At 56.3% G+C, this 55,923-nt stretch carries 56 protein-coding genes and 3 pseudogenes (2 of these 59 only partly in view); 28 read left to right on the forward strand and 31 right to left on the reverse strand.

Annotation, left to right across the window (positions count from 1 at the left end):
- The 3 genes in view from ROLI_RS16200 to dcm are tightly spaced (at most 18 nt apart) and all read right to left on the reverse strand, a layout consistent with a single transcriptional unit that may run on beyond the window.
- Positions 1-540 carry the beginning of a type II restriction endonuclease gene (locus tag ROLI_RS16200; RefSeq protein WP_187430930.1) on the reverse strand. Its footprint begins 693 nt before the window's first position, so only the first 540 of its 1,233 coding nucleotides appear in the window; it begins with the start codon at positions 538-540; its stop codon lies off the left edge, out of view.
- Positions 541-558: 18 nt separating this feature from the next.
- Positions 559-1,014, reverse strand: coding sequence for a very short patch repair endonuclease (locus ROLI_RS16205; protein ID WP_187430931.1), 456 nt, complete (start codon positions 1,012-1,014; stop codon positions 559-561).
- Positions 1,007-2,239: a DNA (cytosine-5-)-methyltransferase gene (dcm, locus tag ROLI_RS16210; RefSeq protein ID WP_187430932.1), complete on the reverse strand. Its 1,233-nt coding sequence runs from the start codon at positions 2,237-2,239 to the stop codon at positions 1,007-1,009. The genes ROLI_RS16205 and dcm overlap by 8 nt, the downstream gene beginning before the upstream one ends.
- Before the next feature lie 177 nt (positions 2,240-2,416).
- On the opposite strand from dcm, the gene ROLI_RS16215 reads away from it, so the two are divergent.
- Complete coding sequence (locus tag ROLI_RS16215; RefSeq protein WP_187430933.1) at positions 2,417-2,632, forward strand: hypothetical protein; 216 nt, start codon at positions 2,417-2,419, stop codon at positions 2,630-2,632.
- An 18-nt stretch (positions 2,633-2,650) separates the two neighbouring features.
- Here ROLI_RS16215 and terL read toward each other — a convergent pair whose 3' ends face one another.
- From terL to ROLI_RS16235, 4 genes are all read right to left on the reverse strand, one after another.
- On the reverse strand, positions 2,651-4,081 hold the full coding sequence (gene terL / locus ROLI_RS16220) for a phage terminase large subunit (protein WP_187430934.1): 1,431 nt from the start codon (positions 4,079-4,081) through the stop codon (positions 2,651-2,653).
- The gene (locus ROLI_RS16225; RefSeq protein WP_187430935.1) at positions 4,074-4,469 is read right to left on the reverse strand and encodes a DUF5681 domain-containing protein; all 396 of its coding nucleotides are present in this window, start codon (positions 4,467-4,469) and stop codon (positions 4,074-4,076) included. Before ROLI_RS16225 ends, terL begins: the two co-directional genes overlap by 8 nt.
- Positions 4,466-5,794 carry a DNA methyltransferase gene (locus ROLI_RS16230; protein ID WP_187430936.1) on the reverse strand — a complete coding sequence of 443 codons (1,329 nt, stop codon included), beginning with the start codon at positions 5,792-5,794 and terminating at the stop codon, positions 4,466-4,468. The genes ROLI_RS16225 and ROLI_RS16230 overlap by 4 nt, the downstream gene beginning before the upstream one ends.
- Positions 5,795-5,964: 170 nt before the next feature.
- Positions 5,965-6,180 (reverse strand): helix-turn-helix domain-containing protein, encoded by a 216-nt coding sequence (locus ROLI_RS16235; protein WP_187430937.1) that lies wholly within the window; start codon positions 6,178-6,180, stop codon positions 5,965-5,967.
- 112 nt (positions 6,181-6,292) lie between these two features.
- Here ROLI_RS16235 and ROLI_RS16240 point away from each other — a divergent pair, with 112 nt between their 5' ends.
- Together ROLI_RS16240 and ROLI_RS16245 are read left to right on the forward strand one after the other, a co-directional pair.
- Positions 6,293-6,790, forward strand: a complete 498-nt coding sequence (locus tag ROLI_RS16240) for a hypothetical protein (RefSeq protein WP_187430938.1) — start codon at positions 6,293-6,295, stop codon at positions 6,788-6,790.
- A gap of 316 nt (positions 6,791-7,106) precedes the next feature.
- Positions 7,107-7,337: a phage integrase N-terminal SAM-like domain-containing protein gene (locus ROLI_RS16245; protein WP_187430939.1), complete on the forward strand. Its 231-nt coding sequence runs from the start codon at positions 7,107-7,109 to the stop codon at positions 7,335-7,337.
- Here the strand turns inward: ROLI_RS16245 and ROLI_RS16250 are convergent.
- The 3 genes from ROLI_RS16250 to ROLI_RS16260 are packed head-to-tail and all read right to left on the reverse strand — an operon-like array spanning position 7,226 to position 10,125.
- Positions 7,226-8,155: a LysR family transcriptional regulator gene (locus ROLI_RS16250; RefSeq protein WP_187430940.1), complete on the reverse strand. Its 930-nt coding sequence runs from the start codon at positions 8,153-8,155 to the stop codon at positions 7,226-7,228. The genes ROLI_RS16245 and ROLI_RS16250 overlap by 112 nt on opposite strands.
- Before the next feature lie 3 nt (positions 8,156-8,158).
- Positions 8,159-9,112 (reverse strand): LysR family transcriptional regulator, encoded by a 954-nt coding sequence (locus tag ROLI_RS16255; protein ID WP_187430941.1) that lies wholly within the window; start codon positions 9,110-9,112, stop codon positions 8,159-8,161.
- A complete protein-coding gene (locus ROLI_RS16260; protein ID WP_187430942.1) occupies positions 9,109-10,125 on the reverse strand; it encodes a LysR family transcriptional regulator in 1,017 nt (338 codons plus the stop codon). Before ROLI_RS16260 ends, ROLI_RS16255 begins: the two co-directional genes overlap by 4 nt.
- Positions 10,126-10,156: 31 nt before the next feature.
- On the opposite strand from ROLI_RS16260, the gene ROLI_RS16265 reads away from it, so the two are divergent.
- The 4 genes from ROLI_RS16265 (at position 10,157) to ROLI_RS16280 (ending at position 12,743) form a co-directional block, all read left to right on the forward strand.
- Positions 10,157-10,663: a nuclear transport factor 2 family protein gene (locus ROLI_RS16265; protein ID WP_187430943.1), complete on the forward strand. Its 507-nt coding sequence runs from the start codon at positions 10,157-10,159 to the stop codon at positions 10,661-10,663.
- Between the two features lie 116 nt (positions 10,664-10,779).
- Entirely contained in the window at positions 10,780-11,415 is a 636-nt protein-coding gene (locus ROLI_RS16270) for a sulfotransferase family protein (protein WP_187430944.1), read from the forward strand.
- Between the two features lie 214 nt (positions 11,416-11,629).
- Positions 11,630-12,271 carry a sulfotransferase family protein gene (locus tag ROLI_RS16275; RefSeq protein ID WP_187430945.1) on the forward strand — a complete coding sequence of 214 codons (642 nt, stop codon included), beginning with the start codon at positions 11,630-11,632 and terminating at the stop codon, positions 12,269-12,271.
- 64 nt (positions 12,272-12,335) lie between these two features.
- On the forward strand, positions 12,336-12,743 hold the full coding sequence (locus ROLI_RS16280) for a hypothetical protein (protein ID WP_187430946.1): 408 nt from the start codon (positions 12,336-12,338) through the stop codon (positions 12,741-12,743).
- Positions 12,744-13,029: 286 nt separating this feature from the next.
- Here the strand turns inward: ROLI_RS16280 and ROLI_RS16285 are convergent, their stop codons facing one another.
- Both ROLI_RS16285 and ROLI_RS16290 read right to left on the reverse strand, forming a co-directional pair.
- The gene (locus tag ROLI_RS16285; protein WP_187430947.1) at positions 13,030-13,653 is read right to left on the reverse strand and encodes a LysR family transcriptional regulator; all 624 of its coding nucleotides are present in this window, start codon (positions 13,651-13,653) and stop codon (positions 13,030-13,032) included.
- A gap of 46 nt (positions 13,654-13,699) precedes the next feature.
- A complete protein-coding gene (locus ROLI_RS16290) occupies positions 13,700-13,993 on the reverse strand; it encodes a Dabb family protein (protein ID WP_187430948.1) in 294 nt (97 codons plus the stop codon).
- A 158-nt stretch (positions 13,994-14,151) separates the two neighbouring features.
- Between ROLI_RS16290 and ROLI_RS16295 the strand changes: the two genes are divergently transcribed.
- The 4 genes from ROLI_RS16295 to ROLI_RS16310 are packed head-to-tail and all read left to right on the forward strand — an operon-like array spanning position 14,152 to position 17,089.
- Entirely contained in the window at positions 14,152-14,754 is a 603-nt protein-coding gene (locus tag ROLI_RS16295) for a TetR/AcrR family transcriptional regulator (RefSeq protein WP_187430949.1), read from the forward strand.
- On the forward strand, positions 14,754-15,905 hold the full coding sequence (locus ROLI_RS16300; RefSeq protein ID WP_187430950.1) for a nucleotide disphospho-sugar-binding domain-containing protein: 1,152 nt from the start codon (positions 14,754-14,756) through the stop codon (positions 15,903-15,905). Before ROLI_RS16295 ends, ROLI_RS16300 begins: the two co-directional genes overlap by 1 nt.
- 40 nt (positions 15,906-15,945) lie before the next feature.
- Positions 15,946-16,422, forward strand: a complete 477-nt coding sequence (locus ROLI_RS16305) for a hypothetical protein (RefSeq protein WP_187430951.1) — start codon at positions 15,946-15,948, stop codon at positions 16,420-16,422.
- Between the two features lies 1 nt (position 16,423).
- A complete protein-coding gene (locus ROLI_RS16310) occupies positions 16,424-17,089 on the forward strand; it encodes a hypothetical protein (protein WP_187430952.1) in 666 nt (221 codons plus the stop codon).
- A 105-nt stretch (positions 17,090-17,194) separates the two neighbouring features.
- Here ROLI_RS16310 and ROLI_RS16315 read toward each other — a convergent pair whose 3' ends face one another.
- The 3 genes and pseudogenes from ROLI_RS16315 to ROLI_RS16325 form a co-directional block, all read right to left on the reverse strand.
- Positions 17,195-17,473 carry a helix-turn-helix transcriptional regulator gene (locus tag ROLI_RS16315; protein WP_187430953.1) on the reverse strand — a complete coding sequence of 93 codons (279 nt, stop codon included), beginning with the start codon at positions 17,471-17,473 and terminating at the stop codon, positions 17,195-17,197.
- Complete coding sequence (locus tag ROLI_RS16320) at positions 17,470-17,790, reverse strand: type II toxin-antitoxin system RelE/ParE family toxin (RefSeq protein WP_187430954.1); 321 nt, start codon at positions 17,788-17,790, stop codon at positions 17,470-17,472. Before ROLI_RS16320 ends, ROLI_RS16315 begins: the two co-directional genes overlap by 4 nt.
- A gap of 311 nt (positions 17,791-18,101) precedes the next feature.
- A pseudogene (locus ROLI_RS16325) lies at positions 18,102-18,281 on the reverse strand (integrase core domain-containing protein); the annotation flags it as partial.
- 10 nt (positions 18,282-18,291) lie between these two features.
- Between ROLI_RS16325 and ROLI_RS16330 the strand changes: the two are divergent.
- Together ROLI_RS16330 and ROLI_RS16335 are read left to right on the forward strand one after the other, a co-directional pair.
- Positions 18,292-18,765, forward strand: a complete 474-nt coding sequence (locus ROLI_RS16330) for a hypothetical protein (RefSeq protein WP_187430955.1) — start codon at positions 18,292-18,294, stop codon at positions 18,763-18,765.
- Positions 18,766-18,837: 72 nt separating this feature from the next.
- Positions 18,838-19,092 (forward strand): annotated as a pseudogene (locus ROLI_RS16335) (DDE-type integrase/transposase/recombinase); the annotation flags it as partial.
- A 258-nt stretch (positions 19,093-19,350) separates the two neighbouring features.
- Here the strand turns inward: ROLI_RS16335 and ROLI_RS16340 are convergent.
- The 3 genes from ROLI_RS16340 to ROLI_RS16350 form a co-directional block, all read right to left on the reverse strand.
- Entirely contained in the window at positions 19,351-20,739 is a 1,389-nt protein-coding gene (locus tag ROLI_RS16340) for a hypothetical protein (RefSeq protein ID WP_187430956.1), read from the reverse strand.
- A gap of 97 nt (positions 20,740-20,836) precedes the next feature.
- Positions 20,837-21,883, reverse strand: a complete 1,047-nt coding sequence (locus tag ROLI_RS16345) for a phosphatase PAP2 family protein (RefSeq protein WP_187430957.1) — start codon at positions 21,881-21,883, stop codon at positions 20,837-20,839.
- 21 nt (positions 21,884-21,904) lie between these two features.
- Positions 21,905-23,659, reverse strand: a complete 1,755-nt coding sequence (locus ROLI_RS16350) for a tetratricopeptide repeat protein (protein ID WP_187430958.1) — start codon at positions 23,657-23,659, stop codon at positions 21,905-21,907.
- 228 nt (positions 23,660-23,887) lie between these two features.
- On the opposite strand from ROLI_RS16350, the gene ROLI_RS16355 reads away from it, so the two are divergent.
- The 9 genes and pseudogenes from ROLI_RS16355 (at position 23,888) to ROLI_RS16395 (ending at position 33,923) form a co-directional block, all read left to right on the forward strand.
- Positions 23,888-25,978: a bromoperoxidase gene (locus tag ROLI_RS16355; RefSeq protein WP_187430959.1), complete on the forward strand. Its 2,091-nt coding sequence runs from the start codon at positions 23,888-23,890 to the stop codon at positions 25,976-25,978.
- A 79-nt stretch (positions 25,979-26,057) separates the two neighbouring features.
- Positions 26,058-26,882, forward strand: a complete 825-nt coding sequence (locus ROLI_RS16360) for a matrixin family metalloprotease (protein ID WP_187430960.1) — start codon at positions 26,058-26,060, stop codon at positions 26,880-26,882.
- 88 nt (positions 26,883-26,970) lie between these two features.
- Positions 26,971-28,305 (forward strand): YCF48-related protein, encoded by a 1,335-nt coding sequence (locus tag ROLI_RS16365; protein WP_187430961.1) that lies wholly within the window; start codon positions 26,971-26,973, stop codon positions 28,303-28,305.
- A complete protein-coding gene (locus ROLI_RS16370) occupies positions 28,302-28,928 on the forward strand; it encodes a hypothetical protein (RefSeq protein ID WP_222869593.1) in 627 nt (208 codons plus the stop codon). The genes ROLI_RS16365 and ROLI_RS16370 overlap by 4 nt, the downstream gene beginning before the upstream one ends.
- A 122-nt stretch (positions 28,929-29,050) precedes the next feature.
- Positions 29,051-30,874 carry a ferritin-like domain-containing protein gene (locus tag ROLI_RS16375; RefSeq protein WP_187430962.1) on the forward strand — a complete coding sequence of 608 codons (1,824 nt, stop codon included), beginning with the start codon at positions 29,051-29,053 and terminating at the stop codon, positions 30,872-30,874.
- Positions 30,871-31,212: a hypothetical protein gene (locus ROLI_RS16380; RefSeq protein WP_187430963.1), complete on the forward strand. Its 342-nt coding sequence runs from the start codon at positions 30,871-30,873 to the stop codon at positions 31,210-31,212. The genes ROLI_RS16375 and ROLI_RS16380 overlap by 4 nt, the downstream gene beginning before the upstream one ends.
- A 43-nt stretch (positions 31,213-31,255) precedes the next feature.
- Positions 31,256-31,810 (forward strand): hypothetical protein, encoded by a 555-nt coding sequence (locus ROLI_RS16385; protein ID WP_187430964.1) that lies wholly within the window; start codon positions 31,256-31,258, stop codon positions 31,808-31,810.
- Positions 31,811-31,813: 3 nt separating this feature from the next.
- Entirely contained in the window at positions 31,814-32,386 is a 573-nt protein-coding gene (locus ROLI_RS16390) for a hypothetical protein (RefSeq protein WP_187430965.1), read from the forward strand.
- A 608-nt stretch (positions 32,387-32,994) separates the two neighbouring features.
- Positions 32,995-33,923: pseudogene (locus ROLI_RS16395) on the forward strand (IS30 family transposase).
- 525 nt (positions 33,924-34,448) lie between these two features.
- On the opposite strand, the gene ROLI_RS16400 reads toward ROLI_RS16395, so the two are convergent.
- From ROLI_RS16400 to ROLI_RS16420, 5 genes are all read right to left on the reverse strand, one after another.
- Positions 34,449-35,390: a homocysteine S-methyltransferase family protein gene (locus ROLI_RS16400; protein ID WP_187432324.1), complete on the reverse strand. Its 942-nt coding sequence runs from the start codon at positions 35,388-35,390 to the stop codon at positions 34,449-34,451.
- 50 nt (positions 35,391-35,440) lie between these two features.
- The gene (locus ROLI_RS16405) at positions 35,441-36,274 is read right to left on the reverse strand and encodes a class I SAM-dependent methyltransferase (RefSeq protein WP_187432323.1); all 834 of its coding nucleotides are present in this window, start codon (positions 36,272-36,274) and stop codon (positions 35,441-35,443) included.
- Positions 36,275-36,708: 434 nt separating this feature from the next.
- A complete protein-coding gene (locus ROLI_RS16410; RefSeq protein WP_187432322.1) occupies positions 36,709-37,608 on the reverse strand; it encodes a plasmid partitioning protein RepB C-terminal domain-containing protein in 900 nt (299 codons plus the stop codon).
- Positions 37,605-38,507, reverse strand: a complete 903-nt coding sequence (locus ROLI_RS16415; RefSeq protein ID WP_187432321.1) for a ParB/RepB/Spo0J family partition protein — start codon at positions 38,505-38,507, stop codon at positions 37,605-37,607. The genes ROLI_RS16410 and ROLI_RS16415 overlap by 4 nt, the downstream gene beginning before the upstream one ends.
- Positions 38,504-40,060, reverse strand: a complete 1,557-nt coding sequence (locus tag ROLI_RS16420) for a recombinase family protein (protein ID WP_262386713.1) — start codon at positions 40,058-40,060, stop codon at positions 38,504-38,506. Before ROLI_RS16420 ends, ROLI_RS16415 begins: the two co-directional genes overlap by 4 nt.
- A gap of 88 nt (positions 40,061-40,148) precedes the next feature.
- Here ROLI_RS16420 and ROLI_RS16425 point away from each other — a divergent pair, with 88 nt between their 5' ends.
- Both ROLI_RS16425 and ROLI_RS16430 read left to right on the forward strand, forming a co-directional pair.
- Positions 40,149-40,451 (forward strand): hypothetical protein, encoded by a 303-nt coding sequence (locus tag ROLI_RS16425; RefSeq protein ID WP_187432320.1) that lies wholly within the window; start codon positions 40,149-40,151, stop codon positions 40,449-40,451.
- 12 nt (positions 40,452-40,463) lie between these two features.
- Positions 40,464-41,593 (forward strand): IS3 family transposase gene (locus ROLI_RS16430; RefSeq protein ID WP_338469156.1). Its coding sequence is split into 2 segments (ribosomal slippage): positions 40,464-40,710 and positions 40,710-41,593, totalling 1,131 coding nucleotides; the frame shifts between segments, so codons are not numbered across the junction.
- On the opposite strand, the gene ROLI_RS23860 is transcribed toward ROLI_RS16430, so the two are convergent.
- The 3 genes from ROLI_RS23860 to ROLI_RS23865 all read right to left on the reverse strand — a co-directional run bounded on the left by ROLI_RS23860 (position 41,511) and on the right by ROLI_RS23865 (position 43,564).
- Positions 41,511-41,927 carry an AAA family ATPase gene (locus ROLI_RS23860; RefSeq protein ID WP_187431795.1) on the reverse strand — a complete coding sequence of 139 codons (417 nt, stop codon included), beginning with the start codon at positions 41,925-41,927 and terminating at the stop codon, positions 41,511-41,513. The two genes, ROLI_RS16430 and ROLI_RS23860, sit on opposite strands and share 83 nt — an antisense overlap.
- Positions 41,928-42,066: 139 nt before the next feature.
- The gene (locus ROLI_RS16435) at positions 42,067-42,267 is read right to left on the reverse strand and encodes a hypothetical protein (protein ID WP_187431796.1); all 201 of its coding nucleotides are present in this window, start codon (positions 42,265-42,267) and stop codon (positions 42,067-42,069) included.
- 412 nt (positions 42,268-42,679) lie between these two features.
- Entirely contained in the window at positions 42,680-43,564 is an 885-nt protein-coding gene (locus ROLI_RS23865) for a PAN/Apple domain-containing protein (protein WP_350340405.1), read from the reverse strand.
- A 148-nt stretch (positions 43,565-43,712) separates the two neighbouring features.
- Here ROLI_RS23865 and ROLI_RS16440 point away from each other — a divergent pair, with 148 nt between their 5' ends.
- Complete coding sequence (locus ROLI_RS16440; protein ID WP_187431798.1) at positions 43,713-44,129, forward strand: hypothetical protein; 417 nt, start codon at positions 43,713-43,715, stop codon at positions 44,127-44,129.
- Between the two features lie 147 nt (positions 44,130-44,276).
- On the opposite strand, the gene ROLI_RS16445 is transcribed toward ROLI_RS16440, so the two are convergent.
- Positions 44,277-46,775, reverse strand: coding sequence for an adenosylcobalamin-dependent ribonucleoside-diphosphate reductase (locus ROLI_RS16445; RefSeq protein ID WP_187431799.1), 2,499 nt, complete (start codon positions 46,773-46,775; stop codon positions 44,277-44,279).
- 132 nt (positions 46,776-46,907) lie between these two features.
- Here ROLI_RS16445 and ROLI_RS16450 point away from each other — a divergent pair, with 132 nt between their 5' ends.
- Positions 46,908-47,360, forward strand: a complete 453-nt coding sequence (locus tag ROLI_RS16450; RefSeq protein ID WP_187431800.1) for a DUF1489 family protein — start codon at positions 46,908-46,910, stop codon at positions 47,358-47,360.
- Between the two features lie 3 nt (positions 47,361-47,363).
- On the opposite strand, the gene hisG is transcribed toward ROLI_RS16450, so the two are convergent.
- The 3 genes from hisG to hisS are packed head-to-tail and all read right to left on the reverse strand — an operon-like array spanning position 47,364 to position 50,775.
- Positions 47,364-48,056: an ATP phosphoribosyltransferase gene (gene hisG / locus ROLI_RS16455; RefSeq protein WP_187431801.1), complete on the reverse strand. Its 693-nt coding sequence runs from the start codon at positions 48,054-48,056 to the stop codon at positions 47,364-47,366.
- Positions 48,053-49,135, reverse strand: a complete 1,083-nt coding sequence (locus tag ROLI_RS16460; protein ID WP_187431802.1) for an ATP phosphoribosyltransferase regulatory subunit — start codon at positions 49,133-49,135, stop codon at positions 48,053-48,055. Before ROLI_RS16460 ends, hisG begins: the two co-directional genes overlap by 4 nt.
- Positions 49,132-50,775 carry a histidine--tRNA ligase gene (hisS, locus tag ROLI_RS16465; RefSeq protein WP_187431803.1) on the reverse strand — a complete coding sequence of 548 codons (1,644 nt, stop codon included), beginning with the start codon at positions 50,773-50,775 and terminating at the stop codon, positions 49,132-49,134. Before hisS ends, ROLI_RS16460 begins: the two co-directional genes overlap by 4 nt.
- A gap of 127 nt (positions 50,776-50,902) precedes the next feature.
- Here hisS and ROLI_RS16470 point away from each other — a divergent pair, with 127 nt between their 5' ends.
- Positions 50,903-51,097: a SlyX family protein gene (locus ROLI_RS16470; protein ID WP_187431804.1), complete on the forward strand. Its 195-nt coding sequence runs from the start codon at positions 50,903-50,905 to the stop codon at positions 51,095-51,097.
- Here the strand turns inward: ROLI_RS16470 and dnaE are convergent.
- Complete coding sequence (gene dnaE, locus ROLI_RS16475; RefSeq protein ID WP_187431813.1) at positions 51,094-54,633, reverse strand: DNA polymerase III subunit alpha; 3,540 nt, start codon at positions 54,631-54,633, stop codon at positions 51,094-51,096. The two genes, ROLI_RS16470 and dnaE, sit on opposite strands and share 4 nt — an antisense overlap.
- A 207-nt stretch (positions 54,634-54,840) precedes the next feature.
- Between dnaE and xdhA the strand changes: the two genes are divergently transcribed.
- Positions 54,841-55,923, forward strand: the 5' portion of a protein-coding gene (gene xdhA, locus ROLI_RS16480) for a xanthine dehydrogenase small subunit (RefSeq protein WP_187431805.1). The gene runs 291 nt beyond the window's last position; 1,083 of the gene's 1,374 nt are visible here — the first part of the coding sequence; the start codon lies at positions 54,841-54,843; its stop codon lies beyond the right edge, outside the window.

Here is a 55,923-nt window from a genome sequence, read left to right on the forward strand (position 1 = left end):
TTCTTCGGCTTCAATACCGAGTTCGTCAAGAATGAAGCGCGCGGCAAGATCGATATCACGACCGCCCTCCGTCCCTATATCACGCTGACTGAGCGCAAAGTCCTCCGTCAAGGTAAGGCCGAAGAGCCAGAGCAGTTTCTGTTCGATAGAACTCCCCGACGGGCAGAGAATGGCCAGAACACGCCGGTCCGCCGTCATGCACAAAAACAGACTGTCTCCCGCTGCCGCCCGGTACACGACCGGCTCGGCGGCCGCGGGATAGTAGAGCCTGTATTCCGGTGTCCGGTGTGGCTGTCCTTTGCGGCTGTTGTACCATGTCCCGGTCAGCTCTGACCTCAGTGGCGGATCATCGCTGTCATCCATCCAGATATAGGTGACCGGGATCTTTTCGCGGTTTTCGGGCGTTCCGACAAACGCCAGGAATATATCGACGCCCTGGAATTCATGGCCGCGGGAGACTTTGGGATCGACTTCTGTGCCGCGCAGGGTTTTGGCACCCGCGCCGATAAAATACTTTGAAAGAGATCCACGCCCGGTCAAATTCAGCCCCTCAGAAAATCAGCGGAAACCTCTGATTTCCAGCTCCGTCTCGCCAGATGACAACCAGAAAGTGAGCTCGTCAATGATATCACCGGCGTCCCGCCGTAATTTTCCTTTCAGGGCACATTCCCAGATCACCGCAACCCGCCTGTCGCAGGATTTCAGCGCCGCGCGGTTTTTCCGGTCCCGTTCAATATTCCCACCGATCTTTTCCCGCCAGAACTCTTCGCGCGTCTTTGGCCATCTGAACAACGCGCAGTCGTGTCCGTGCCAGAAGCATCCGTTGACCAGTATCACCGCGCCGTATTTTGGCAGAACAAGATCGGGCCGGCCCGGCAGTTTCCGGTCATGCAGCCGGAACCGGAAACCACGCGCGTGAAGCCCGCGGCGGATGATCATCTCCGGTTTGGTATCAGCACCTCTGATCGCCGCCATATTGCGGCTGCGGGTTGCCTGGTCATGAACGTCAGCCAACCTTGCTGAGGCTCTTTTGATTTTCGCTTTCGATCACCGACAGGATATGGGGCAGCATGACGCGCGCAACTTCGGCAAAGACCGGGACGGCAACGGAATTGCCAAACTGTTTGTATGCCTGGGTATCCGATACCGGGATCCGGAAATCCTCTCCGTAGCCCATCAGCCGGGCACATTCGCGCGGCGTCAGGCGTCGGGGGTTGTTACCTGCGCCGCGGCAGACAAGGATCTCAGAGCCGTCCTTGTAGTACCGCGCCGACAATGTGCGTGAAATGCTGTCGCCATCCACAAGTCCAAAGCCAAATCCATTTCCGGCGGCTTTGTGTTTTGCAGCATAGCCCTGAAGATAGGCCCAGAGCTTGTCGGAGAGGGTGTACTTATCGCTGACGGCAGCGTCGTTGCCGAGTGTGAAATGCCCCTCAGGGCTCTCAATGCCGTTTTCGGGATGCAGGATATCCCGCATCCGGCGCTCCCGATGGGCGGGGAGCAGAACATCGTCAAAACTGAACGGCACCTCTTCGCGGAAGCCCACAATGACAATTCGCTCCCGATGCTGAGGCACAAAATGCGCGGCATCAATGACGCGGGGTTCCGGCACATAGTAACCAAGCTCATCGCGCAGCTTACGCATGATGACCTGGAACGTACGACCTTTGTCATGGCTGCGCAGGTTCTTCACATTCTCGAGCATGAAGGCGGCGGGACGGTGATGCTTGAGGATCCGCAACACGTCAAAAAACAGTGTGCCCTGAGTTTCATCATCGAAGCCGTGAGCGCGGCCAAGGGCGTTCTTTTTTGACACGCCTGCAATTGAGAACGGCTGGCAGGGAAAACCTGCGACCAGCACGTCATGTTCGGGGATCTCTTCGGCTTCGATTTCGGTTATGTCCCCGGCAATCGGCCGGTTGTCCGGGAAGTTGGCGTCATAGGTCTGCTGGGCAAAGCGATCCCACTCCGAGGTAAACACACAACGCCCGCCTGCGCTCTCCATAGCTTTGCGCAGCCCGCCAATCCCCGCGAACAGATCAACAAAGGAAAATGCCGCACCGGCGCTATCTGGCTGGCGTGCACCGACTTCCATACGAAGAAGGGTCATTACGCCTTCGCGCGGGGTTTCCTCACCACGTTTCCAGCGGTAAATGTGTCCCTCAGAATAGCCGATAATCTTTGCGGCTTCGGCGACTGAGTGCCCGGTTTTCTGTAATAGAAGTTCGAATTCGGTCATTCTGCGCGCCCTCCGGTACCGCGATTCAGTTTCTTGGGGAATTTTTTTGTCACTATGGCGATGCGATTCCCGCGAAGCAAGAACATTCAGCAAACATTTGGATGAATTTCGCGTTAATGAGCCCCGGAACCGAGATCCGACTGGACTTCATTTTCAAACGAAGCGTCAGTCGGAGCCATGGAAAACGACCCGAAAGATACAGTTCAGCGCCTGTTTGCGGAAGTGACGGCCCAGCTTGAAGACGCAGCGCTGGCGGCGCTGGAAGGGCAGTCGCCCTGGATAGACGCGGAAAAGGTCCGCGCGGCCGCGGCAGCGGTGCGCGGTCACCTCGCAGAGATTGACCGGAAACTGGATGCGGCAGAGATGATCGCGGCAAGGTATCTGCGTAAGTAGCAGGCAAAACCGGCATCATTATTCCAGCCGGATCAGTTCCGGCGGAATCATCCCGATGCGACCTCGGGAAATCGACCGCCATGCCAGAAGCTGCGTCAGAGCATCCACCTGATCGTCGTGGCGCAGGTTGGGAAAGCCGAGCAGTTCGCGTTCGAAACCGGCAAGCCACGGCGCGTCTTCGGGCATTAGCAGATCACCCGCTTCAATGCGGTGCGTCTGAGCTGAAAACCGGGTTTCCTTGTCGCCATCTGGTTTTCGCGCAATCGGTGTCGGCACTCCGCGGGGAGCTTCATGACGCAGAACCTGGATCAACTGCGCGCCGCTCGCGGCATCCTCAATCAGCAGCGTGTCTGTCTGCCATGAACGTGCCAGATCAATGGCGCGGCGTCGCAGATCGGGGAACTGCAGTCTGCCGCGAAAGACATCAAGCACAAACACCTCGTTCTTCCGGACGAGCGCTGTGATACAGACCGAGAAATCATTGAACACGCCGTCTTTGCTGGCGGTATCCCAGCTCTGAACGATCAGATCGCCCGGCTGGCGTTCCGGCGTTTCACTGTAGCGCCTGAACCACTCCCGCTTCACATGCAGACCTTCGGCCGGGACCGGCGATTGCTGATACTGGGCCGAAAATGTCGCTGACCCCATCACGGCTTTCAGCGCATTCAGGCGGTCCACATCTTCACGCTCCGGATGCAGTGCTTCACCCGCGCGCCGTTCGTGCACCCGCCCCCCACCGAGCAGCACCTGTTCGCTGGTTTCCGCAATCGCCTGCAGGCTGAGATGATCCCAGCCACCGGCCTCCAGCAAATGCCCGGCCAGATCCTCCTCATGCAGGCGCTGCATCACCAGCAGGATCGCACCCTTTGACTTGTCATTCAGGCGCGATGACAGCGTGTTGGCGTACCAATGGATGACCCTGCGCCGTGCAGCTTCGGACATGGCCTCATCGGGTTTGATCGGATCATCGATGATGATGATGTCGCCCCCGCGCCCGGTCAGCGTGCCGCCCACTGAAGTAGACAGCCGGCCACCGCCCTTTGTGGTCGCAAAGTCCATTTCGGCCCCACCGCCGCGTTTCAGGCGGGTGTTGGGGAATACGCGCTGATACCAGTCTGTCTGCATGATCGCGCGGCAATCACCTGCGTGTTTCTGGGCCAGTTCGGCCGAATAGCTGACGCAGACGAATTTCAGCCCGGGATCGCGGCCCAGCCGCCACGCAACCCAGGCAACCGAAATCGAAATGGATTTCAGGTAACGTGGCGGCATGGTGACAATCAGACGTGTTGACGAGCCGCGCTCGACCCGGCCCAGCTGATGCCCGATTGCGTCGTGGTGCCAGTTGGGGGCGAAGTGATCACCCCCCGAGGCTGTCGTGAACGCTTTTGAAAGAAACGAAAGGAAATCTTTCCGAACCACAACGTCGAAGTATGCCTGACGGTCAGTCATCCCGCGGCTCCCTGCCCTGCCGTTCTATGAATTGCTGCAGAATGGCATCATCATCCTCCGAAAGACGCGATGTATCTGCCGCCACCTCATCGTCCGGCCCCAGCAGAGAGATCACCAGTTCAGTAATTTTGCTGATGGCGCGAATATCGGCTTTCACGGCTTTGGCCGTCAGTTGTTTGACCACCAGCTGCTGTTTGGTCAGCGTGCGGGTCCGGCCATTCTCGGTGATCGTGACCCTCTCACCGAGCTCTGCTTTCAGATCGGTCTTCAGGCCGCGCGCGCCTTTTGGCCGGCCGCGCGGATTGCCCGACTTCCCTTTCTGAAACTGCCCGCTTTTCGGCGGCTTTCTGTAGCCAACATCGTAGCTGTCTTTATCCGGTCCGCTCATAACTCTTCCCCGCGTTCTGCGCTGACCGCCGCAAAACTCTCAAAGCTCTCCGCATGGACTGCCGTTTCGTCGGTTGTGTCCTGCAGGCGGCGAACGATCAAGTCGGCGTAATGCGGGTCGATTTCCATACCGACCCCGATCCGGCCGGTACTTGCGGCAGCCAGCAGGGTGGTTCCCGATCCGGCGAAGGCATCGGCAATGATCCCACCGCGCTGCGAGCAATCCATAATCGCATCCGCAACCATATCGATGGGTTTGACCGTCGGGTGCGCCTTCAGATCATCCATGCGGCCGGCGCGGAAGGTATTGGCACCGGCATAGGTCCAGAGGTTGGACCGGTGCCGGCCTTTATCGCCGAGACCGAAATTATTGATATGGGCTGCGGTACCGTGTTTGAACGCAAAAACCAGCTCATGCTGTGACCGGTAAAAGCTGCCCATACCTGCATTTGTCTTGGCCCAGACGCACAGGTTTTTCAGCTCGCCATAGATGCCATCCGCCGCTTCCAGAACTTCCCGCATGTGCCGCCAGTCCATACAGACGAAGTGGATCGCCCCATTCGCACTGAACGCGGCCAGGTTTCTGAAGGATCCGCGCAGAAACCCGGTGAACGCATCCTGCGACATTTCGCCGGACGCCATGGCGAACTCGCGGTGCTTAACCGCGCCCAGCCCGGACACATGACCTGCGATCGGAACATTGTAGGGCGGGTCGATAAAGATCATCTGCGCTTTGTCCTGATCCATGAGCATCCGCCAGTCGTCAGGGTTCAGCGCATCGCCACAGAGCAATCGGTGCTTCCCGATGAGCCAGAGATCACCGGGGCGGCTGACCGGCGGTTGATCGGTTTCCGGCAGGGGCACGGGTTCAGGCTCTGCTGCCGTTTCCGGCGCCAGCAGCACATCGATCTCGCCGGTTTCAAACCCGGTGAGCTCAATATCGAAATCAATACTGAGGTCCAGCAGCCCTTGCAGTTCGATCGCCAGCAGATCAGTATCCCAGCCGGCATTCTCCGCGAGCTTATTGTCAGCAATGACGTAGGCCCGCTTCTGAGCCTCGCTCATATGATCAAGCTGCAGGACCGGGACCTCTGACATACCGAGCAGCTTTGCCGCTGCGATGCGGCCATGGCCCGCGATGACACCACCATCTGCGTCGACCAGAACCGGATTGGTCCAGCCGAACTCCCGGATACTGTCGGCGATCTGCCGGATCTGCTTTTTCGAGTGCGTCCGTGGATTGTTGGCGTAGGGCCTCAGATCGTCCACAGGCCTCATCGTGATATTGTCCCGATCGGGCAGCGTGAATGTCTCTTGTCTGGTCATGACGTTTCCTTTGCTGATGTGCGCTTGCGCGCCGTTCAGAACTGCCCGGGCGGCTCCCGAGGCAGCTCATAGCATTGGAATCTCATACAGCCGACCCAAAGTAACCTGGCATTACGCCGGGCGGGCCGATGAATTAACTATCTGGTAATAAATGACTTCTGTTCAGGAAGTCAGCTCTCAGAGTCGTCGAGCAGCCTTGCGGCGGGCACATTCAGAGCTTCCGCAATTCGCTCCAGCACCACCACCGTTGGGTTGCGCACACCGCGCTCGACGCCGCTGACATATGTCCGGTGCAAACCACATTCGAGCGCAAGCCCTTCCTGCGAGAAGCCTGCTTCCTTGCGGTATTTCTTCAGATTGCGGCCAACCCGCTGACGAACATCCATTCAAAGTATGGGTCATGGATGTTGCCTTGTAATCTACAGACTATGAGTCTCATTTTGCTTGACTGGCAGGGCGCGAGAAGCGGTACTGCACGCGGGAGGTAAGGAGAACAGCATGCTTGATGACATCCACAACGCGGCCTCCAGCCTGCGGGAGCAATATCTGGAATACGCACTTCTCGGCGCTTTGTGTCAGGAAATGTGGAAGCGCGGCGTGGAAATGGACATTCTGCGCAGCCACACAGATCGCAGCGGGTATGACATTCTGCTGGAGGCAGACGGCATTCAGCGCCATGTCCAGCTGAAATCAAGCTTTGTCGGAGCCAGGACCAGCAGGCAGAAAATCAACGTTAAACTGGCCGAAAAACCGTCCGGTTGTGTGATCTGGGTCTGGTTCGATCCCGCATCTCTCGAGCTGCTCAATTATCTATGGTTTGGAGCGAAGCCCGGCCAGCCTGTGCCCGATCTGGGCAGCCGGATCGGCAGGCACTCGAAAGGCAATGCCAAAGGCTACAAGGCCGAGAGGTCGGATATCCGCATTCTGAATAAGGGACAGTTTGACGCGATCGGCTCGGCCAGCCGCCTGGCCGATCAGCTGTTCGGAGCGATCTGACCATAACACACGCTGATCTAGACCATCGCCGGCATCGACGACGGTATGTCCGGCTTTGTCGCCGCTGCAGCTCACGCTGACAGCAGCCACAAACCTTAGACATGGACGAAACCGCGGTATTGGTGTTTGTTGCGGTTGCTGCGTGTTAATTTGAGCCGTGAATTTGGTAGATAGGCGCGCCTGTCTGAAGACTGAGACCTTCTCAATCTGACCAATAGGAGGTTTCAATGTCAGACCAATATGTACCTGCGCTGCGCCAGCGGTTTCTCCCCTTTCGGGACATTGCTGCGCAATACCTTGCCGGGCAGTGGAAGACATGCAAATCAAAGGGCTGCAGCCCAAGACGCAGACGATGTATCTGCGCGGGATGCGAGATTTTACACGGTTTCTGGGGCGTTCTCCAGATACTGCGACGCCGGAGGATTTACGGGCGTTTCAGCTGGATATGAAGGAACGGGGCGTTGGGGGGTACGCCAAACCAGTCAGTAGGCCGCGGTTGTCTTTGAGAAACGCAACCAAGGCGTCCAAGACGATCCGCACCCGCTGAGAACCCCGGGCAGACTCGTGATAGATGACCCAGGAGTCAACTTGATCGAATGGGTCCGGAAAGACGCGTTCTATGTTTGAGTTCGTATCGGCGAAAGCGCAAAATAGAGAGCCGATGCCAGCGCCTTGCTCAATCATCATTTGAGCAGAGTCGGTGTTTTCCACCCGTATGCTCGGGCGCTCAGGATTGTCTAAACGTTCTATGAAAGCCGACGCTTTTGAAGGAGAACTCCCGGTTCCGATCCGTACAAGTGTGTGGTCGCGCAAGTCGTCGGGTGTTTTTGGGCGGCCGTGCTTCTCAAAGTAGGTCTTTGATCCATAAAGGGCGCGTCCCCAGGTAAATGAATAGGCGACGACGAGCGCCGGATCCTTGGGCTCGCGCGTGCGCACGGCAATATCTGCCTCGCCTTTCGCGAGGTCGAAGGCCGAGATTGAACTGATAAGATCAACATACAGTCCATCAAACGCGTCGGCAATTTGGTGAACCAAGGGGCGAAGGACGTGGGCCGCGGTTGGGACGCAAGCGATCTTTACAGTGCCTGTCGGCTGCTGGCGCATCGCGCTCACGTTGATCCGGGTGTCATTGACCACCACATCCATTTGCTTTGCAGCGTCGGCGATCACCAAACCTTCGGGAGTGAAGGTAAATTCACCACCGCCTCGTATGATAATAGGTGTCCCAAAGGCCTGCTCGGCGCTGGCCAACCGGCGGCTCACAGTTGATCCATCCACGCCCAGAATGCGCGCCGCTCCGGATATCGACCCCTCGTTCTTCAGGGCGAGTACGACACGGAAATGGCTCCAGTTAGGGTTTGCCATGTTTCACCTGTCTACTGCTTTGGAAGCGTCGGTGCCCAGAGCGATTAAAGCCTTTTCATTGATGCGGTCATAGGCCTCGATCACGATTGATCGAAGCCATTTGCCTCCGGGATCCTGCGACAGGCGCGCGCTCCAGAAAAAGCGGAACGTGATGTCTGGAAGATCGACAGGTGGGCGTTTCGCAATCAATCCATAGGTCTTCATATCGTCAGCCATAAACAGTGGAACTGTCGTTCCAAGCATATTCGTACGGGCAAGCAGCGGGGCGACGCCGGAGAATTCGGGCAAATGCGCGCCGATCCGACGGTCCATACCGTCGCGCGCCACGCGATCCTCCACGGTTTGGCGCGCCGCATTTGACATGCCGACCATGACATGGGGCCAATCGAGCCAGGCTTGTTTGTTCCAGGTCTCCGCCGCCGGATGCCCTGCACGCATATAAGTAAAGCGCTGCAAGGTCGGCATTTTCTGTTCCATGAGCCCTTCTGGCAGGGGCTTGTCTGCACCAAGCAGCGCAAGGTCGATCTCCTCATTGGCAACGGCATCGTAAAGATGTGGGCCGAGATTCACCCATTCCAACGCCACGCCGGGGGCTGCCTTATTGATCCGCGCAAAGACCTCTGCAATTAGCGCGGTGATTGCGGGCACGGCGATCCGGAATGTGCGGGTGCTGGTGACCGGATCAAATGGTTCGGGAGGCGTCACGACGCGTTGGATTGAGCGCAGGATGGGCCGAACGTCCTCGATCAAGGTCTCGGCAAACGGCGATGGCTGCATCTTGCCCCCGACCTTCACCATGAGGGGATCGCCCACCTGTTCGCGCAGTCGGGCCAAAGCGTGACTGACTGCCGAGGGCGTCTTGTTCAGCCGGTCTGCAGCTTTGGCAACGGAGCCTTCGTCCATCAGCGCCTCAAAGGTCACAAGCAGGTTGAGATCAAGCCGGTGAAGGGGCGTCATGTCGCCGTCTCCTGCCCCGAGCGCGCGGCGACCAGCGCTGCCGCCTCAGAGTGGGCATCGCGATAGGCCGCCATGACAAGCTCGCGAAGCCACACACAGGCCGGATCGTTCGCCGTGCGTGCTGACCAATGGAACCGCGCGCGCAGTTTTGGCGTTTGGCCAATGGGTGGCAACGGTTGAAGTCCATACTGCTCCATATCCCATGCCATGATCTCTTGCGGTAACGTGGCAATATAGTCGCTGCTGGATAGGAGCGGCGCGACGCCCGCAAATTCAGCAATGAGTGCACCGACATGGCGCTGCGTACCATCAGTTTTGTCCACCTCTTCGACCGGGCTTCGCACCTCATCGCCGATTGCGACCTTCACATGCGGATAGCGTGTCCAGGCATCAGGGCCCCAGTTCTCGATACAGGGATGCGTGTCCCGAACGAAACTGACGAATTCCATTGGGGGCAATTCGGCTTCCTCGAACCCATCTGGCAAATGCCGCTCTCCCCCCATATGGGCGATGTCAATCATGCCCTCGGAGACCGCCGCATGAACCTCCCTTGGCGCCGACAGCCATTCGATCCGCGTGTCCGGTGCGATATTGTGAACAGCATCCAAGACGTGTGTCTGGAACTTTGCTGTGATGGGACAAGCCACCCGGAACACGCGGGTGCTTGAGGCGGGATCAAACGGCTCAGGGAGTTTGAGCACCCGTTTGATGCTCATCAGAACGGGGCGCACGTCTTCGATCAATTGCAAGGCAAACGGGCTGGCCTGCATGCGCCCACCGACTTTGACCATCAGAGGATCTCCGACTTGCTCGCGCAAACGGGCCAGCGCATGGCTGACCGCCGATGGCGTTTTGTTCAACTTGGAGGCCGCGCCCGCAACACTGCCTTCGAGCATAAGCGCCTCGAACACGACCAATAAATTCAGGTCGATCCTGTACAGCTGAATTTCCTTCATGATCACTGAAATCGTTTCGTTAGGTTTCGGCTGGGTCTCAGTAGATACTTTTGTCATCGAAACTGCAAACACAGAGGACGCGAAAACGATGTTTTACAAGAGTTTTAGAACACTGGGCCGTGGCGTGACCGCTGCTGTCCTAGCCGTGGGGATAGCTACGCCCGCCCTTGCCGATGACGGTGTCGAAGCTGTCTCGGACGCTTTCTACGATCTGCTGAATGAAATGATGGCCGGCACACCTGTCGCCGACCGGCTCGCGCCGCTCTGGCTCGACGCTGAGGGTGTCACAGCCATGCACCCCATTGGTGGGCGGGATACCGGTTTGGAGGGTCTGCTTCCGCCCTATGACGGTGTTGCGAGCCTGGCTACTGGCGGGGACATCCGTCTAGACGATCAGACCATCGCTGTTTTCGGCGATACCGCCATCGAGACAGGGTGGGAGCGAGGCCGCGTCATTCTGGCAGGCGAGGAGATCGTCCTCGAATACCGCGTTACCAATGTCTACGTCCGCACCCAGGATGGCTGGCGCATGGTGCACCACCACACTGACCTGTCCGAGCCCATCATCGACCTGCTCGCCCGCCTCGAGGGCTGAGCCCCGCCAGCGGTGACGCCGGACCCTCCCAACAAACCCAAACCGCAGACCGTGGGGCACTGTCCCGCGACCGGGAAAGGCATGTCCCATGGTCTGCATCTAGAAAGGATAACGCCATGTCTCTCGAAATCATCGGATCGGGCTTCGGCCGCACCGGAACCATGTCTACCAAACTCGCCCTAGAGCAGCTCGGCTTTGGCCCGTGCCACCACATGACTGAAGTCATGGGCAATCCGAGCCAGCCCTCCTATTGGAAAGCATATGCCGAGGGGGATGAGGTCGACTGGGCAGATGTCTTTGGGGGCTACGGCGCGCAGGTCGACTTCCCTGGTGCTACCGTCTGGCACGAGCTGTCAATTGCATTCCCCGATGCCAAGGTTGTCCATACCGAGCGATCTGAGGATGCATGGTGGGCCAGCTATTCCGGCACGATCAACAAGTTCTGGATCCATCGGACGCAGCTGGATCTGCCACCGCCCATCGCCGCGGTTTTCGAGACGATGGACAGGATTGTCGTCCAGGACCTGATCGGCGGCACCGACCAGGACAGCGCGATCAAGGCCTATCGGCACAACAACGAAAAGGTCCGCGACATAATACCGGCGGACAGGTTACTCGTCTTCACACCGACGGATGGATGGGAGCCGCTGTGCCGTTTCCTTGAGGTGGATGTACCCGAAGGAGATTTCCCACGGAGCCATGCCCGCGACGAGTTCTGGGCCCATTTTGGCGGCGAACCGACCGCGGCCTAAACGAAGTCAGCATGGTCGCTTGGGCAGCAGGCATTTTTGCAAACGGTCTTTGCAATCTTCTCTGGCGCTTCGACGCACGGACTCCCGTAAGTTCAACTCATCGCTGAAATGGAAAGCCAACAGCAACAGGCGGTGACGGTCGTTGAGCTCGTCACCGACCGATCGCCTGCGGCCTCCCAACGGCATTCAAACAGCACAGAAAAAGGAAATCTAAATGCCCCTAAAGATCATCGGAACCGGAATGAGCCGCACCGGCACCTTGTCCAGCAAGACTGCCCTTGAGGCCCTCGGCTTTGGTCCGTGTCATCACATGATGGAATTGTTCGCAAACCCCGCCCAGGTGGAAAAATGGGTCGAGGTGGCACGTTGCGAACCCATCGCGTGGGACACAGTCTTCGAAGGCTACGGGTCACAGGTCGATTTTCCAGGCGGCCGCGTCTGGCAACAGACCATCACCGCCTTTCCGGATGCCAAGGTTCTGCACACCGAACGCCCTGAAGAAGACTGGTGGGCCAGCTTCAGCAAGACGGTGCTGAAGGTGTGGGCCAATCATGCGCGGCTCACCCAGAACATGCCCCAGCACATCCAGGACATCTTCCTAAAGCTCACACCATTCTACATCGACGACACGTTCGGTGGCATGCCCGACAAGGAAATGGCGCTGACGGCTTACCGGCGGAACAATCGTCTGGTTCGCGAACTGGTGCCTGCCGACCGCCTGCTGGTGTTCACGCCATCCGATGGCTGGGGCCCCTTATGCGATTTTCTGAAGGTCCCGGTCCCGGCAAAGCCGTTCCCGCGCAGCAACGCCCGCGATGAATTCTGGGACAACTTTGAGGAAGAGCCCGCCGACTGATGGCGGCCCTCACTGATCCCCGACACCACCGAACTTTCCCTAACCCTTTGACACGGAGCTGGACATGAAACGATTTCACCTTGCGGCGATCCTAATGCTCGCCCCCCTCCAATTTGCTGCTGCGGAACCGACCACCGAACCTGTCTGGATGATGGTTCGGCATGACGTGGCAGACATGGCCGCATGGCGTGAGGTATTCGATGGCGGCCTCGCAATTCGACAAGACGCGGGCGAGCTGCAATTTGAGGTCCTGACAATGTCGACCTTCCCAAATTCCGTCATCGGAATTTTCGAGTGGACGAGTGAGGAGGCTACTTTGGCTTTCGTCAACGACCCGCTCGTCCGTGGCGCAATGAACTCGGCAGGGGTCATCTCGGAACCAATCATCACCCTGCACGAAAACGATCCGCGCTACTGGATCACCTCGGACGAACCCGAAGCGGTCTCTGGAGATATAGCGTCAAGTAATTGAGTTGAAGCCTATTAAGTCAGGTTCCGGAAAGAAGTGCAGTCCGTTCGCGCAAATATGGGACCAGCGCGTCAAGAACGGTCCGCACCTTGGCTGAGCCACGGGCGGACTCGTGGTAAAGCACCCAGCTTTCCATCTGGTCGAAAGGTTCGGGAAAGACGCGCTCGATAGGTTTGCAGGCGTCGCCGACAAAACAGAACAACGCTCCAATCCCGTCGCCTTGCTCGATTATGATCCGCGCAGAGTCAGAGTTCTCTACACGTGTCGCGGGCTGATCAAGATCGGCGAATTACTCTATCCATCCAAAGGCGCGCAGTGGCAAGAGCGGCTTTCCATACTGCACGAGTTGATGCGTGCTGAGGTCTTCCAAGGTCGCTGGTCGTCCAGAACTCAACAGGTAATCTGTCGATGCATAGAGGCAGCTGCCCCAGGTAAACGAATAGGCAACGACGAGGCCCGGGTCTGTCGGCGCAATAGTTCTTACGGAGATATCCGCATCGCCTTTGGCAAGATCAACACTGGCGAAGGAGCTCATCAATTCAATATGCAGGCCCGGGAAAGCATCCATCACTTGCCGTGCGAGCGGACGCAACAGATGCACGGCCGTCTGGACACAAGCGATCCGCACCGTACCTGCCGGGTTTTCGCGCATGCAGCGCACGGAACTCGTTGTGGCGCTGATCTTGGCATCCATGTCTTCCGCCGCATCAAGGACAGCGCGCCCCTCGGCAGTGAATTGGAATTTGCCGCCACCCCGGATAATCAGTGGTGCGCCAAAGACCTCTTCTGCGGTAGCAAGACGGCGACTGACGGTTGACGCATCAACCCCAAGGAGTTTCGCGGCGCCCGTCACCGACCCGCCTTTGGCGAGCGCAAGAATGATCCTAAAATCGCTCCAGTTCGGTTCAGCCATCTAACGCGCACGTCCCGCAGGGGATCTACCCGTGGCAGCCGCTTGCTCACATCTCATGCTGGATCGCTGCGAGCTTGGCGGTCACGTGTTTCGCGTGATCTTCGACATACGCCTTGTGGATGTCGCTCGATACATTCCTGCGAAACGCGTCTATGTTCTCAAAGTCAGCGACAAGGGCTGCGTCGTGGTGGTTCGGACCGCTGCCCACATTGGTGCCGAGTGTGAAGGACAGGACCTCTTCGCTTGTCTCGCACAAGTTCTTCACAGCGGCCCGCCATGCCGCGAGCTGCGTCTCAGACGCTTCGGGTTTGAATGAGACGAGTACAATGTGGCGCAGCATGAAAGATCCTTCCTAATTTCTTAAAGCTTGGGCGTCTGGATGGCCTTTTGCAAGTCGGTAGAGCCGTCTGAACGATCAGCAAAGACGCCATCAGTCCATCCACAAATTTCATGAGAATCAGATTGACACGAAATATAATTCGTGTGAATGATACTTACATGAATACAAAGACCCGCAAATACGACAGCTCCAAGCGCAAGGCGCAAGCTGAGGCTAGCCGCGAAAAGATCCTGAAATGCGCGGCAAAACTCCTCGCAGAGAACCATAAGGATGAGTTTCGGTTGGAGGATGTCGCGCGGCTGGCGGAGGTTAGTGTGCAAACCATCCTGCGCGCCTTCGGCAGTAAAGATGGGCTTTTGGTCAAAACGCTAGAGCACGAGGCTCCGGCCGCGTTAGATTTTTCCATTTACAGCAACATCAAGATAGAAGACTTGGACCAGCTGGTCACCACCCTGTTCAAGATTTACGACAAGATCGGCGACCTGGTGATCCACGCTTTGGCCCATGAACACCGGTCCCCAGAGTTTCAAAAGTCGCTTGATGTAGGTCGTGACTTTCACAAAGCCTTAGTCTCAGACGCCTTTGGAATTCACATCCATCGCCGACCACCCAGCGAACGATCTTTCCTGTTCCACGCGCTGCTTACCGCGACCGACATCTACATCTGGAAGATTCTGCGCCGGGACGAAGTGCTCAGCTTTGATGAGGCGGTAGCAACTGTCGTCTTAAACCTCAAATCCCTTATTCAGGAAAAAGAATAATGACGAAATATCTTTGGCTCAGCCATTCGAGCGGCGGTAACCTTCCCCCCAGCCTTGGCGTCGCGCATGCCTTGCGCAAACGCGGACACGAGGTTGTATTCGCCACCAAACCCGACACGGCTGCGCGCATTGAAGGCGAGGGGTTTCGCGGCATTGGCTTCAAGAACGCCTACACCCAGGTCGACAAATACCCCGATATGGGGCCGATAACCCGCATCGCCTGTTCGTTGACGTCGCCGGATGTTGCTGCAGAGATCAAAGAGGTCGTAGCCGCAGAACAGCCGGACGCCATCCTGGTCGACGCCATGTTCCCGGCAGCCCTGGACATTGCGCCGTCATTTGGCGTGCCGACATCCGTATTTTGTCACACATTCCTTTGGCGTCAGATGGATGCGTGGCAAGGGATCATGACGAAACTGGGTCAGTTGCGCGCTGCAGCTGGTTTTGAACCGCTGCCCGACATGGAAACGCTTTGGACGGCGCAGACCCGAATGATCGTCACATCCGTCGAAACGCTCGATGACGCGCCATTACCGGGTTGGGATCATGTCACCCATGTCGGGCCGGTCCTGGACAACGAAACCCCCGCACAGCCCATCGACCTGCCCTGGGCCGCAGATGATGCAACGCCGCTTGTGCTGGTCAGCTACACCACGACAGAGCTGGGAGCCCCAGACAAAGTGCAGACCGCGCTCGATGGGCTCGCCGATCTTGAGGCCCATGTGGTCGTGACCAGCAGCATGGCAATTGACCCCGCCGCGCTGACGATCCCGGCCAACGCCCATGTTGTGCGCTATGCTGACCACAACGCACTTCTTGAGCGCGCCGCCTTATGCGTGACCCATGGCGGGCACGGCACGATGATGCGTGCACTCAAATACGGCGTGCCAATGGTGGTGATCCCCGGTTTCCCGCATGATCAGGTTCCCAATGCGGGGCTGGTGGAAAAATTAGGGGCAGGTCTGGCCCTTCCGGGTGATGCCGATGCCGCCGCGCTTGCGGAGGCGGCTGGCCGGATCATGGCCGGTCCGTCGTTCAAGAATAGCGCAAGAGAGAATGCAAAGGCAGTCCGAGACCTTGATGGAGCATCGTCCGCCGCGGACGTGCTGGAGGCCCTGGTGGCTAACAAGGTGACGGAGACTGTGGCTTAAACCGTTTGACGCCAAGCATATTAAAGAAAAGGAGAATCCAATGACACAGATTTTGCAGATTGCTGCGATTGCTGCAGCCACGCTCGGCACGGGTGCAGCCACCCTCAACGTTATGAATGAAGATGTCCCCGACTTTGCCGTACCCGAAGGCGCTTGGGCCGCGACAGGCGCGCTCGATGGCAAAACTTTTCGGATATATGGCGAGGACCCTGGCAGCGGGGCCGTGCTGGAAGACGATATCGTTTTCCGGGATGGCACGTTCCAATCCACTGATTGCGAGAACTACTGCAACTTTGGTTGGTCCGGCTACCAAACCAAAACCATCGACGGGGTCATTCACTTCACCAGCACTGCAATCTGTCCAGACGCGCCGCATACTGTCGTTTGGTATGGAAGGATCACGGGCGACGATGTGGTCATCGACGGGACGTGGACCACCCGTCGCTGGTACTGGACCAATCAGATCGAGGTGCAAGCGACCGGCGCGCTTTCCCGCGTCACCGAGGCAACAGGTTAGGATGGCGCTTACGTCGTCGAAGACCCTTACGCTACCGGGCTTGTGCGTCCGGGTCGTCGCATTAATCGCTGTAATCGTCCTTGCCGCGTGGGGCGTTCACCTGATCCGCGACGCGTTGGACCTTCAGATCCGACCGGACAACGAACAGCAGGTTCACAAAGCGATTATGATCGGCGCAGTGGCCTATATCGGGCTGCTTGCGATGCCCTTCGTACCGGGCGCCGAAATCGGCATCGCGCTGCTTGCGGCGTTCGGCGCGGCAATCGCCCCCTTGATCTACGTGTGTACTGTGGCCGCGATGATGTTGGCCTTCACGATTGGACGGTTCATGCCAATCAGCGCGCTAGAACGGCTTTTCCGGGTTTTACGCTTGGTGCAAGCGGCTGACTTGGTGGCGAGAGCTGCTCCATTGTCCAAAGATGACCGGCTCGCAATGCTGCTGGAAGGGCAATCCAAACGCGCTGTATCAATTGCCGTGCGGTATCGCTACGTCGCAATGGCTCTTGCCGTTAACATGCCAGGCAATTCTATCATCGGCGGTGGTGGTGGGATCATGATTATCGCCGGATTGAGCGGGATATTCACACCGCTTGCCACCTTCCTCACCATCATGATTGCCGTTTCGCCCGTGCCGCTTGCGGTCCTGTTCTTGGGCCTATCCGTGTAGTCGATGTCGTCATCAGAGATCGCATCAAATTTCACACGATCATCAGCGCTCATTTTGGGTGGCTTCTCTGGGTCGAGAGTGTGTTTAACAGTGGGCATCTTAGTTTTAGCCCATTGGATCGAGTGAGATATTGAGCGTCGTGCCTGTGGCCTCGGCATACCGCTTGAGTGCGTCGACAGAGACGTTGATACCGCCTTCCATCTTGGCAATCCGAGACTGTGTAACCTTCATTTTCTCGGCAACATCTGCCTGTGTCATGCCCGCCAGTGTCCGTGCCTTGATCAACGCGCCTGCAACCGCAAATTCTGGTGCAAGAGCCTCATACTCAGCGACAAAATCGGGGTCTTTCATCCATTGTTTTTTTAGATCAGCAAAATCCGTCATGTGATGTCCTCCGCTCGTTTGAGAGCCAGTTTGATTTCTCGGCGTGGAGTCTTTTGTGTCTTCTTTTTGAAGACCCTGACAACGACAACACGCTTAGGCTTGGCAACCACGTAAAACGCCCGTGAGATGCCGTCTCTGCCCTTCATGCGGATTTCCCACAAACCTTGTTCAAGATGCTTCACATAGGGTTCATGGACGTTCTGAAGACCGTGTTCTGTGATGAGATCAGCAATCCATGTAAATTTGGCTTGTTGGTCTTTTGGTAGAGCATTGAGTTCTTCAAGAACCTCGTCGTTTAGCAGTTCAATTTTCCACATACTTATTCCATATATGTTATATTCCGACCGAATTGTCAAGAAAGCTAAGGTCTAACCCCTGTGCCTACCCGAGATCATTGGGTAGTTAGTCCACCCTGCCTCAGACAGCGCGGAATCTAAAGAATGGTGACTGAAAAACATCGTCATCCTGCAAGCGTTTTAGAAACAAAGGGAAAGATTTTAGAGAACGCCCAGCACCCACCAAAGACGGTGATCATGACAGCCAAGAGCTTCAATTTACGGTCGATCTCCATCAACCACTGAACAAACTCTGAGCTACTCCCCAATCGTTGGACAAGTTCTGGCGTAAATTAAGCTACTCTTTGCACCTGCTGATCGGGGTTGGTTGTTTCATTTCTCTGCCCGTAGACCACCGCAGGCGGCTTGCCGCCAAGTGAGGAATGCGGGCGCTTGTGATTGTAGAGCTCGATCCATTTCCTGACGCCAGCTTTGGCCTCTGATCCGGTTTCCCAGGCGTGCAGATAGCCGCAAGTAGCCCCAATGTCGGCTTCTGGCTCGAGCAGGTTTTTGGCAGAAAAATTTGGGCTTACGTACTGCCAGCAGTATTTCTCTGCTGGTCAACATTCTTTCACTGGTACCGACCGCAGCGGCTACGATATCCTGCTGGAGGCGAATGGCATCGAACGGCACGTTCAAATGAAATCCAGCTTCGTTGGAGCCAAAACGTCCAGGCAAAAAGTCAATATCAGATTGGCGGACAAGCCATCAGGCTGCGTGATCTGGGTGCGCTTTGATCCGGAAACCTTGAAACTGGCTGAATTCCTGTGGTTCGGTGCATCACCCGGAAAGCAATTGCCGGAGCTCGGCGACCGGATTGGGAAGCACGAAAAAGGCGATCAACACGGATACAAAGCCCAGCGTTCAGCCATTCGGGTTATCAACAAGGGCAAGTTTGAACTCGTAGGCAGCATGCCGGATCTTGCTGACCGCCTGTTCATACCAGACTTAACATAATGGCGCTTACAGCCGGTCACAAACATGTAGCCCACAGTTGTATTTCGAATCCGCTTTCAGGCTTCGGCGACGGCGTCACGCAAGGCTCTGAGTTGGCGGCTCGCAAACACGATGGATGCCGACTTCTGCGTCGGGGCATTGAATGAGGCGATCGCCAGACACGGCCCGCACGAGATCATGAACACCGATCAAGGATCGCAGTTCACTGGATCGGTCTGGATCACGACGCTGACCGAGGCCGGATACGCATATCGATGGACGGTCGGGGGCGATATCTCGACAACACCTTCATCGAATTGCTGTGGCGCAGCCTGAAGCAGGAGGACATCTGCCTCGAAGATATCCAGGACGGCTTTCAAGTGTCCGTCGTCAGAATTTTCAGGAGCACTGAGCGTTTTTGCTAACCGAGGTTCTGGTCCATCACTGGGTTCATTTTAAGCGCCCCCATTCTACACTTGATCAGCTCACGCCGGACGACGCATACTTGGCAGGCATGGAACAGCAAAAGACAGCATGAAACCTAACCCGATACACCTTAGCAAAGCTGTCCGAAAAGCTGGGCCCACTTCAGTTGCGGGTCAGTGATCAGGGAAATGAGCCTCGCCGCACGGTTTTTGTAATGCAATGTATGCTGCTCATCGCATGTGACAAAATTTCGTGTGAATCAGTCCTATGAACAGTGTACCCTATGCGCTTCCACTCATCTTGAGCGGCCTGCTCAAGGTCCCGCCTAACCTGGGGATCGACACCAAATCTTGCGGCCTCAACGTCATCTGCATATGTACTTAGAACGACATTTTTGGTGCCATCAAAATTTTCGATGACAACGTTGTTGAAAGTCAAGTTATAGAATTCATTCATGGCCCGGTATCCTTCTCCGTTCACGTTGCCGTGGACCATGAACAGTGGAAGATGACGTACTTCGAAATGCCGGTTTAGTTGTTGTTCTGTTTGTTCGAAAAAGGAATCATAGCGGTCGATGTCGACGCCGCCCTGCTCGGGGCGCGTGCCGACGATGTCCTTGGCGAATTTTGGCCGACCCAGGAACACGATCTCCTTGCCGTCGTTTCCTGTGACCCCGGTCCGCGTCACGTACATGTCGATGTGGAAAATGGGCTGGGTCCCATATCCCGTCAGCTTTCTGTCTTGGTACCAATTGAAATCTCCGGAATCGGCCCCCCCCAGAAAAAGAATGTCCGTCCCGAAGAGAGAGGCATAGCGACCCGCAATATCCTGAACGGTCTTCAAGCCGAAGCGCCCCAAGTTCCGGATCATGTAGTCCATACCCACAAGCGTGAGGTCGCTTCCGCCGAGGATATTCCCACCCTGAAAGTAGAGGTATGACTGAAGCGCAGAAATGTTGGTTTGCGTCGCGATTTCGTCTGCCACGGCCATATCATCTTGGCGCGGGAACAGGATACCTTCCGCCAGGATCTGTTGCCCGCTGCTACCCCTTAGCCCGACATAAGCGTCTTGCGCCCATATCGTGAAATTGAATTTCGACATTTCAACGATATTCAGGTGAATGCCCGACGCCAGGTCGCTCCACGTCTCGACTGCAGGGCGGGTATCGGGGTGGCAGACGATCGTATATTCCCGGTTGTCGCCAAGGGCCGCTATCAGCGTTCTGAAATGCCGCACCTCGCGCGGGTCCAGACTCACGTTGCCTTTTCCGTCGCGATAATATGGCACCGTGATCAGCAAATTCTCGATCCGCCCAAGACAGGATGGACTGATCCTCGTGTGCATGGCGCGCGCGAATGCCTCGCTAAAGTGCCGCGTGCTGAACGCCGCATCCGGGGCGTCCATGGTATTGGCGATCATTTTCTCAATTTCGGCGGGATCCAACGGACTACCGCCGGATAGTCGGCCAGTGGAGTCTTGCAGGCTTTCGCCCGCCGCTTCTAGGGCGCGGTCAAACGTGTCTAAGGTCGGGTATATTTCGTTGAAATTTGGCGGGCGAGAGATATCCACTGGATCGACCTTTTGGGTAAGAACGGATTTGCGCTTGCACGTACGGGATTGCAGCGCGCGCAAGCATGGAGTTCGATGGGCCTGAAACAGCGCCCCATCAAGTGAGATCCTGATTCAGCAGATCGAGTATTGGCTTCAGAGGTTCGTCGTTGAAGTTTTCCGATATGGTGCTGTACGCCGCGCTTTTGTCTCGGATCGCATCCTTTGCAAAATCAAGTATCGGCGCGGGGTTGCTATACAAATGCGGGATCAGACGCAGCGCAAGCACCCAGGAGCCGACATTGTCGGTCAGGTAATGAACGCCGGCGAAGACTCGTCTGTCACCCCAGTCAACCGCATATTGTTTCAATGCTTCGACTGCCTCGGCATTCCCGAACCCGCGCGCGGTCCAGGCAGCAAACGCATTGCATCCTCCCAATATGCCCTGAATGCAGTGCCCGCTCAGGATGGAGGGATGGACACCGGTGTGTGTCACGCTATCGGCGGTCGTCCATTGAAAATCGTCCATCCCGAAAACCGTCGCAGCGGTGTAGGGGCGCGGGCGCATGAACAGTTCCTTGATGTCCCAGATACTTGGCTGGACGCGACCGATATTTCCCCAAAAATCGCTTTCAAACTGGGTCAGGGTATCGACGACAGCCCCATCGCTCATGACGTGTTTGGGAGCAATGTCACCAAAATATGCCGCGAAGTTGGAGCCGGTGCTCCGGGACGCGAAATTGTCGAAGCTTCTCGTGTCGGCATCTTCAAAACAATCCTGTTCACGGTCGAACCGTCCGGCATCCTCAACGATGTAATGCCATCCATGTTGACGATGCTTCGTAGCCGGCAGGTCCGGATGCACATCCGGCTGTTGCGTCAGGATGTCGGACTGTTGGAACGCGGCAAGGCAGATGCGCAGGTCGGCCTCTGCCACGGCTTCGAAGATCGGTGTGTCGCCGCCGACAAAACTGGCGGTCGACCCACCAGTCCACGCGCCGCCTTCCCACCTCGGCCAGATCAGGTTTGAAACATCGTCCAGCCATCCCTGAAGCAACGCTTGATACTGGCTGTCGTCTCCCTTGAAATTCGGCATCTTGCGAAACAGGCCCACCCTAGAATTCTTGTAGGCCGTCTTCAAATTTCCATGTGGTTCAAGTTTCATAACGTCCTCCTGAAAAATGAATTAACGAAGACCGGCTTTTTCCATTCCGCCGACAACAATTTCGCGATGATCGGGGTTGACGATCGGGTAGTCCGGGGATCGAAACATATCGATCGTAAGGTCGGGCTCACGCGCGACAAGACGATCGAGCAATCCCCGGGCTTTTTCGATCCGGCCGAGATGGGCGTAGGCCACGGACAGGTCCATAGCCGCCGGCCGGAAATTCGGCACACCGGCGAGCGCTCTCTCGCCGAAATGAACGGCTTCAGCCAAATCCCCTGCCAAGAGATGGACAAAACAGCTGTAACTCTCTGAAATCGGTTGGACGAGGCTGTATTTTCCCAGTTTCCGAAAGTTCGAGATGGCCAGCAGGGCTTCGTCGAACTTTCCGGAATAGGCACAGGAAAGCCCGTAATACCCCCAGCAAATCGCGTTCCCGGGTGCCAGCCTGATCGCTTCCGAGGTAAGCTTCAGCCCGACATTGAAATCCCGGAAAAGATAGGCGGTGGCGTGACCGGCAAAACTGCGCACCAATGCGTTTGTGGGATCTCGGAAAACGGCTTGACGAAATTTGTCCCGCACGTCGCCAAGGCTTGGAATGGTGCCAATTCTTTCTCCAATCAAAAATACCTGTCCCATACCAGCCAAGGCCAGATATAATCCGCTCGGGTCGATTTCCGAGGCACGTCGTGCGCACCGCTCCATTTCCCGAATGTCGACCGTCCCGGGACAGACAATTCCTCGAAACGCGGTAAATGCGTTGGCTTCCGCCAAAAGCTGCACTTCGCCGGACCGACGCAAGACTTCTTCGTTGGAAATCAGGAAATCTTGGAATTGCTGAACAATATCGTACTCAAGATACTTGAAACCGTGACGGGTGTAGGCACTCAGCTCGCGGCGAAACTGCCACAAGATCTTGCCGAAACCGTTCGATGCTGTCGCGGTTGCAACTCCGTCGCCGCCGGTGACGCCAACGCGTACCACCACTTTGATATCCCGCGGTCCAGGGTTCAGGCCCAGGCCGCCAAGGTATCTGCAATCACACAAGGACGAAGACCCGAGGTTGCGAGCCCGTTCAATCAAGGCATCTACCAAGCGATCAGCAATCTCGTCGCATCCGGACTTGCCGCCGTTAACCTGCCGAACGTCGAAGATGATCTGACGCGCCGCGATTTCAGGCTGGGAGGACGGCGAGGTGCGAACCGCCTCCCTTGAAGCTTCGAACCATTGGCGCGTATTCCGCAGCCAATCTTCGAAGCTGTCGTCGCGGATGTCGATGCCTTGCAGAAGTTCTTCACCTGGCCGGACCGTGTCTTCTGACAGATGATCGAAGTAGAAGTATTCGGGATCGAGCCAGATGTCCGACCGATCTGCGCCGATAGCGTCAGGGAGCACTTTTCGCAAATTCGAGAGGGCATGGCGCAAACTGCCGGCACCCTGCTGATCGCCACGGTCCGACCAAAGATGCGTTTGCAGCCATTTTCGCGATTGCCTGTGACCTTCGGTCAGGGTCAGAATTGCCAGAAGCGCGCACTCTTTTCGTCCCTTTGGGCGGCAGCACTTCCCAGCCTCAGAAATCAAGTCAAACGGACCGATTACTTTGATCGTATACTTGGCCATCTTGAACAAATTCTCTCGCCAAACAATCCGACCAATATGGCGCACGTCGTGTTTTTTGTAAACAGACCGGCCAAGCGCAGCTTTGGCAACGACATCTGAATACGGCCGGCTTTTGGGGTCGTAGCCGTCGCCTTGTAAAATTGATTGCTCCGCCATTGACTTAGCCTTTGTTCAGACTGGGCGATATTGATGACCGCGAAGATGCGCTGTGAAAATTGACAAGTCGAAACCGCCAGCGTTAGTCCGTCAAATCGCAATGAACAGGTCAACAAGTATTGCGATGCAGTCATAGATATCCTGGCGAATTCACTATGCGTTAACGCTGGCCTCACGGTAGGCTCATCACCGCCCGCTAACCTCCGAATGATCAGGAGGTATTTCAGAATGAGTTTTCCAGATCCGAATCGCCGACAGGCTGCTGCTGAAGCGCGTAACGCTGCCACGTTACTCTCGACAGAGATTGATCATCCTTCTCATACGCGCAACCAGGACGAAAACCATCCCTATATTCACAGTTTCACGAAGGGTTTGCTTCACGGCGATAACGGGTTGTTGGAGAACCCCGGGGACTTTAAGATCTTTGCCGAAGGAACCGAATCGTCCGATCCGTCGGTGTTTCAGGCGGTGCCGCTCAACACCAGCGTGGCCACATTTCATGGCGCAACCCGGGCGGATTTCGACGTGCTCGAGTGCGAGGGTGACCGGAGACCATATCGTGAATGGGAGAGCCCGACCGCGGGCCACGCCTTCGTTCTCGAAGGGCCCGATCCGTTCGCATTGACGATGCCGCCGGCGCCCGCCGCCGGGTCAGCCGAGTTCGCGGCCGAGATGGCCGAGGTTTACCAGATGGCCCTGGCGCGGGACTGGCCCGTTGCCGGCTTCATGCACGAGGACCTCGTTGCGGGTCTTCGCAAAGCCGATGGTGGCGCCGTGTCCAACGCCGGCAAGAAACGACTCAAGGACGCTCAGGAACGTGTCAGCGTCGCCGCCGACCGGCTGACCGACATGCGTTGGTTCAAAGGTGTTCCGGATGGGCGCGACACTGCGGTCGAAGAACAGCGCCGCCGGCGCCGGTTCAACATCCCGCAGACGGCCTCCAACCTGTTCCGGGGCGCTGGTGAGGATCCATGGGAAACCCCGTTTCTTTCACAGTTCATGATCATGGGCGACGGGGGATGCAAACGCGACGTGGCTGCGCGCGCGTCCGGAAAGATCGCCTTTGGCGCGCAGCTGATCGACCAGAAGGTCCGGTTTGCAACGCCTGAAAAGGATTTCATGACGACGTGGCGCGACTGGCTGGATGTGCAGAACGCCCTCAACGCGCGCCCCTTGGTTGGCGATGCGCAATATGTCACTGACGCTGGCAAGGTGCAGTTCAGGACAATGGCCGCCCTGCGCGACATGGCGACCTACGTGCACGACGATCAGCTCTATCAGGCGTACCTGAACGCGGCCCTGATCATGCTGAGTGAACGGTTCGGCTTCGATCCGGATATCCCCTATCACGGTCAAACCAACAACGCGTCGCCGCGGTGGAACCGCGAACCGTTTGCGCTCTTCGGCGGCCCACATCTTCTGACGCTGCTTTCAGAGGTATCGAGTCGAGCGCTCAAGGCCGTGCGCGGGCAAAAATTCACGGTTCATCGCAGACTGCGGCCCGAAGCCGCCGGCGCGCTCTTCCACAAGATCTACTCGGGCTACAACCCGAACCGCGAACATGGCGGGTCAAGCTACGCAACCGGAGACGGTTCGGCCGAAGCCCTGGCCCGGGCGTCGCTGGGGCAGACGCTAGCAACCTATACATTCCCGACCGGAGGCGGAACCGAGCCACCGCTCGAAAGCATCCTGTCGGACATTCGCCTCCACAATGCGGATCAAACCGGCGAGGATCCCAACGATCTGGACCGCGCGAAATGGCTCTTGCCCATGGCCTTTCCGGAAGGCTCGCCGATGCATCCGGCCTATGGTGCGGGGCACGCCACCGTCGCCGGGGCCTGCGTTACGATGCTGAAGGCATTCTTCAACATGCGCGACGCCAATGACACCACCCGACCGGCCTATCTGGTCGAACCCGGCGGCCCGGCACTGGTTCCCGATTGCGGCAGCAATGTCGGCGATGGATCGATCGACATGCTGGGCGTGGACATTGACCGCGGCCTGACGCTCGAAGGCGAACTGAACAAGCTGATGTGGAACATCTCGAACGCCCGCAATGTGGCCGGTGTGCATTATTACACCGACTACATTGAGTCTGCGCTGTTGGGAGAGGCGATCACGATCGGCATCCTGCGCGAGCAGATGCTTTGCTACGAGCCTGACGAAAGCGTATCGATGACCGTCCCGCTGTTGACCCGACGAACACTGCCCGAGACGCTGCTGAACGGAAGCACAATTGGCAAGGACGATGCTGTCGATGTCGTGAAAATCAACCGGCACGGCCATCTCGAAGCCGCCAGCGCGACACCCCGGCCCTAACCGAATTTCCTTAAAGCAAACCACGCCGACCGCCTCTTGCGGGCGGCGTAAGGCCCCCATTCAGTCAGAGGAGGACACCATGGCCGAGAACAAACGTACAACCGGACCGTTCACACTGCGCGACGACCGAGACCTTGATAAGGCGCTTGAGGACTACACGCACATCTATCATGGCGGTGCGCGCTGCTCGACAGATACGATTGGGCACGCGACGCCTGACGATATGTCGCTGCAAGATCTGGTCCTTCATGCGCCACAGGGGTTCATTCCGCTTTGGGCCGAGGGCGTCACGTTGCGCTGGCGCTTCCAGGAGCGCTCGGTCCAGCAGTTCGTCGATCCCGACGCCGCCAAGGACTACGTCCGCGATCTGTTGGCGGACGCCGCGCTGGCGTGGGGCGCGGCGGTGCCCGTCCGCTTTGCCGAGTCACATCAGCCGTGGGACTTCGAAATCAAGTTGAGCGCGCGCGACGATTGCGATCCGAGGGGCTGCACACTTGCGAGCGCTTTTTTCCCGGACGCCGGGCAGCACGAACTCGAACTTTTCCCACTGATGTTCCGCAACGACAGGGACGAGCAAATTGAAACCATGGCCCATGAGTTGGGGCACGTCTTTGGCCTTCGCCACTTTTTCGCACAAACGCGCGAGGCAATTGTTCCAAGCGTAGAGTTTGGAACACAGGATCCAAATTCGATCATGAATTACGGCCCGCAAAGTGAACTGACGGACACGGACATTTCCGATTTGATCGCGCTCTACTCCCGCGTCTGGTCGGGTGATCTGACCCATGTCAACGGTACGCCCATTCACCTGGTTGAGCCGTACAGCGCCACAAACGCACGCGCGCTGCCGCCGGCTCTGGTCGCGAGGTCTCAATCATACGCCGCACGCACGAAAAGCGCCTGACAGCGGGCTCACACCGAAGGTGGGGGCCAGCACACCGCTGCCCGCCTGGCCCCGCCCATTGCAACGATATTCAGACAGGAGAACCGCCGTGCCCCTTTCTTGGCAACCAACATCACTCCCCGCCGCAGGATCTCGAACCGACGACGTTTGGTTCAACGACAAGAATGTTGGTTGGGCAGTAAACTCGGACGGCAAGGTCTATCACACGACCGATGGTGCCGAGACATGGGTGGAGCAACGGCTGTTTGCCGATAGTTATCTAAGGTGTCTGTCTTTCTCGTCAAATCAAAAGGGTTGGATCGGTACGCTTTCGGGTCCGCACAGCCTCTACCGAACCGATGATGGGGGCGCCAGCTGGAACCCGGTGTCGGATCTGCCCGACGGCGGCCCGGCCCGGATCTGTGGCCTCGTCGCGGTAAATGACGACGTCATATTCGCGGCTGGCACAAACTATCCCGACGAGCCTGCAGGCGTCATATGCAGCCGGGACGGCGGGACGACATGGGACCTGCTCGATCTCGGTTTGGATCCAGCGCTCTTGGTCGACATCTACTTCGAAGATGAAAACACCGGCTGGGTGGTCGGCGGCCTTGATGAGGTGCGACACCCCGCGCGCGACACGGTGCGGCGCGATGTCATTCCCGTGGTTCTGTCGACGATAGACGGTGGGCAAAGCTGGACCAACGCAATTGGATTGCCAATTGCCCTCGGGGCGTTTCCGCGCGGCGAATGGGGCTGGAAGATCCAAAGGCTCGGCGCACAGACAATACTCGTATCCTTGGAAAACCTGCACGATGGCGCAATCCTGAGGTCGGACGACCTCGGCGCAACCTGGGAGCGCCTGCCGATCAACGACCGCCAGCGCAATGCCAATCTGGAAGGCATTGGTTTCCTCGACAAGGATCATGGCTGGGTTGGGGGCTGGGGGGACCTGTTCTTTCAGGGCGGGTTTACCAGTGAGACCAGCGACGGCGGCCGCACCTGGGACGACGCCAATCACGTAGGTTTCCGGCTCAACCGGTTTCGGTTTATCGGCGATCCTGTCGAAGTAGGATATGCCAGCGGCGACACGGTCTACAAACTCTCCGACGCGCCTGCACCCTCTGTCGCAACTCTTCGGCAAGCCGTCGAAGAACCTGCGGGCGACCAAAGCATCTCTCTCGAAATCGATGTTCCGGAAGAAACGCAAAGCCTCGTCGTCCTCGTCTGGGAGCGCTTCGGACGCGAAGTGCGCCGTCTCGTGTCCGAAGCCCACCCTCAGCCCGGGCGCCGTCAAATCAGTTGGGACCTCACCGATGCCGAGGGTGTCGTCGTTCCTGCGGGAAGCTTCATCGTGCGCGTGGTGACTGACGAAAGTTCAACAAGCCGGGTCATTCACCGGCGCATTCTACCAAGCCAAATCAAACAGGAGAGCCAGCCATGACAACCCGAATCTACAGCGTTGACGCAATTGATCTTACTCTCAAAAAAAGGAACCCACACTCTCTGTTGATCAGCTGCACGGGGCGCGTCACCAGCAGCGGCTGGTCAGACATCCATCTGTCTCCATTCGTGTACGTCGCGCCGCCGGCGGATGGCATCCTGGACTGCGACCTGGTCGGGACGGCTCCCGGTCCCGGCGAAATCGTCATCCCGGTGCTGACTAAGGTTGCCGCGCATCTGGTCGTTGACGACGTCGACAACTATTGGGGCAAGGATCAGCCGGTCGAAGGCGTTCGTGTGCACGCCAGCCAGAATACCAAGGTCGCGACGTTGGAAGATATCGCGACCGGCATGACCGCGGCGCGCATTCTGGACGCGACCGACGGACCAATCCCGTCGGCACCAAGCTACGAGGCAGACATCAAACCGCTGTTTCGCGTTCGCGATGCCGTGGTGATGAAGAACATCAGCGGTTTCGATCTGCACGCCTACGAGGATGTGGTGACCTGGGCCGATCGCATCCTGGAAACACTTGAAGCCAAAAGGATGCCCTGTGACGGCGCCTGGCCGGCGCAAGATGTCTCGCTGTTCAAGGCCTGGATCGACACCGGGAAGGCCGCCTAAAGCCGCAGTGTCTGCCCCCGCATCGCAGGGAAGGACGACACTGACACGACGCAACTGCCAGAGCGCGCGCCGGTCCTAGGACGTCAGGTCGCGGCGGCGCTCCCGGGCGCGAGGAGACCGATATGCGCATACACTCATATTTTTCCACAAAGCTCTTTTCGCGCCCCGAATTCGGGGCAGACGGGGCCAACTTGGCAGCGGCGCTAAGCCAATCGCCTCCTCCTGCGGTCTCGCCCCGACTTGAGCCTCGGGACGAAACTGTCTTCTGGCTGACGGCCGCGGCCGAGGTCGAACATTTTCTCATGACCCACTACCTCTTCGCGGCCTACACCTTGAAACTGGTTGACGGTGGTGGCACCTCGGAAGATTTCAAGGCGCTGCAAACAGCATTGCTGCAGATTGCCCGTGAAGAAATGGGGCATCTGATTACCGTGCAGAACCTGCTGACACTTGTGGGGGCTCCATTGCATTTCGGACGAGAGCACTCGCCGTTCGCAAGCGAGATATATCCGTTCCGTTTCAAACTGGAGCGCGTGTCGCTGGACAGCCTGGCAAAATATGCGCTCGCCGAAAGTCCGATTGACCGGTCAGCTCTTGAGGCGGGTCTCGGTCCCGACGATTTGCGGCTTTACGACACCGAGATTGCCAGACGTGCCTTGGCCAGCAACGACGGCCATCCGGTTCGTCATGTCGGCCCCATCTTTGCCCGGCTCAGAGAATTGTTTGCCGATCATCTTACGGCGTCGGATCTGCGACTGGACCGGCACGATCGGCAGGCACGATGGCGCGATTGGGGATACAAGCCCAATCCACGCGACGGAATTGACACGGACCTTCGGGTATTGGTCCATTCCTTTGATCAGACCGATCCGGACGACGCACGTGAAGCCGCCGTTCAGGCCATTCAGGACATTGGCGATCAAGGCGAAGAAGCTGACCTCGACATGGGCGACGGCGAATCCCACTTCGAGCGGTTTTTTCAAGCCTACAAAGACCTTGCTGCAATCGAAGAGGTGCACGGCACCGCGCCGGTCTGGCCGGTATCGGCCAACCCCAATCTTTCCCTCGACGTTCAAGACGGCGCCGATAATGCCGGTCGGATAACGCTGCCTCGCACCCGCCTCTGGGCCCAGCTTTTCAACCTCAGATACCGACTTTTGCTAAGGTTCTTGTCGCACGCGTTGCAGTTGGACGGCCCGGTTTTTTTGACGGGCGGTGCGACGATGGGCGACCGGACGGCCAAGGGGCTTATCGTCTATTGGGCATTCAAGGAAATGCGGCGCTTGAAAAAGATTGCGGCAAAGCTCGTGCAATTGCCCGCGACCGATCTGCCGAATTCGCACCATGCGGGTCCGCCGTTCGAATTGCCATTCCGGTTGGACCTCGCGCCGGACGAAGGCGACAGGTGGGTCGGTCATCGCGATGTGTTTCGCGCTGCAATCACGCTTACAGAAAAGATGCAGGCCGAAGATCCGGATACCAACGATCCTTTCCTTGCCTATCTTCGTTCCGACGATGAGCAAAGCGCGTCAATTGCCGATGCAATGGCGGCCACGGGCAAGCTTCCGGCCAGTCTGAGTTTGGACGATTTCCAAAAGGTGGCGGCAATTCTTGATGAAGCTGTGCGCGGTTTTCCCGTTGCGGGCCCGCACAGTGCCTTTTGGCGAAACGCCACTCTATCAGATTTTTTGGGGCATGCTTTTGCGCCCGTTACGCCCGGAGATCCGGATGGTTCGGGGCTCATTCAACGCATCGCCGTCGCGGAAGATGGTGCAAATCTGATGCCCCGATATCGTCCGCGGATCGACCAACGACGGGTCGATTACATCGTAGATTGGATTGCACGTGGCGCGCCCGACAATGCGCCGCCGGGGCAGATCGGTATTGCCGAGGAACCGACACCAAGCCCCGAGCCAGCGCCACATCAAATGCCCCAGAAACAATGAGGAATGCAGCCATCTTCCCGGCAGCAGAATTTTCAAAGCTGTTAGACAGCAACAAAGTGCATGATTTGCCCGGTTCCGCTACGGTTTTGGCTCAGGGACAATTTGAAAATTCGTCGAGGTATCCTGCGATGATCCGATGCTCCAACAGAAAGAAGCGCGATCCCGCAAAACCCGATGTGCATGGTAGCAGCCTTTCGAACATTGATGTGGAACGGCTTCACTTTTTTCCTAGGCATGTTCCGCCCGAGCACAAACCGTCAGGTACAATCAATAGCGCAAGGGAAAAAATATATGGTACGTTGGTTGAAAATCGGCTGCAACAGAAAGATAAAGGTTGATTTCAACAATTGACACTCCCCCAATAACAAAAGGACTTTTCAAATGAAGATGATATTTGGCACCCTATACCTATTAATGGCAGCATCTCAGGCCTCTGCCGGTTGCCAAGAACATTGGGACGCGCGTGGCTTGGGCAGCGAGATGCAAGGTTTCTGCTCCGCAGTTGAAAACACCAATAGCGATGGCTTGGTTGTTATTATGAAAAAGAAGCCCAAGGGCTGCTCCCCTAAGGGACCAACGTCGGACTGCAATCCTGCATCTAGTATCTTGCAAGGTGATGGGGCCTATAATGGGCTTATGTGGTTCGACGCAGACGGTGGGTTCGGATTCGACATGCAAGATCGGCAAGGGCAAGATGGAGCCTTAGTCGCAGAAAATGGCGGTGCACCTCGCTACTATCACGAGCTGGAAGATCTGAGTACATCTGGCGCTATTGAGACGCATGAAATTGATGCTGACGGAGAATGGTTCGTGGTAGAGAACAATGGCTCGGATGATCTGCGTGCCTTCAATTCTAAGCTGATGCAGCAAAACAGTTGGGTGACATCCGCTCTTCAAAATGGGACAAACGTGATTTTCCTTCAACAGGAACAGTAGACGATGGAAGATCCGACAAACGCGTGTTTCAGGTTTTTTGGCGTGGATTTTTTGCCCTGTGACCATTTCCAATGGGCTCTAACTTCTTTTCTAAGTGTCGCGCTTGTCGGGGCCGTTGTAGCACTTATTGCTTTTCTATCGATTATATCTACGGCTTATCAAAGACGTGAAATTGTATCTGTGTTGGGCGCCTTGTTTGTAATGGCGTTGTTTGGTGGTCTGGTAGGATTTCACGGTGGCAACAGTCGGGTAGGCGTTGTCGGAGACGTCATTCCCGCTGTGGTTACACTTGTGGCTGGTGTGGCGGCCTATCTATTTGGTGTTTCTGAGCGAAAGCCGGGGCCATTGATGTTCCCGCTTTTGGGTGCTTTCGTAGCTACTCTATTCATGGGCTACAGCATGGGTTCGGCCAACCGCAACGGAGAACAAAGAGCGGCCCTCGCGGATGAGCAGTGCTTCAAGGCGCTGACCAATGTTGACATCTTGAAGTCCGAGGCAGCATTTGCACGCGCTCAACAGATATTCGGAACGACATGTGAAGTTTGGTGGGAATTGGACGGTGACCCGGACACTTGATCGTTCGAATGCTGACGACCGGAGACGAAACCAGGGGAACAGAAATCTGAGCGAAATTGCTATTCCCTGAAAGCCTTCGTGATTTCTCTGAAAGGCCGCCAGAATTTCCCTGTTAATAGTTTTAGGGAATTCGCCCACAAGACACTGTTCTGTTTGCTTAATTCTTAGTTTTAGACATCGGATATTGCCGAAACCGCGCGTATTCCCTGTAAAATCCCCTGTTTTCAAGGAATTTCCGGGTAGACTGGATAGCTGCGAACTGCCCGCACAGCCACTTTTTTCATAAGCATTTGATTTGAAAGCGTTTTTTGGAGAAGGTTCGAATCTGTTGACATGAGCCAAACCAATGCATCAACATTTGCATCAACAAATCCATCAACATGTCAGATTCACGTTCACTAGTGATTAGTGAAATAGTCCGGGCTTATGCCTGACGAAAACTTTGCGGAAATGTCCAAACTCCACCCCGCAAAAACTCCAGTCCAAACAATTTTGGAAATAGAAAACTCTCGAAGGCGCACCAAACTCTCTGTCTGGCGCTTGTCGCAGGTAGCGTGAGTGTACTCAAAGCGGCGCTAGACCATCTAGGCATTGAATCGTAGTGTTCGATGATGCTACCTTATGCGAAGACGCCTGTGTCGGAGATTGCCGATCAACTGGGCCGAGACCCATCGACGATCTACCGTGGGATTAAGCGGAACTCGGTGCGCTTTGATGATCAGCCAGAGCTGAACGGCTATCACGCGTTGAATGCGCAAGACCTGTACGAAGACCGGCGCGCCATCCATCGCAAGCTGAACCGATTTCCAGAAGTCATGGCCGCTGTGCGCAGCGGTTTTGACGCTGGATGGTCGCCCGAAAAAATCGCTGGCCGGATGCGGTTGGAGCGGCATCCCATGCGGGTCAGTCATGAGACGATCTACCGATACGCATACTCGAAAGATGGCCGTGCTGAGAAGTTCTATCAGCATCTGCCGCGTCATCGGCGCAACCGCAGACCTCGCGGCATGCGCAAGCGGTATGGCAATCAGTTCCTTGATGAATTAGCGATTAAGCACCGTCCCGAAACTGTTGGAGATCGCGTTCAATTCGGCCATTGGGAGTGCGATCTGGTCATGTTCCGCAAGGAATTTGGCAAGGCCGACGTCACCTCTCTGGTCGAACGCGTCAGCCGGTTCGCAGTCGTCCTGAAGAACCTAGACCGGCAGTTTAAACCTGTCATGGAAGGCCTGGTCGATGGCCTGTCATCCCTACCAGCGCATGCCCGGCAATCCATCACCTTTGATCGCGGGACAGAGTTCAGCGCCTGGCAACATATGAAAGACGGTCTTGGCGCTGGCAGAAAGGCACTGTCGAGAACACCAACAACCGTCTGCGCCGATGCCTCCCCCGCAAGTCTGATCGGACGGCATTCACAAATCGATATGTGAAGTCGATTTGCGACCGCCTCAACGCGACGCCGCGTAAATGCCTAGGGTATCAAACGCCAGCAGAAGTGTTTCGCAAAAAACTCATAGAAGGAGCTACAATACCCTGATAAACTCGAAACACAGAAATTGCGCTTCGCCGTGAGTTCACAATGAGATTTATCAGGGCTGGTGCTTGCCAGTGACGTCGGCGGTTGATCACCCTGATCGTCATGACATCGATGATTGGGTGCTGAAGGGACCAAAGAATGGACGTATCGAGGAGCTGGTAAGAGAGCTGACGCTTGAACGCGGGTTGCGATTGCATGACGTCGAGAACCTCATTTTAGAGGCCCTTGAGGCACAACAAAGGAGGCAGGACCCTCAAGATCTAGGGTAGTACAGGCGCTGGCGTTGTGGCCGTTCAGTTAGTTCATATCATTGTTGCCGACCAAGCGTATCACAAACCTAAGGTGTTGAACGTAACACCCGTTCACGGCTCCGCATGGGTGCCGAATTCGAATGTCGCCAATGCCGCAAGATATGCGAGTGGCTGCTGTGTTTGGAAATGTCCGCTTCCGAACAGCGTGCCGGGCAGAAATGCAGGCTGCGACCGCAGCATTGAGATGTCGCGACCAATGGCAATTATGGGCCGTTCAATCTGCTATATTCCTAAGGTTCTTCGCGATGCTTTGCATGTGTCGTATATCCGTACCGCAGCAGCCGCCAAAGACGGTAATATGCGGGAACCTTTGCCGAAGGTTTGCGAGTTGCCCCCCAAGTTCAATAGGGTCACCCGCATCTAACACCTCCGCATTGTCCAGTTCCGCGTGACTGCACCGCGACGCATTCGCCACGATGCCCCGTACACGCCGTATCCATGGACCATCGACAAGGACGTTTGCAAAGTGATCAGGATGTGCGCAGTTAATCATAAAGTAAGACGCATAGCCGTCGGTGCCATCATCCACCTCTTTGATGGCGTCTTCCAACGACGCCCCAGTCGGCAGACGCCCATCAACTTCAACGGTGAAGGCCACAACGACCGGAATTCCAAACGACCGCGCAGCGCGCACGATCCCAGTCGCTTCCGCTGGATATGCGATTGTGTAGGCGCTAATTATGTCCACGTCGGTTTGGGCCAAGACCGCGACTTGTTCCGCATGATACGTCTCAGCTTCTTCAGCATTCATTTGCTCACTGGGGGCATATGCATCGCTGCGAGGCCCAACATTGGCGCTGATCACGGTTGGTAAATCTCCGTACTCATTTCTCGATTCGCATAGGTGACCGATAGCCTTTTTGTTCAGCTTGATCAGTTGCTCGGGCGAATAACCGATGACTGCACCACGATCACGATTTGCGACCCACGTGGCGCTTTCAAGAATGACACCAACGCCGTGTTCTTTGCCCAACGCGATCAAATCACGGGCGTATCGGTTGAGATGAGCCCGCCCTTCTTCTGTTTCCAAAAGCGGAAAGGTTGCAAATCCGGGAAGATCGACATTTTGGGTGAAAAGGAGATCAGTCTCCATCCCTGTGTAGGTCAGAAAGAGGTCCGCGTTGAGCTGAGGTAGATTGTACCGATGGATATGCATGCGTTAGATCCAGCCCTCAGTTCTCAAGGATGTCCGCGTCGTGGTTGGCGTCACCTAGGCTTTGTGACGATTATCTCGACTGGTGAGATGCGCCCCGCCTGCAAGTTCGCAACCATATTGGGTATTTTCTGCGCCGTTGATTGCTGCATGAGCACGTGAAGCCCCAAGGGTGGCGGACCATCGGCGGCGTCGCTCGCCGCTTTCATCTTTTCGAAGAACGCCATCGCAAAATCGCGACGGTCCTCTTCTTTGACGATTTGCAACCCATTAGCTTCCAACGCCGACCGGTACTCTTTCGGTTCTGCCAGCCAGCTTGTGGCAGACGTCGTTGCCCAAGGGACCGGATAGATAAAGTCATCGTCATTGGTCTTCATGATATCGTAGATGCCGAGCTTTCCGCCGGGTTTCAGCACACGTGACACTTCAGAAAACAAGGCGGCTTTGTCTTCGATGTTCATGCCAACATGCATCATGAAAGCGCCATCAAAACTTGCGTTCTCAAAGGGCAGTGCTTGCGCGTTGCCACAATGAAGCGCGATACGGTCCGAAAGGCCTACCCAGTCGCACAGTACAGTTCCGGTCTCAACATATTCAGGCGTCAGATCGATGCCCGTGACGTTTGCACCATACGTCTTCGCAACAAAACGTGCTGATCCGCCTAGACCGCAGCCGATATCAAGTATGCTTTGCGTTGATGTTATTTCCAACTGATCCAAGAAGTGGGCGCTCGCGATCCGGCCGCCGATATGAAATTCGTCAACCGGCCCAAGGTCTTCAACGCTTGCATTCTCAGGCCTTATGCCCAGTTTCTCCAGGCCAACTTGAATTGCAGACAGTAGAGTTCCGTGATGATAGTGGGCGGAGATTTTTTCAGAATTATTCATAAGAATGACCTTTTCGGTAATCCTCACACTATCTGCATTACTTTTCGTTGAGTCTAGAGATTGAACCAACGAGGTGGTTGGTGCTTGATCAGCGAAGGTCGGGAAAGCCCTCAAGTTCGACTATCTGAAACAACCAAGTCGAGTGGCCATCGCACAACCTTAAGTTGTTTAACATAACACCCCTTAGCCGACGTTCACGTGTCGTTACGGCAAGCGATTTCAGCCAAAGGTTGTCTACGCGTGCAGTTCATTGAAAGCGCACGCGCAGACACAATTGCCACAAATTGCCGGACATTTGGTCCGGCATGATGAGCCCAAACGGGATCACCGCCATTCCCATCGCCACAGTTGATCCGCCCCACAGTGCGGTGTCTTCTGTGGTCCCCGCGCTCAACGGGTCCGGACCCCCAATTCAATCTCATAAATCAAACCGCTTAAGACCCGAAAGCCTCTCGCTTAGTGATCTTCTCAAATTCGGGCAGAAATTCTTCATGGTGCAGCGCAAGATACCTCCTGATCCGCGCGTTGCTAAGCAATTTGGTGACGTAACCACGCGCAAGAACAAGGTTGAGATGGTCGATGCCAAAGGTATTCTCTACCAAGCGCACCTCCCTTTCGAGGTTTGCGGACTCATTTTCCATGAGATCAAGTTGTTCACGAGATATGCCTTTGAAGTTTTTGGGCGTCGCACCGGCAATCAACTGATTTTCGGGTGTTGCCGCCAGTAGTGAGCGGGCATAGTTAATTGTATATTTATTCATCGCGACCATCAGCCGGGCCGCCTCGATCTGACGCGGCGGTTTCATCTTCTTGAGAATGCGAAATCCTGTCAATGCAACCTGCTTGTCTTTGAGCAAATCCGCCGCTTCACTACAAATGCCGTCCAAGAGACGCCGCTTCTCCTGCAATGTCTTGATGTTGACGTTGAGTGCACGTGCCAAGCGCTCCTCGGGAACACCAAGTGTCAGCGCACGCAAGATCATTTTATGCTCTTGAATTGTCGCCAGACGGCTGATGCGTTTGTTGTAGGTGAAGGCCTCATCATCTGTTGAAACAATGCACTGTGCCGCTGTCTCACCATGGTCTTTCAAGGCTTCAAACCGCAGATGGCCATCAAGCAATATGTACATTTTGGGATCGTTTCGGTCGCGAGTGACCACAATGGGTTCAACGAGGCCAATCTCACGAATGGACGCGACGATCTGGCCATATTTGACGGTCGCCTTTGTCTGCGGCGTGACCAGATAGAGCGGTGCGATATACTCAAACGATATGTGTATCAACTCACGTTCAAAGGCGGCAGCGATGGTCCGTTCTGAAACCGACGGCGTCATGCTGTTTCTCCCTCAAGACGGGACAATCGATCTGCGATTGTTTTGGGAATGTTAGCCAGACCTTCAGCACGCAACAGCGTCACGAAGTTCTCATCCGACAGGAGGGTTTTCAGCGATTGTGTGAGGAAGAGCATTTCGCTGCGTGTTGCACCTGCTTTGCGCAACAGAATTTTCTTTCGCTCAACATCATCTTGATAGGTCTTCAACAGCGCTTCGACGGATAGGTTCTTCTTTGAGCGTCCATTTGATGTTGCCTGCCCTTTGCCATGCTTCAACCTTGCCTCGACAAGCCGTTTCGCTGTCAAAAGGCGACCGCCGCGCAACAGCTTGCTTTCATAGGCTTTGCGCAAAACTGTTTGAACGTTGACGTCTTCCGCATCTGCAATGTCGACCGCAACACTTACAGGAATTTTCCCACTTTCAACAGCACGCAGAAGCCGATGTTCATGGCTTTCCAAAAGACGAATGACGCCATGCACGTATTTGTTTGAAAGCTGGGTCTTTGCGGCGATTTCGCGTTCAGCGTATCCACTGTCTTTGAGACGTTTGATGTCTCTCAGCAAATCAAGTGAATGATGTTGCCTGCGTGCGAGGTTTTCAACCAGGCTCATCACAAGACAATCCTCAGAACTGGCGGTGATTACAACGGCGGGTATTTTCTCTTGCCCTAGGGTCTTGAAAGCTTCCAACCGACCTTGGCCGCAAACCAATTCATATGTCGGATCATCACTTGTTTCATCGTTGCGTGCTGCAACGGTGATTGGGCGCTTGAGGCCAAGTTCAGCGATATTCGCAACAATCTCATCAAATATCTTTTGATTGCGGACGCGGGGGTTAACCACTGTGATTGCGTTGACGGCAATGAGTTCGGTATGTGCGAGCAGGGCATCAGACGTCATGCAACCTCCAGAATTGGAGTGCGTTCGCACATAGCGAAGAGTTGCGTGAGATCATCAAATCGGTAAGCGTCGAGCGACAAGCCGTTGCTTTCGGACAGACGCAATTTCGGAAGTGTCATTTCAGCTGTCGGTAGCAGGTAATAGTCGAGTGGTGTTTCGTTTGCCTGATCCATGCGCACAACAACTGTGATATCGGGCAAAAGACCGGTATCTAACCTGATGTTCCATCGATACGCACCGGCACCGGTCTGTGTGCATCTGGCGATAACAACAGATGCAGAAAATTCATGATTGATGGTCAGAAAGCCCGTCTTCTTATCATGCTGGACCAGCCCGCCAACCTGTTCGATACCACCTACTGTCTCATGGATTATCCTCGCATGAATCTTACGCAGACGTTTGTTGATCTCAATGTAGCGATAATCTCTATCAGGGGTGAAACCGACCAACTTGTATGCTCTAAGTAAGCTGCCAAACCTGCTTTGATATGCACCACTAGAGGGCAAGGCACTGGCTTCGTTGATAACAATGCCAGATAGGAAACCATACGTTTCGAGTGCGTCTCGCAATCCATCCAGCATTTCTTCGTCAGAATAGCGTTGTGCTTTGGCCGCGAAAATTACCTTGGCTGCGACAAACAATCCGGCATCTACAATGGCTTCGAACGCGCCCTCGGAGCGTACCCAGCTGTCAGGACTATTGTGTACATGGCGTTTCTTCAATTTAAATGAGCTACGGTTCCAAATGTTGTTACCTATATATTTCTCGTTTGTGAGGAGCTGGCGAACCACTGACGGTGTCCAGTCCCGGTCCAGATCGGTTGTAATGCCTTTCGCATTCAAGTCGGCGGCGATCATGGCCTCAGATTGCATGTCATTGACAAAACTTCGGAATATCTTGTTTACAACCGCGATCTCGTCAGCTGGGCCCGGTACAAGCGTCACACGGTCCGTCTGAATGCTCTTATGTTCGCCGCGAACAAGAATGCCTTTCTGATTGCCCGCCCCATCGATCAGCATGCGTCGCAACCCAAATCCAGGCGGACCGCCCTGACGATATCCCATTTCAATCAGCCGTGACTGACCGGCAAAGACCTTTTGCGAAAGCTCGCGACTGTACTCGCCCGCCATCGCACGTTTGACGCCCTTAACGATGGTGGAAACTGGACTGCCGTCATTCTCAAACTGCTCAGCGCAATATTCAACCGAAATGCCAGCGCGTTTGCAGATATATTCGTAATATGCGCTCTCATCCGCATCTTGAAATCGGCCCCAACGGCTGATGTCGTAGACAAAAACAGTCTTAAAGTCTGTCTTTCCGGCCTGAATGTCGTCGAGCAGCTGCGTTAGCCCATCGCGCCCCTTTATCCGCAGACCACTTTTGCCAGCGTCGGAATATGTCTTAACGATCTGATATCCCCGCTGCTCAGCGTAAAGGCCGATCGCGTCCGCCTGATTTTCGGTCGAGTAACGCTGATGCTCTGTCGACATGCGAACATATTGCGCGGCCCTCTTGCGGCTGTCTTGCTGGTGATCATCGTCTGGCCAACTCAATGCTGCGGCTCTCCATTCTTCAAATTCGCAAACCTGTACGGGAATTCTGCGATTCCTTTCTCAATCTTAACGGGAGAGGGGTGGAAGCATGTTTCATAAAAAGGGCAGCTTGTTTCATCGAGAATGCGAGGGACTGGTTTCTGCTTCAGAATATCGAAAGGCGATCAGTTCAGCGCTGTCTCAAGAATTGGGCGGTGCTGGTCGCGCAGCGAAAGAAACAGCTCGGTGGACGGGAGCTAGCGAACGAACAGCTAAAAACTGGATATCGCAAACCTACGGTCCAACCGGTGAGAACCTGATTGAGCTGATGCGGCATTCAGACACCGTCCTTGACATTGTTTGGTCTTGCCACGTTTTAGTTCCGGTCTCTTTCGAGCAATGTTTGCTATGAAGGAGATAGAGAATGGCACCGAGATACACAGACGAGTTTCGTCTTGATGCAGTACGCATCGCAACGACCAGTGGGCTGACACGACCGCAAGCGGCAGCGGATTTAGGAGTTGGGCTTTCGACGTTGAACAAGTGGGTTCAAAAGCATCAGCATGACAACCTGATGTCGGGTCCTCACGAGGATGTCGAGAAAGAGAACGAACGCCTTCGCAAGGAAGTTCGGTTGCTTCGCGAGGAGAGGGAAGTGTTAAAAAAAGCGGCAATCTTCTTTGCAGGCCAAAGTCGGTGAGGTTCGCCTTTATCGACGCCTGGAAAGAAGAATGGCCTGTCGAATTTCTTTGCCGCGTCATGCAGGTTACGTCGCGAGGATTTCGCGCGTGGCGAAGCCGCCCGATGAGCCAGCGACAGCGCGACGATATGGTGATCCTGGCGCATATCCGCGAACAGCACCGCTTAAGCCTGCAAAGCTATGGCGGGCCTCGCATGACCGAAGAACTGCAAGAACTGGGTCTGCAAGTTGGGCACCGGCGCGTGGGCCGCTTAATGCGGGAGAATAGCATCAAAATCATCAGGACCCAGAAATACAAGGTTACGACCGACAGCAATCATGCGTTTAACATCGCCCCTAACTTGCTGGGCCAGGACTTCTTTGCAGATGGTCCAAACCAAAAGTGGGCCGATGACATTTCCTACATCTGGACCAGTGAGGGCTGGTTGTATCTGGCAGTGATCCTTGATTTGTATTCCCGTCGTGTCATCGGTTGGGCGGTTAGCAATCGTATGAAGCGGGATCTGGCGATCCGAGCATTGGATATGGCTGTGGCACTGCGGCAACCGCCGAAGGGCTGCATGCATCATACGGATCGCGGGTCGCAATATTGTTCAGGCGACTATCAGAAACGGCTGTCTAAACACGGCTTCCAAGTTTCGATGAGCGGTAAGGGAAACTGCTACGACAATTCCATGGTTGAAACGTTCTTCAAATCACTCAAGGCAGAGCTGATTTGGCGCAACCGCTGGGAAACCAGGCGTAAAGCCGAAGGGGCGATTTTCCAGTATATCAATGGGTTCTACAATCCACGACGGCGGCACTCGTCATTAGGTGGCAAAAGCCCCTTGGCCTTCGAACGAAAGGCTGCCTAAATGAGTTGAGAGACCGGAACGCAACCGCGACAAGACCAGTGTGATTGTAGCCGCAAAAATAGTCACCGTAGGCATCCATAGAAAGAAGTGACGTCTCAAGCGCACCAAGCGCAACTAAGATTTTTATCGGTTCACTGGTATCAGTTTTGTAAAAATCATAATCTGAGAACTGCGCTGAACGTCTAGCACCAAGGCAGAAGTCAATTGCGTCTAATACAGTGGTCTTACCGCTATCTCCGCCGCCTACTAAGCAATTCATGCCTAGGCTTGGCTTCCAAGAAAATTCCTTTATTGATCTAAAGTTATCAATTTTGAGAAAAACGATCTTCGGCACAATACAGGCCCCCAGAATAAATGTACCCCTGCAACTTAACCGAGAACGCAAGGGAACCTAAAGTTCATTCTTAGTGCAGAATCTGCCGAGTTCCCGAGGCCACGAAACATGGCCTCGCAAAACTATGTTTGGAAGTGTGCTAACTTGAAAGCACTTTTCTTGCCTGCTTTTCTGCTGCTGACCCCTTGACCCATTGCCAAGCTGTGCGTGGCTTTCGCGCCTTCGCCAGTTCAGGGTTGGCTTTTGCGTCACCAACGGCGGCGCGCAGACGTTCACGGGCCTCGCGTGGGTCGATCTTGAGTTCTTCGCAAAGGGCTTTAAGCGTGATGATGTCGGACATGTCGATCTCCTTGGTTTCTGATGCAGATCGATAAGACGAGGTCAGCAGGCATGTCAGGGACAACCCCAGAACGTCTTTAGCTTTCCTTGCATTGCTGCTACCACTGATCTCGACGTGACAGACGCGGTCACGTTGGGGCTTAGAAACCCCTCACTGAGAATCGGCGCGAGGCGACTTGCGCCACCTTGACCCTATGGTCGGGGTGCCTGTGTTATACAACAGGCCCCGGCTAAAGGCGCAGGGACCGTCTCAGTGCGGTTTTCTAACACCCCGATCACCAGTCAAGCATTGCGAGGGCGCTCGCAGATCGGGGTTGGAATGCAGACCGACGCGTGCGCAACGCACCAGATATTGGAACCGAATATTCTGCTGAAACCTGCTGATGTGCTTTCCCACATAAGCGAGCATGAGATCACACATGGCCTCTACGGGAATGGAATGACGCAGCTGTCTCTCCATCACGTGGTGCGGCGCCTTCGCGAACTGTCAGTCCGGGGCCTCGCGTCGGAGGGTCGAAGAGGACGTTCCAACTACCGATGAACTCCCCACTCATGGCACCACGGAAACCGGACCTTTGTTGAGGTCTACTCTTTAGGAAGCAGATACCTCCGTCAGTGTTTAACGTGTAAGCCGTGCATTGATCGCTGATGAGGCACAGGGCTTCACATTGAGGAACAGTCATTCCGGTCAGCAATGGGTCGGTTAATCCGTTTCGAAGATCATAGCCGGGCAGGTCTTCATTTCGGTATGTCTGAAACTGACCTTCGATCACGCTACCGGCGCTAAACTCGAATGTGTTTTCCCCAATAAGACGATTATAATTGTCACCAAAGGGCGATGGAGCCGGTGTATTTTCTAAAGCCATCTGTTCGCATCTGTTGATAATGTTTCTTATGGCGTCCGAACTCCCGCTCAACGTAAAATCAAGCGACAGATTGTTACCACTCATTGCGACCTGACTGCCTGCCCTCAGCCAAGCCAGTAGCTGTCTGTCAGTTGTGCTGTCAATCTTAAGCGAAATGCTATCCGCTGAGGAAGGGCGGGTGATAGTAAGCCGACCTTGACCGGGTATCACAACTTCAACGTTGCCTCGGCTACGATCAAATGCGGGAGTATCGCCAATCAGTGTCAGGTCGCCTTGCGAGTCACAGATTAACTGAATGCACTCTGCGGCGTCATTTTTGGCGCAAACAGCTGCTCCAGTATTAAAAAAAGACCACCTATTTGTATCCTGCGACGCAGCCTGCTGTGATATGCAACATGTTAGAACGGCCAATAGGGTAGTCAATCTGTTCATTTAGTTTGCTCCAAAATTGATCATCAACAAGTCGGACACTATTGACCCACATAGACCTTAAGATTGGAAGCTGCACCCACCTTTCGTCAACAACAGATTTGTATGATGACAGACAAGTATCGTATAGCCAAATTTAGGTTTTATTCTATTGTACAGTTCGTTTCTGAAATGGCAGAAACGTCGCAGTTATCAAAAAGTAGAAGCGGTCCTGCATACCCGTAACCAGACATTTGGCTACGAAGCAGCATCTGATGCTTTGGGCTCTTGCACTAAATCGCTACGCGATAAGGCGCTTGTGGCGGGCGTTGAGCTGAACGGGCACACATCTGTTACGTTGATGCAAAACCCAAAAACAAGAGCCGAGCAAAACTATCTGACAGTAGACGACGCTGATGCATTTCATTCCAAGTTCATGACGCCGCGGACGATGGCCAAGGAATATGGACGCAGCTGGCAAAGTCTTGGCGCAGAGTTGAGGTCGAAGGGTGTAAATCCGTTTTCCCCAAATGGAGAAGTTTATGGCAGCCTATTTTTGCGGAGCGATGTCGCCAAAGCAATCCAGTGACAGGCTGATATAATAAAAAAAAGGACGGAGCTCACTGCTCCGTCCTTTTTGTTTGTTGCAAACTCAAGCTTTAAAACAGCTCTGCGGAAAACCTATGGTGTGATTCACGGAAAAGGTATGCTGTGACTGACAACTGGTCTAAGGAAATTAACCTGAACATTTGGAATAACCGCAGCTTCCACAAGTCATACATCCTTCGACCATTCTCAATTCATACTGCCCGCAACTGCTGCAGGCTTGGCCGCGTGGAGTGTCCAAACCAACAACCTGGGCCTGCGGGTCGGATTTCAGTCCCATGCCTTCACCCGCGATGAAACCGGTGGAAATCATATGCTGCTCAATCACGCCGCCAATCGCTGCCAAGATCGAGGGGATGTATTTGCCCTGCATCCATGCGCCGCCGCGCGGATCAAATACCGCCTTCAATTCTTCTACCACAAACGACACATCCCCGCCGCGCCGGAAGACCGCTGAAATCATGCGTGTCAGAGCCACGGTCCAGGCGAAATGCTCCATGTTCTTGGAATTGATAAAGACCTCGAACGGCCTGCGGTGCCCGTTCAGCACGATATCATTGATGGTAATATAAAGTGCATGTTCGCTATCGGGCCATTTGACCTTATAGGTGTTGCCTTCCAACTCACTAGGTCGGTCTAGCGGTTCAGACATATAGATGACATCGCCATGGGGCTGCAGGGGTTCGGCAGCGGAGGTGGTGATGACTTCGGGGGCAGAAGACGGCTTTGCAAATAAAGAGGTCGCAAAATATCCCGTATCCAAATCAAAAAACGCTTCAATCCTTTGATGCAATTTTATTGACACCGAGGACGTGCCGTCTTCGAGCTCAGCGAGATCGGACAAATCAATCCCTATCGCATCTGCAAGCTGATTTTTACTGACACATCTTTCATTTCTAAGTTCGCTAAGTCTTTTTCCAACAAAGTCATATGTTTCCGACACACTCAACACCGACCCCGTCACCGCATTTGGCCGGTACGTCGTGCATCCCTTACACCCGCTATCCCACGCCTCCATATAGACGTCCTTGAAGGCCTCAAAACTGATGTCCTCGGGACAATTGATCGTCTTCGATATCGAGGAATCCACCCATTTCTGCGCCGCCGCCTGCATCTTCACGTGATCCAGCGGGGCCAGCGTCTGGGCGTTCACGAAATACTCCGGTAGCGCCATATCACCGAACTTCTCGCGCCACATCTGCACCGCGTAATCAACAACCTCTTCCTCGGTACGCGATCCGTCCTTCTGCAACACCTTGCGCGTATAAGCATAAGCAAACACCGGCTCGATCCCCGAACTGACGTTCCCGGCATAAAGGCTGATCGTCCCCGTTGGCGCAATCGACGTCAACAGCGCGTTGCGAATACCATGTTCCCGAACGGCAGCGCGCACATCTTCATCCATCATCTGCATCGTGCCGGACGCCAGATATTGATCTGCATCGAACAAAGGAAAAGCGCCCTTCTCCTTCGCCAAATCCACCGACGCCAGATATGCGGCGCGGGCGATACATCGCAGCCAGTCCTCCGTCTGACGCGCTGCCTCGTCGGATCCATAACGCAGCCCCACCATCAGCAAAGCATCCGCCAGCCCGGTAACCCCCAGCCCGATGCGCCGCTTGGCACGCGCTTCGCCGGCCTGCGCCTCCAGCGGGAATTTCGACACATCCACGACATTGTCCATCATCCGCACGGCTGTGGCCACAAGCCCTTGCAACGCCGCCTGATCCAATGCGGCGGCCTCCCCAAATGCATCTGACACCAGGCGCGACATGTTGATCGACCCCAGCAAACAGGCCCCATAAGGCGGCAAAGGCTGCTCGCCACAAGGGTTCGTCGCCGCAATCGTTTCGCAATAGCTGAGGTTATTGGCGGCATTGATCCGGTCGATAAAAATCACGCCGGGCTCGGCGTAATCATAGGTGCCCTGCATGATCCGGTCCCACAAATCGAGCGCCTGCACCGTGCGGTACACTTTGCCGTCAAAGACCAGATCCCAGGTCCCGCCTGCCTTCACCGCCTCCATGAACGGATCGGTGATCAGAACCGACATGTTGAACATGCGCAACCGTGCGGGATCGGATTTTGCGGCGATGAAATCCTCCACGTCCGGGTGATCGCAGCGCATGGTGGCCATCATCGCGCCGCGCCGCGACCCCGCAGACATGATGGTGCGACACATCGCGTCCCAAACATCCATAAAGCTCAACGGCCCAGATGCATCCGCTGCAACCCCTTTGACATCCGCACCTTTAGGGCGGATCGTGGAAAAATCATAGCCGATCCCCCCGCCCTGCTGCATGGTCAAAGCGGCTTCTTTCAGCATTTCGAAAATGCCGCCCATACTGTCAGGCACCGTACCCATGACGAAACAGTTGAACAACGTGACCGACCGCGCCGTCCCCGCACCCGCCGTGATCCGACCAGCGGGCAGGTATTTGAAATCCTCCAAAGCCGCGTAAAACCGGTCTTCCCAGACCTTCGGTTCTTTCTCTACCTGCGCCAGATCGCGTGCGATACGCCGCCAGGTATCCTCCACCGTCACATCCCGCGGGGTGCCATCGGCATCTTTGAACCGATACTTCATGTCCCAAATCTGTTCGGCAATGGGGGCGGCAAAGAGGGTCATCTTTGAATCCTTCAAATAAACGCAGGCAATACCCATAGCGGGAATGCGCAAATTAATGAAGCCCAAACACAAGACTTTGATCTTGGTGCAAAGCCAACTACTTTATGAAGCGTTGGAAGAGATTCTGTGGTTATGTCGGTGGGAAAGCCTGTGGATAAATCTTGTGTAAATCTGATCAAGCTTTCCGTTGGCTCAGAAACGGTTGACGACATGGCCGCATGGCAGGCCACGAAACGCGCGCAAAGTGCCGATGGGTTGCCCCGCCACGTGACCCGAATGTGGCCTAAACGCGAGATAGAAATCCTCAACGGCGGTTCGATTTACTGGGTCGTCAAAGGGGTCATTCAATGTCGTCAGAAGGTCTTACGGCTGGATGAGGTGATCGGCAGCGACGGCATCCGACGCTGCGCCATCGTGCTGGACCCCGAGATCATCCGCACGCAAGGCAGTCTGAAACGCCCGTTTCAAGGCTGGCGCTACTTGCCGCTTGCGGATGCCCCCCCTGATCTGCCCAAGGGCAGATCAAGCGAGGAACCGTTGCCTGTGGAACTCAACCGCGCCCTGGCCGAAATCGGCGTTCTGTGACCGCTACTCGGACAATAGAGCGGTGAACTTTGCGACCACCTCCCGGTCATTTTCATCGACATCAGCGACGCGGCTGCGCCATAGGGTCGCCTGGGATCGCAGGATTGGCGCTTCGCTCAACACTTTCAGATGGTTCGCTCGCAGGGTCTCCCCGCTCGAGGTGATATCCGCGATGGCCTCTGCGGTTTCATTCGCCACAGTGCCTTCGGTGGCACCCTGGCTGTCCACCAAAACGTAATCGGCCACGCCGCCATACCGCAGGTATTCGCGCACCAAGCGGTGGTATTTTGTAGCGATCCGGAGGCGGATGCCATGTGCCGCCCGAAATGCGGTGGCGGCCGCATCAAGATCATCCAACGTCTCCACGTCAAGCCATGCCTGCGGGACGGCCAGAACCAGATCTGCGTGGCCAAAGCCCAGTTCCAAAATGGATTCGATCTGTTGTTCCCAAAGCGGGAGCTTTTCCAGCACTAAATCCGTTCCGGTCACCCCAAAATGAATGCGACCGGTGGCCAGTTCCCTGGGGATCTCACCGGCTGACAACAGCACCAGAGACACGCCGGAAATCCCGTCAACGCTGGCGGCATATTCGCGATCAGACCCCGTGCGCGCCAAGGTCACGCCGCGGCGCGCGAACCATTCGAAGGTCTTCTCCATGAGCCGGCCCTTGGAGGGCACACCAAGCTTGATCGTCACGGGCGAGCCTCCAGTTCAAGCATCAAACCGGGACGCAAAACGCCGCCCACAGCCGGGATTTCAACGCCGCGCCCCAAACGGCGCGTCAGCGCGTCATAGCGCCCGCCGGTTGCGATAGCCGGTAAATCGGGGCGCTCCCGGCTGAAGAAACCAAACACAAACCCATCGTAATATTCCATGGATGTGCGTCCGAAACTGGCCTCAAACGGGAGAGCTTCAACGTCGACGTCGCGCTCTGAAAGCGCTCCCGCCCGCGCCGCAAGCAAATCCACAGCACGCGAGATGGAGGGCAAATCAACGGCGATGTCGCGCAGCCGTTCCAGCGCAAATGGCATGGTCTCGCGCACGCTCAAAAGGGCGTCCAGCATGTCGACCTCTTCGCTGCTTATCGGTGGCGCAGCAGCATCCTCGCGCAGCGTCTGAAGGCGTTGGTCAATCTCGCGTTGGGATCGCTTGCCGATCAGGGGTGCATCCGTTGGCGTGGCGATGCCATCGAGCAACAGTTTGCGCTCAGGCGTCATCGCCACACGCCCCGCGTAACGGTCCAGCAAGGCGCGAAACCGACGGGGCCGCCAGATGTGGCGCAAAAGCGCGGCCTTGCGCGGTTCTGTCGTGCGCAACCCTTTGACGGCGGCCATCAAAATACCGATATCCCCGGTTGTCGCCCGCAGGTTCAAGGGGGCCGTCAACCCGGCCATCAAGGCGAAAACCTCCGCATCCGCGCGCGCCGGATCCGTGCGGTCAAACACCTCGAAACCGACCTGAATATATTCATTCGCACGGTCTTCGTCATGTTCCTGGCGACGGAAAACCTCGCCCGAATAGGTGTAGCGTGCAGGCTCCGCGCCCTCTGCCATATGCATCTGCACCACCGGAACCGTGAAATCGGGGCGCAACATCTGCTCGCCGCGCAGCGCATCCGACGTCACATAGGCGCGCGCGCGGATTTCTTCGCCGTAAAGGTCGAGCAATGTGGCGGCGGGTTGCAGGATCGGCGTCTCGACGGGAACCGCGCCTGCGGCCTCGAACTGCGCGCGCAACTCTGCGGCCCGCGCCAGGGTTTGCGCGCGGGCTATCATTGGTCCGCGTCGCCGTCAGGCAGGCCGTGTTGGCGCAGAATTTCGCGGGTTTTCTCTACAAGCTGATCGCGTGGAACTTCGAACTGGCTGGGGCGGTCTTTCCATTCCTCGAGCGTGGCGCTTTCGGCAATTTTCGCACCCAGGATCAGGTCCTTGATCTGGATGACGCCCTTTTCTTTCTCGTCGCCGCCTTCGATCACGGCGATGGGACTGCCGCGTTTATCGGCGTATTTCAACTGGTTGCCGAAGTTCTTGGGGTTGCCGAGATAGACCTCCGCGCGGATGCCCGCCTGACGCAATTCTGCGACCATTTGTTGGTAATCCGCCATGCGGTCGCGGTCCATGACCGTGACAACAACCGGGCCGGGTTCCTGCGCCTGCATGCGCCCCTTGGCATGCAGGGCCGCGAGCAGGCGGTCCACGCCGATGGAAACGCCCGTCGCCGGGACTTCCTGCCCGGTGAAGCGTTTGACCAGATCGTCATAGCGCCCGCCGCCCGCGACGGAGCCGAAATTGCGCGTGCGGCCTTTTTCGTCCTGGATTTCGAAGGTGAGTTCAGCCTCATAGACCGGGCCAGTGTAGTAGCCAAGGCCGCGGACGACAGAGGGGTCGATGACGACGCGGTCTGGGCCATAGCCTTGGGCTTCAAGCAAGTCCAAAATCTCGCCGATTTCTTCGATACCGGAAACGCCGGAAACGGACTCTTCAACAAGACCAGACAAGTGCTTCAATACTGCTCGGTTCCACTTTTGTTGAGATGTTCGATCATGAAACTCTGTTTGTTGATCCGCCGAGGCGTTCATTAACTTTCCCATTTCACGTACTGTAATTGAAATTGCATCTCCAGCTTCGTCCAGCGCCGATTGGACGTGCTGATTAGCGCTAACAAACCCCATGACGACTTCAACTTGGGCCTCCCTCAGTCCCGCACCCTCAGTGAAATCCCCACTCTCGTCCTTACGCCCCTCTCCGAGCAAAGCACGCACACCTTCAACACCTAGCCGATCCAGCTTGTCTATGGCACGCAAAACAATCCCGCGTTCGTGCGCCTTGTCATCGCCAGCCAGCCCTGCGACCTCCATCACACCATTCAGCACCTTGCGGTTATTCACCCGCACCACATAGTCGCCGCGCTCGATCCCGACCGCTTCAAGGCAATCACACAGCATCGCGCAGATTTCCGCATCCGCCGCCACGGAAGGCGCACCGACCGTATCCGCATCACATTGATAAAACTGGCGAAACCGCCCCGGGCCCGGCTTTTCGTTGCGCCAGACCGGGCCCATCGCGTAGCGACGGTAAGGTTTGGGCAAATCGTTCTGATGTTGCGCGTAGACCCGCGCGAGGGGGGCCGTCAGGTCATAGCGCAGCGCCAGCCAGTCGCCCGGTTTGTCGGCATCCGCGTCCTCTTGCCAGGCGAAAACACCCTCGTTGGGGCGGTCCACGTCGGGCAGGAATTTGCCCAAGGCCTCAACCGTTTCCACGCCCGAAGATTCCAGCGCGTCAAAGCCATAGCGATGGTAGACCTCAGCAATTTTGCGCAGCATCTCGGCGCGCTGCGTCACTTCGGCACCGAAATAATCACGGAACCCCTTGGGCGTCTCTGCCTTGGGGCGCGGGTTCTTTTTTGGCTTGGCCATGGGGTTCCCTCTAGCGTTTGGACTCGCGCGCGGTCTAGCGGAAGGTGCGCGCGACGACAAGGTGATGCGCCCTCTTTATCGCGGCTGGCTTGCGTGCTAGGCGCGGGGCGGCAAAGGGGATCGCATCATGGAAAAGCTCGAAGAACAGATTGCGCATCTGACGCGGACGGTCGAGGACCTGTCAGATATCGTCGCGCGCCAGGAGGGTGAGATCGCCACGCTCACCCGTCGCGTGGTGATGTTGATGCAGCGCGAAGGCGAGCGTGAGAGCCAGCAATCCGGCGGTATGGTCATCGGGGACGAACGCCCGCCGCATTACTAGAGGTCCTCGACCTCCAGCACCCCGCTCAGCGATTTGATCGCGCCCTTGATCTGTGGGTTGACGACGAAATTCTGCCCCAGCGCCACTTCGACCTCTCCGGGAAGGCCGGGGTGCATCAGGCAAAGCTCGACGGGGCTTTTACCGGCCTTTTTCATCGCATTCGCCGCCCCTTCGAGGACGCTGGCAACGGCGGAAATCGCCTCAGGCGCGTCGATGAACACCTTCAGCCCCATGCCACCCGCATCCGCCGCCATCGCATCCGCGGGTGCCACCGAGCGGCCCAGCAGTTTCAATTGGTCCGATTCCATCGTCGCCTCAACCGTGACGATGACCTTGGAACCGGTCTCCAGATGATCGCGCGCAGCCTCCAGCGTATCCGAAAACAGCGTCACCTCATAGGCACCGGTCGGATCAGACATCTGCGCGAAGGCAAACCGATTGCCACGCGCGGATTTGCGCTCCTGACGGCCCGCGACGATGCCGGCGAGGCGCGCGTTCATCGCGCCGCTGTTGGTAACTTTTTCGGTCAGATCATCCAGCGTCATGAAAGGCACGCCGCGATCATAGGCCATCTTGCGTTTGAGCGGGCCCATATAGTCATCCAGCGGATGCCCGGAGAGGTAAAACCCGACGGCTTTGAATTCCTCGCTGAGGCGTTCGGCGGGAAGCCAATCATCGACAGGCTGCAAGCGCGGTTCGGGCAGGTCTTCACCAGCATCGCCAAAGAGCGACACCTGTTTGGAGGATTTTTGCTCGTGGATCGCGGCGGAATAAGCCACCAGCGAATCGAGCGCGCCAAACACCCGGCGACGGTTCGGATCCAACGCGTCAAAGGCACCCGAGCGCGCCAGCATTTCCAGCGGGCGTTTGCCGACACGTTTGAGGTCAACGCGCCGGGCCAGATCGAACAGCGTGGTGAAGGGTTTGTCAGTGCGCGCGTCCCCGCGACGCCCTTCGGTGATCAGCTTCATCGCCTCGATCCCGACGTTTTTCAACGCCCCCAGCGCGTAAACCAACGCCCCGTCGACCACCTTGAACGTGGCACCTGACCGGTTAACGCAGGGCGGCACCCAGGGCAACTCCAACCGCTTGCGCACTTCCTCAAAATAGACGGCCAGCTTGTCGGTCAGATGGAGATCGCAATTCATCACACCGGCCATGAATTCCACCGGATGGTTCGCCTTGAGCCAGGCGGTTTGATAGCTGACCACCGCATAGGCCGCCGCGTGGGATTTGTTGAAACCGTAGTTGGCGAATTTCTCCAGAAGGTCGAAAACCTCGCGCGCCTTTTTCTTGTCGACACCGTTGGCGATGGCGCCCTTTTCGAATTTCGGGCGCTCCTTGGCCATTTCCTCGGCGATCTTTTTGCCCATGGCGCGGCGCAACAGATCCGCACCGCCGAGGCTATAGCCCGCCATGACCTGCGCGATCTGCATCACCTGTTCCTGATAGACGATGATGCCTTGGGTTTCCTTGAGGATATCGTCGATCAACGGATGGATGGATTCCAGCTCGCGCAGCCCGTTCTTGACCTCGCAATAGGTCGGGATGTTTTCCATCGGGCCGGGGCGATAGAGCGCGACAAGGGCCACGATGTCCTCGATACAGGTCGGCCTCATGCGCTTCAGGGCATCCATCATGCCGGAACTTTCCACCTGAAACACCGCCACGGTTTTCGCCGCCGCATAGAGTTTGTAGGAGGCCTCATCATCCAGAGGAATGGTGCCGATGTCGTCTTCCAAACCGTCGGGCGGCGCAAAGAGTTCGGTGCCATCCGCCGCGATGTGCAGATGTCGCCCGTTCGCCTTGATCTGATCCACGGCGTTCTGAATGACCGTCAGGGTTTTCAGACCAAGAAAGTCGAACTTGACCAGCCCTGCCTGTTCCACCCATTTCATGTTGAACTGGGTGGCGGGCATGTCCGAGCGCGGATCCTGATAGAGCGGGACCAGCGCGTCCAAAGGACGGTCCCCGATCACCACCCCCGCCGCATGGGTGGAGGCGTTGCGCAGCAGCCCTTCAACCTGTTGGCCGTATTTCAGCAGGCGATCGACAACCTCCTCATTGCGGGCCTCCTCGCGCAGGCGCGGCTCATCCGCCAGCGCCTTTTCAATGGAGACGGGTTTGACGCCCTCCACCGGGATCATCTTGGACAAACGGTCCACCTGACCATAGGGCATTTGTAGAACACGCCCGATATCGCGCACCGCGGCCTTTGACAAAAGCGCACCAAAAGTGATGATTTGCCCCACTTTGTCGCGGCCATATTTATCCTGAACGTACTTTATGACCTCTTCGCGGCGATCCATACAGAAGTCGATGTCAAAGTCCGGCATCGACACGCGTTCCGGGTTCAGGAAGCGTTCAAAGAGCAGATTATAGCGCAGCGGATCAAGGTCGGTGATGGTCAGCGAATAGGCCACCAACGACCCCGCCCCGGACCCGCGCCCCGGCCCGACGGGGATGTCGTTATCCTTGGCCCATTTGATGAAATCGGCAACGATCAGGAAATAGCCGGGAAAGCCCATCCCCTCAATGATGCCAAGCTCAAAATCCAGCCGTTTCTCATATTCCTCAACGCTGGTGGCATGAGGGATCACGGCCAGGCGGTCCTTGAGACCGGCGTGGGATTGCGCGCGCAATTCCTCAATCTCGTTATCAGCGAATTTGGGCAGGATCGGGTCGCGGCGATAGGCCTGAAACGCACAGCGGCGGGCAATTTCAACGGTATTTTCGATCGCTTCGGGCAGGTCCGCAAACAGCGTCACCATCTCGGACTGTGACTTGAAGTAATGCTGCGGCGTCAGTTTGCGGCGCGCGTCCTGCTGATCGACATAGGCCCCTTCGGCGATACAGATCAGCGCGTCATGCGCCTCGTACATATCCGTTTTCGGGAAATAGACATCATTTGTCGCGACCAGCGGCAGGTCCATCGCATAGGCCATTTCAACGAACCCCCGCTCTGTCAGACGCTCGGCTTCGGGCTGACCATCCTCGCCCGGATGACGTTGCAATTCGACATACAGACGGTCCGCAAAAGCTGCTTTCAGGCGCTCCATCAAGGCCTGCGCCGCTGGTTTTTGCCCGGTTTGCAGTAGTATGCCCACGGGTCCACCAGCCCCCCCGGTCAAACAAATCACATCCGCCGCGTAGGTCTCGAGTTGATCCAGAGTGACCTGCGGCAAAGCCCCGCCTTTATCGATGTAAAGGCAGGAATTCAGTTTCATCAGGTTTTCGTAACCGGTCTCAGATTGCGCCAACAACACGACCGGCGCAGGCATCCGGGGCCGCTCGCCGGGGCGCGCCTCAACATAGGCGACATCGACCTGACAGCCCAATATCGGTTGCAACCCGGCACCCGACATGGCCACGGAATATTCCAGCGCGGCGAACATGTTGTTCTTATCGGTCAGGGCCAGTGCCGGCATGCCCGCTTTGCGGCACAGATCGGGCAGTTTCTTGAGACGGAGCGCGCCTTCCAGAAGGGAATATTCGGAATGGCTGCGCAGGTGAATGAATCTGGGTTTTTTATTCATGACCTCAGAGTAGATCAGCCAAGCGGGGGCTGCCAGCGCCAACAGGGTCGCGGACACCATTTTATCCCACCGCATAACCCCATAAAAATTTTTCTTGCAAAATTGGTTTCCCCCAGTTTACCGTTGCGTCAACCGACCGCCATCCGTTCTACGCCGCATCGAACGTTTGGACTTAAGCGCATCTAGTACCGCGGCGGATCTTTCCGCATGAATATTACGTTTCGCCTGAACGGAGAAACACTGGCGCTGCGCGACGTGGCACCGACAACCACCCTGCTTGACTGGCTCAGAGAAGAACGCGGCCTCACCGGCACCAAGGAAGGCTGCAATGAGGGTGACTGCGGGGCCTGTTCGGTCATGGTCACCGATGCGCAAGGCGCGCAGGCGCTTAATGCCTGTATCCTGTTTTTGCCCCAGCTAGATGGCAAATCCGTGCGCACCGTCGAAGGGATCGCCGCCCCAGATGGCACCTTGCACCCTGTACAACAGGCGATGATCGCGCATCACGGCAGCCAATGCGGGTTCTGCACGCCCGGGTTCATCGTGACCATGGCCACGGCGCATCTCAACGGCGCGCGGGATCACGATACGCAACTAGCGGGCAATCTGTGCCGCTGTACGGGGTATGCGCCAATCATCCGCGCCGCCGAAGCCGCCCAAGCCGCAGCCGTGCCGGATCATATGCAGGATCGTCCCCCCGAGGGGACCATTTCGCCCCCGGATCATGAAGGTTTCCGTCCAAAGAGCGGCGACATGCTGGCCGCGTGGTATCAGGAAAATCCCCAGGCGACGCTGATCGCAGGGGCGACGGATGTCGGGTTGTGGGTTACGAAATCGTTTCGTGATCTGGGCAAGGTTGCCTTCCTGAACGGCTGCGATGATTTGCGCGGGATTGTGCAGACGGCGGAAGGGCTACGGATTGGCGCGATGACCACTTTGAGCGAGCTGGAGAGTGCCATGGCCCCCCTCTACCCGTCCTTCGCCGCGATGATCCGCCGCTATGGCTCGGTGCAGGTGCGCAATGCGGCGACCATTGGCGGCAATATCGCGAATGGTTCGCCCATCGGGGACGGCCCGCCCGCGCTCATCGCGTTGGGTGCGCGGTTGCATCTGCGCCGGGGTGATGCGCGGCGGGACATGCTGCTAGAGGATTTTTTCCTCGAATACGGCAAACAGGACCGCCAACCGGGAGAATTCGTCGAGGCCATTACCGTTCCAAATCAGGTGGATCGCTTGAAGTGTTACAAACTGTCCAAACGGTTTGATCAGGATATTTCCGCTGTCTGCGGC

The sequence above is a fragment of the Roseobacter fucihabitans genome (assembly GCF_014337925.2).
Classification (GTDB): domain Bacteria; phylum Pseudomonadota; class Alphaproteobacteria; order Rhodobacterales; family Rhodobacteraceae; genus Roseobacter; species Roseobacter fucihabitans.

Coding starts and splice junctions, on each gene's coding strand:
- ROLI_RS16470 (WP_187431804.1), top strand. CDS start 50,903: ATGGAAAAGCTCGAAGAACAGATTGCGCATCTGACGCGGACGGTCGAG.
- ROLI_RS16330 (WP_187430955.1), top strand. CDS start 18,292: ATGTCGGCTTCTGGCTCGAGCAGGTTTTTGGCAGAAAAATTTGGGCTT.
- ROLI_RS16240 (WP_187430938.1), top strand. CDS start 6,293: ATGCTTGATGACATCCACAACGCGGCCTCCAGCCTGCGGGAGCAATAT.
- ROLI_RS16230 (WP_187430936.1), bottom strand. CDS start 5,794: ATGACCAGACAAGAGACATTCACGCTGCCCGATCGGGACAATATCACG.
- ROLI_RS23865 (WP_350340405.1), bottom strand. CDS start 43,564: ATGAACAGATTGACTACCCTATTGGCCGTTCTAACATGTTGCATATCA.
- ROLI_RS16255 (WP_187430941.1), bottom strand. CDS start 9,112: ATGACGCCCCTTCACCGGCTTGATCTCAACCTGCTTGTGACCTTTGAG.
- ROLI_RS16310 (WP_187430952.1), top strand. CDS start 16,424: ATGGCGCTTACGTCGTCGAAGACCCTTACGCTACCGGGCTTGTGCGTC.
- ROLI_RS16445 (WP_187431799.1), bottom strand. CDS start 46,775: ATGACCCTCTTTGCCGCCCCCATTGCCGAACAGATTTGGGACATGAAG.
- ROLI_RS16285 (WP_187430947.1), bottom strand. CDS start 13,653: ATGGCTGAACCGAACTGGAGCGATTTTAGGATCATTCTTGCGCTCGCC.
- ROLI_RS16345 (WP_187430957.1), bottom strand. CDS start 21,883: ATGAAACTTGAACCACATGGAAATTTGAAGACGGCCTACAAGAATTCT.
- ROLI_RS16450 (WP_187431800.1), top strand. CDS start 46,908: ATGTCGGTGGGAAAGCCTGTGGATAAATCTTGTGTAAATCTGATCAAG.
- ROLI_RS16460 (WP_187431802.1), bottom strand. CDS start 49,135: ATGATAGCCCGCGCGCAAACCCTGGCGCGGGCCGCAGAGTTGCGCGCG.
- ROLI_RS16400 (WP_187432324.1), bottom strand. CDS start 35,390: ATGCATATCCATCGGTACAATCTACCTCAGCTCAACGCGGACCTCTTT.
- ROLI_RS16315 (WP_187430953.1), bottom strand. CDS start 17,473: ATGACGGATTTTGCTGATCTAAAAAAACAATGGATGAAAGACCCCGAT.
- dnaE (WP_187431813.1), bottom strand. CDS start 54,633: ATGAATAAAAAACCCAGATTCATTCACCTGCGCAGCCATTCCGAATAT.
- ROLI_RS16305 (WP_187430951.1), top strand. CDS start 15,946: ATGACACAGATTTTGCAGATTGCTGCGATTGCTGCAGCCACGCTCGGC.
- ROLI_RS16275 (WP_187430945.1), top strand. CDS start 11,630: ATGCCCCTAAAGATCATCGGAACCGGAATGAGCCGCACCGGCACCTTG.
- dcm (WP_187430932.1), bottom strand. CDS start 2,239: ATGACCGAATTCGAACTTCTATTACAGAAAACCGGGCACTCAGTCGCC.
- ROLI_RS16290 (WP_187430948.1), bottom strand. CDS start 13,993: ATGCTGCGCCACATTGTACTCGTCTCATTCAAACCCGAAGCGTCTGAG.
- ROLI_RS16410 (WP_187432322.1), bottom strand. CDS start 37,608: ATGACGCCGTCGGTTTCAGAACGGACCATCGCTGCCGCCTTTGAACGT.
- hisS (WP_187431803.1), bottom strand. CDS start 50,775: ATGGCCAAGCCAAAAAAGAACCCGCGCCCCAAGGCAGAGACGCCCAAG.
- ROLI_RS16320 (WP_187430954.1), bottom strand. CDS start 17,790: ATGTGGAAAATTGAACTGCTAAACGACGAGGTTCTTGAAGAACTCAAT.
- ROLI_RS16355 (WP_187430959.1), top strand. CDS start 23,888: ATGAGTTTTCCAGATCCGAATCGCCGACAGGCTGCTGCTGAAGCGCGT.
- ROLI_RS16245 (WP_187430939.1), top strand. CDS start 7,107: ATGCAAATCAAAGGGCTGCAGCCCAAGACGCAGACGATGTATCTGCGC.
- ROLI_RS16405 (WP_187432323.1), bottom strand. CDS start 36,274: ATGAATAATTCTGAAAAAATCTCCGCCCACTATCATCACGGAACTCTA.
- ROLI_RS16300 (WP_187430950.1), top strand. CDS start 14,754: ATGACGAAATATCTTTGGCTCAGCCATTCGAGCGGCGGTAACCTTCCC.
- ROLI_RS16225 (WP_187430935.1), bottom strand. CDS start 4,469: ATGAGCGGACCGGATAAAGACAGCTACGATGTTGGCTACAGAAAGCCG.
- ROLI_RS16235 (WP_187430937.1), bottom strand. CDS start 6,180: ATGGATGTTCGTCAGCGGGTTGGCCGCAATCTGAAGAAATACCGCAAG.
- ROLI_RS16380 (WP_187430963.1), top strand. CDS start 30,871: ATGAGGAATGCAGCCATCTTCCCGGCAGCAGAATTTTCAAAGCTGTTA.
- ROLI_RS16425 (WP_187432320.1), top strand. CDS start 40,149: ATGTTTCATAAAAAGGGCAGCTTGTTTCATCGAGAATGCGAGGGACTG.
- ROLI_RS16350 (WP_187430958.1), bottom strand. CDS start 23,659: ATGGCGGAGCAATCAATTTTACAAGGCGACGGCTACGACCCCAAAAGC.
- ROLI_RS16250 (WP_187430940.1), bottom strand. CDS start 8,155: ATGGCAAACCCTAACTGGAGCCATTTCCGTGTCGTACTCGCCCTGAAG.
- ROLI_RS16265 (WP_187430943.1), top strand. CDS start 10,157: ATGTTTTACAAGAGTTTTAGAACACTGGGCCGTGGCGTGACCGCTGCT.
- ROLI_RS16370 (WP_222869593.1), top strand. CDS start 28,302: ATGACAACCCGAATCTACAGCGTTGACGCAATTGATCTTACTCTCAAA.
- ROLI_RS16385 (WP_187430964.1), top strand. CDS start 31,256: ATGAAGATGATATTTGGCACCCTATACCTATTAATGGCAGCATCTCAG.
- ROLI_RS16260 (WP_187430942.1), bottom strand. CDS start 10,125: ATGACAAAAGTATCTACTGAGACCCAGCCGAAACCTAACGAAACGATT.
- ROLI_RS16435 (WP_187431796.1), bottom strand. CDS start 42,267: ATGTCCGACATCATCACGCTTAAAGCCCTTTGCGAAGAACTCAAGATC.
- ROLI_RS16375 (WP_187430962.1), top strand. CDS start 29,051: ATGCGCATACACTCATATTTTTCCACAAAGCTCTTTTCGCGCCCCGAA.
- terL (WP_187430934.1), bottom strand. CDS start 4,081: ATGACTGACCGTCAGGCATACTTCGACGTTGTGGTTCGGAAAGATTTC.
- ROLI_RS16270 (WP_187430944.1), top strand. CDS start 10,780: ATGTCTCTCGAAATCATCGGATCGGGCTTCGGCCGCACCGGAACCATG.
- ROLI_RS16415 (WP_187432321.1), bottom strand. CDS start 38,507: ATGACGTCTGATGCCCTGCTCGCACATACCGAACTCATTGCCGTCAAC.
- ROLI_RS16280 (WP_187430946.1), top strand. CDS start 12,336: ATGAAACGATTTCACCTTGCGGCGATCCTAATGCTCGCCCCCCTCCAA.
- ROLI_RS16295 (WP_187430949.1), top strand. CDS start 14,152: ATGAATACAAAGACCCGCAAATACGACAGCTCCAAGCGCAAGGCGCAA.
- ROLI_RS16390 (WP_187430965.1), top strand. CDS start 31,814: ATGGAAGATCCGACAAACGCGTGTTTCAGGTTTTTTGGCGTGGATTTT.
- ROLI_RS16215 (WP_187430933.1), top strand. CDS start 2,417: ATGGAAAACGACCCGAAAGATACAGTTCAGCGCCTGTTTGCGGAAGTG.
- ROLI_RS16360 (WP_187430960.1), top strand. CDS start 26,058: ATGGCCGAGAACAAACGTACAACCGGACCGTTCACACTGCGCGACGAC.